This window comes from Blastococcus sp. URHD0036, assembly GCF_000701365.1.
Lineage (GTDB): Bacteria > Actinomycetota > Actinomycetes > Mycobacteriales > Geodermatophilaceae > Trujillonella.
Genome location: NZ_JNIK01000002.1, coordinates 1 through 55,915 on the forward strand (window position 1 = coordinate 1; position 55,915 = coordinate 55,915).

Sequence of the window (55,915 nt, forward strand, 5' to 3'; positions counted from 1 at the left end):
CCGGCGTCCACGCGGAGCTGGAGACCGGTCACGTAGCGGGACTCGTCCGAGGCGAGGAAGAGCACCGCGTTGCTGATGTCGATCGGCTCGACGTAGGGGATCGGGAGGAGCTGCTGGGCCGGGAAGGCCAGCAGCGCGTCCTCGCGGGTCGGGTTCTCCAGGTCCGGCCGGAACGCCCGGTACATCGGGGCGCTGTTCAGCATGTTCGTGTTGCAGTTGGTCGGGTGCACCACGTTGGCCCGGATCATCCGGGGGGCGACGTTGCGCGCGATCTCGTGCATGAACTCCGACAGCTGCAGCTTGGCGTAGCCGTACCCGGCGCCACCCGGGTCCTCCCCCGCCTGCGCGATGCCGGCGCCGGTCATGAACGCCGCGGCCGACCCGGTCGCGATGATCGAGGCACCGTCGGGCAGGTGCGGCAGCGCCGCGTGGACGGCGTTGACGACCCCGAGGAAGTTGGTGTCCACGACGTCGGTCCAGGCCTGCAGCTTGGGCTCGCCACCCAGCGGCATGATGCCGGCGTTGGCGACGACGACGTCGACCTTGCCGAGCTCGGCGATGCCCTGCTCCAGCGCCGCGGCCAGCTGGCTGCGCTCACGGACGTCGGCCTCGACGGTGACGATCCGCCGGTCGTGCGCCTCGACGAGCCGGGCGGTCTCCTTCAGGTCGTCCGCCGAGGACAGCGCGTACTCGTTGGTCGCGATGTCCTTGCAGATGTCGACCGCGATGATGTCGGCACCCTCCTCGGCCAGCCGCACCGCATGGCTGCGGCCCTGGCCACGAGCGGCACCGGTGACGAAAGCGACCTTGCCCTCAACACGTCCCACGGGGATGTCTCCTGTTCTTCTCTGGTCTGTCTGCTGTGCCCGGCGGTCAGTCGACCGCGGGGAAGGCGATGGTCTTGACCTCGAGGAAGTCCTCGAGACCCTCGGCACCCCACTCGCGGCCGAGGCCGCTCTGCTTGTAGCCGCCGAACGGGGACTGGACGTCGAACCACTGGGCGCCGTTGACCCCGACCGTGCCGGTGCGCAGGCGGCGGGCCACCCGCATCGCGCGGTCGGCGTCGGCGCTGTACACGGCTCCGGAGAGGCCGAAGATCGTGTTGTCGGCGATCCGGATCGCGTCCTCCTCGTCGTCGTAGGGCAGCACGACGAGGACGGGACCGAAGATCTCCTCCTGGGCGACCGTGGACTTCGGGTCCACGTCGGCGATCAGGGTCGGCGGGACGAAGTAGCCCTTGTCACGGTCGAGCGGCTCGCCGCCGTAGGCGATCCGGCCGCCCGCGTCCTTCGCCGACTGGATGTAGCGCATGATGCTGTCGCGCTGCCGGGCGTTGACGACCGGGCCCATGACGGTGCCGGGGTCGGTGGGGTCGCCCCACGGGATGTACGGCATCACGCCGGCGGCGATGGCGATCGCCTCCTCGTAGCGCGCGCGAGGCACCAGCAGGCGGGTCAGCTGCGCACAGCCCTGACCGGCGTGGGCGCACACACCACCGGCCAGCATCGGGATGATCGCCTGGAAGTCGGCGTCCTCGAGCAGGATCGCCGCGGACTTGCCGCCGAGCTCCAGGGTGACCCGCTTGACGGTGGCGGCGGCCGCGGCCATGACCTTGCGACCGGTGGCGGTCGACCCGGTCAGCGTCACGTGGTCGACGTCGGGGTGGGTCGCCAGGATCTCGGCGACCGAGTTGTCGCTGGTGGTGACCACGTTGAACACGCCGGCCGGGATGTCGGTGTGCTCGGCGGCGATCGCGCCGAGGGCCAGCGCGCTCCACGGGGTGTCCGGCGCGGGCTTGAGCACGACCGTGCAACCGGCGGCCAGCGCGCCCGCGATCTTGCAGATGTTGAGGTAGAAGGGGTAGTTCCACGGCGTGATGGCCGCGACCACGCCCGCCGCCTCCCGGCGGATGACCCGGTCGACCCGGGTGCCCATCAGGTCCTTGGTCGGGACGGCGCGCTCGAACTCGTAGGTCTCGAGCATGTCGATGTAGTGGTCGAAGAACCCGATCGGCGCCTCGAGCTGGATGCCCTGGGTGAGCATCACCGGCGATCCGGTCTCGGCGATCACCTGGCCGCGGAGCGTCTCCACCTCGGCGCGCAGCGCGTCGCGGAGCTGGATGAGGCAGCGGCGGCGCAGCGCCACGTCCGTCGACCAGTCGGTGGTGTCGAACGCCCGCCGGGCCGCCCCGATCGCCCGCTCGACGTCGGTGGCGTCGGCGTCGGGCACCGAGCCGATGACCTCCTCGGTCGCCGGGTTGACGTTGTCGAAGGTGCGGCCCGTGCCGGCGGGCACCAGCTCGCCGTCGATGAGCATGCGGTCCACGGCGTAGGTCCCGGTGCTGGCCATCTGGGTCTCCTCTTCGGGGTGCGTCACGGCGACGGTGCCGGGACGGTGGTCGGACGGGTCAGGCACTCGCGTCGGCGAGCAGCAGCGCGCGGTGCTCGGGGAGCAGCAGGTCGGCCAGCACGCGGTGCGGCCCGTCCATGACGCCGAGGTCGACGCCCAGCTGCGCGGCGACCTGCTTGACGACGGCGACGTCCTTGCCGACGAACTCGCCGACGGCCTGGCCGAAGGCGGCGATCGAGCCGGCGTGGGCCGCGCCGCCGAGGGCCCGGCTGCTGCCACTGCCGCTGGTGATCCCGCGCAGCACGGCGCCCTCGTCCAGGCCCAGCTCCCCGGCCAGGCGCACGGCCTCGGCGAGGATGCCGATGTTCGCCGCGAAGACGGCGTTGTTGATCAGCTTCACCTGCTGGCCGGCACCGGTCGGGCCGAGGTGCACGATCGGGTCGCCGTAGGCCGACAGCACCGGCCGTGCGCGCTCCAGCCCCGCCTCGGTCGCCCCGGTGAAGAGGGTGACGGCCCCGGCCTCGATGTCGTGCGGGCCGCCACTGATCGGGGCGTCCACCACCTCGATGTCCTTCGCCCGGCCGCGCTCGGCGATGGCGGTCGCCGTGAGCGGGCTGCCGGTGGTGTGGACGACGACGAGGGTGCCGGGGTCCATGTGGTCGAGCAGGTCACCGTCGACGGCGATCTCGCGGACCTGGGTGTCGCTGTAGGGGCAGAGCAGGACGGCCTGTGCGCCCCGGGCCACGGCGGCGACGTCGTCCACCGGGACGGCGCCGAGCGCGGCGACGGCGTCGCGGGCGGCGTCGGACCGGTCCAGGACGTTGACCTGGTGACCGGCGGCGACCAGCCGGCCGATCATGGGCCGGCCGATGCGGCCGGCACCGATGAATCCGAGCGTCACGCGTGCTCCTCGAGGTGGGTGGTGGGGCACCGGGTCAGGCGGCGAACCGGAAGAGGCGGCGGGCGTTGCCCGCCGCGATCAGCCGGGCCTCGTCGTCGGGGACGTCGACCAGCTGCTCGCCCAGGACCTTGCGGGTGTGCGGCCAGTTCGAGTCGGCGTGCGGGTAGTCGCCGGCGAAGAGGATCTGGTCGACGCCGATCGCGTACCGCTGGTCGATCCCGGCCTGGTCGGAGGTGAAGCAGCCGTACACGTGGTCGCGGAAGAGCTCCGACGGCCGGCGGTCGGCGTCCACCCCGGACCAGAAGCGGTGCCGTTCCCACGAGTAGTCGGTGCGCTCGAGGACGTAGGGGATCCAGCCGATGCCGGCCTCCGACAGCACGACCCGGAGCCCCGCGAAGCGGTGGAACACCGGCGACATCAGCAGCTCGACGCACGCCATGACCGAGCCGACGCCGAACAGCGCGATGCTGACGAACGCGTCGGCGTCGCGCGCCACCCCCTGCGGCGCACCGCAGGAGCCGAGGTTCATCGAGACCGGGAGCTCGGCCTCCTCGCAGGCGCGCAGCAGCGGGTCCCAGTGCCCGGTGCCGTACGAGGGCAACCCCAGGCGGTGCGGCGCCTCGAGCAGGCTCACCGACCGTGCCCCGAGGGCGGCCGTCCGCTCGACCTCCGCCACCGCGGCCGGCACGTCCCAGAACGGCACGAGGACCAGCGGGATCTGGCGGTCGGGGGCGTAGTCGCACCACTCGTCGAGGACGAAGTCGTTGTAGGCCCGCACGCACGCCGCGGCCAGTTCCGGGTCGCGGGCCCGGGAGAAGGTCGTGCCCGCGGCGCCGGCGAACGTCGGGAAGCACAGCTGCGCCCACACGCCGTCGGCGTCCATGTCCCGGATCCGCTCGGCGATGTCGTGGCAGCCGGGGCGCATGTCGGCGTAGCCGCGCGGCGCCAGGTCGATGTCCCGCGGGTCCTTGCCGGCCACCACGTCGAGGCCGAAGTCGGCGACCGGCTCGCCCTCGAACAGCCAGACGTCGCGACCGTCGGCGCCGCGGTCGACCTGCGGAGCGGCCTCCCGGTAGCGCAACGGCAGCCGGTCGAGCCACAGCCGGGGGTGCTCGACGACGTGGTCGTCGGCGGAGACGACCCTCGTGTCGTCGGGCAGCATGGTCAGTCCCCCAGCAGCAGGGCGGCGCAGCGGCGAGGAGCCGGCCGGGCGGACCCGGCCGGCTCCTCGCACACGGGAGTGCAGGTCACCGCTGGCAGCCCATGGAGTCCAGCGCCGCGTCGGCCGCGGTCAGGACGGTCCCCGGCTCGGCGCCGGCGGCGCGGGCCAGGTCGACGACCAGCCGGGTGTCCTTCTGCAGCAGCGGACCGGCCATGGCGCCCATCGGGCCGAGGACGAAGTCCGGACCGCGGAGGACGTTGACCGCGAAGCTGTTGCCGCTGCCGTGGCTCAGCACGGTGCTCAGCTGCTCGGGGTCGACCTCGAGCGACCGGGCCAGCGCGTACGCGCTCTCCAGCACGCCGAGGTTGGCCGTGAGCATCAGGTTGTTGATCAGCTTCGCCCGCTGGCCGGCGCCCACCGGGCCCAGGTGCACGATCGGGTTGGCGTAGGTGGCGAACACCGGCCGGACCCGCTCGAGCGTCTCGGCGTCGCCGCCGACCATCACGAGCAGCTTGCGCGCCTCGGCACCCATGCCACCGCCGCTGACCGGGGCGTCGATGAGCGTGATGCCCTTCTCCGCCGCCTGCTCGGCCAGCCGCCGGCAGGTGTCCGGGTGCACGGTGCTGTGGATGACGATGACGCCGCCGGAGGCCATCGACGACAGGAGTCCGCCGTCGCCGGCGACGACCTGCTCGACGCCGGCGTCGTCGACGACGCAGACGCAGGCGATGTCGACCCGCGACCCCAGGTCGGCCGGGGAGGACGCGTACTCGGCCTTCGTGTCCGAGTAGGCGTCGAGCGTCTCCTGCCGGCGGGCCCACAGGACCGTCGCGATGCCGTCCTCGACGATCCGCCGGGCCATGGGGCCGCCCTGGCTGCCCAGTCCGATGAAGCCGACCCGGTCGGTCGTCGGCACAGTCGTCTCGGTCACGTGACGGCGCCGGCGATCTTGAGCTGGATGGCCTCCTCGTCGGAGAGCCCGAGCTCGGCGAGGATCTCGTCGGTGTGCTCGGCGAACAGCGGCCCGCGGGTGAGCTTCGGGGCCTCCCGGTTGAAGTGCACCGGGTTGGTGATCAGCTTGCGCGGGTTGCCCTCGGCGTCGGTGACGTCGGCGACGTTGCCGGTCGCGAGCAGCTGCGGGTCGTTGCCGACCTCGTAGGTGTTCTGCACGACCGCCCACTGGCCCTCCATCGCCGTGAAGGCGGGGAGCCACTCGTCCTTGGTCTTCTCGGCGATGATGTCGGAGACGATCTCCGCGGCGACCTTGGAGTTCTGCATCAGCTTCTCGGCCGAGTCGAAGCGCTCGTCGGTGGCGAGCTCGGGGTGGCCGATCTTCTCGACGAAGTCGGGCCAGTAGCGGCCCGGCTGCAGCATGACCAGGTTGAGGTACCGGCCGTCCTTGGTCTTGTAGGTGCCGGTCAGCGGGTTGGAGATGTTGCCCGCCTTGGGGTCGAACTTGGGCAGCGGGCCGCCGGCCATGAGCGCCAGGCCGATGTTCATCTGGCCGGCCCAGGCGCCGACGCCGAGCAGCGAGATGTCGACGGTCGCCGCCTCACCGGTGCGCTCGCGGGCGAACAGCGCCGCCGAGATGCCACCGGCGATGGTCATGCCGCCGATGTTGTCGCCGTAGGCGCCACCGGGCTGCTGGATCAGGCCGTCGTAGCCCAGCGGGGTCGCGGTGTCGGCGCCACCGGAGCGCGACCAGAAGGCCGTGCCGTCGTAGCCGCCCTTCTCCGCCTCGGCGCCGGCGTAGCCGAAGGCCGAGCCGACCGCGTAGATGATCTTCGGGTTGATGGCCCGGATGTCCTCGATGTCGATCTTCAGCTTGCGCCGGGCCTCGGGGAGGAAGTTGGTGAGGAAGACGTCGCTGGTCTTGACGAGCTCCTCGAGGACCTTGCGGCCCTCCGGCTTCTCCAGGGAGAGCCCGAGGCTGCGCTTGCCGCGGTTCGGGCCGTCCATGATCGGGGCGAAGCTGTTCTTCCCGGTGACGTCGTGACCGAGGGCCTTCACCAGGCCGCGCTGCGCGTCACCCTTCTCGGCGTGCTCGACCTTGATGACGTCCGCGCCCCAGTCGGCGAGCACGGCGCCGGCAGAGGGCACGAAGGTGAACTGGGCGACCTCGAGGACACGGACGCCATCCATCGGCTTCAACACGCGATGCAACCTCAGCTTCTCGACAGGGGGAACCGCCCGGCAGGACCCGCCGGGCGGTCAGGCGAGTCGGGACGCCCGCCCGGTCCTCGCGGACCGTGCGGGCGTGCAGGTCACGGAGACCGCCCTCACGCCTGAGTCGAAACGGAGTATATCCATCGAAGTGTCGAACTCAAGGGCCAGGTGCGTCCTGGCTCACAGTGGGCACCCGGCCTCCCCCGCCCTCTCCGACGAGGCGCTGACCACGGCAAACAGCCGGCCGGCCGCCGCCCCGAGAGCTCGGGAGCAGCGGCCGACCGGCTGAGGTGCGCGGGCGTTCAGGCGGGCTGGGTGCTCGTCTCGGTGACCAGCGCGACCAGCTCGCGGCGGACCACCTTGCCGGTGGGGGTGGTCGGGAACTCCTCGACGAAGAGCACGCGGTCGGGGGTCTTCGAGCCGCGCAGCCGCTCCCGGACCCACTGGCGCAGCTCGTCCTCGTCGGCCCGGCTGCCCGGACGCAGGAGCACGAAGGCTCCGATGACCTGTCCCCACTCGACGTCGGGCACCCCGGCCACGACGGCCTCGAGCACCGCGGGGTGCCGGCCGAGGACGTCCTCGATCTCGGCGGGGGCGATGTTCTCGCCGCCCCGGATGATCGTGTCGTCGGAGCGGCCGCGGACGAAGATGAAGCCGGCGTCGTCGACGTAGCCGCGGTCGCGGGTCGGGAACCAGCCGTCGGACTGCACCTTGCTGCCCTGCTCGAGGTACTCACCGGCGACCTGCGGGCCGCGGACGACGATGTCGCCGACGACGCCGGGCGCACACACGGCCCCCTCGTCGTCGTGCACCTGGATCTCCACCGACGGCAGCGCCCGGCCGACCGAGCCGAGCCGCGCACGCACGGCCGGGTCGTCGGAGGCCACGGCGTCGCGGTGGTCGTCGGGGCCGAGGACGGCGATGGAGGAGGCGGTCTCGGTCAGGCCGTAGGCGTTGACGAAGCCGGTGGCCGGGAACAGCTCGAGCGCCTTCTCGATGATCTCGGCGGCGATCTTCGCCCCGCCGTAGGACACCGACCGCAGCGATGCCGGCCCCTGCGTGCCGCGGGACTCCAGCTCGGCCACGATCCGGGCCAGCATCGTCGGCACGACCATGGCGTGCGTGATGCCCTGCTTCTCGACGACGTCGAGCCACTCACCGGGGCTGAACACGTCGAGGTAGACCACGCGACGACCGGCGTACAGGTTCGACAGGCAGTTGGCGACCGCGGCGATGTGGTACGGCGGCACGCTGACCAGCGTCGCGTCGCTCTCCTCGACCGACGCGAACTCCACCGAGCCGAACAGGTAGGCGGTCAGGTTGCTGTGCCGCAGGACGGCGCTCTTGGGTGCCGCCGTCGTGCCACTGGTCATCAGCAGGACGGCGACGGACTCGGAGTCGATCTCGTAGGCCTGCAGCGGCGCGGCGTCGACGGCCGGGAGCGAGGCGAACTCGTCGATGCCGATGGTCCGCGCACCCGGGACCCGCTCGGGGGTGTCGGTGACCACGAGCGGCGCGGTCTGCCGGCTCATGACCTCGGTCAGCTGCTCCTCACCGAGCCGGTAGTTCAGCGGGAGGAACGGCACGCCGGCCAGGGTCGCGGCGAAGAGCGCGACCGGGAAGCCGGCGCCGTTGGGCCCCAGGAAGACCAGCCGGTCGGCGCCGAGCGAGGCCACGTGGGCCGCACCCGCGGTGGCCTTCGCGCGCAGCGTCGTCCCGGTCAGGCCGTCCTCCCGGTTGCCGATCAGGACGCGGTCGGGCATCCCGTCGGCGACCATGTCGAGGATCATCGCGAGGTTCATCGGGGGCTCCGGGTGTTCGGGATGGGGCGGGCGCTGGCGGGTCCGGGCGGGACCGTACCGGTCACGCCCGCCCGCGCTTGACCTGGTTGAAGGGGATGTCGCGGTCGTTGCTCTGCTCGCGGGGCATGCCGAGCAGCCGCTCGCTGATCTGGTTGCGCCCCATCTCGGTGCTGCCACCGCCGAGGCTGGCACCCTGGCGGCTCAGGTAGGAGACGCCCACCCGGCCGGTGATGCCCTCCTCCGTGCCGACGCCCGCGGCGATCTGCGCGCCGGCGATCTCCATGGACAGGTCGGTCGAGCGCTGCGCGGTCTCGGCGTGGAACAGGCGCAGCAGCGCGGCGCCGGGCGCGGGCAGCGCGCCGGTTCCGATGGCGCGGCTGACGCGGCCCACCATCTGGTTCTGGACCGTCTCGTTGGCCAGCCACTCGCCGACCCGCTCCCGGACCCCGATCTCGCCGGCCCGGCCGGTGGCCTTGGCCACGGTGAACGGCGACTGGCCGCCGAGGGCGCGGGGACGGCCGGCCTGACCGCTGACGAAGGGCGAGCCGCCGCCGACGGCGTTGCGCTCGTGGAACAGCTGACGGGACGCGACGGCCCAGCCGTTGTTCACCTCGCCGACGACGTTGGCCACGGGCAGCGCGAGGTCGGTGAAGAACTCCTCGCAGAACTCGCGGGAGCCGTTGACCATCTTGACCCGGTTCATCTGCAGGCCCGGGGCCTTCGTGGGGATGAGGAACATCGTGAGCCCGCGGTGCTTGGGCACGTCCCAGTTCGTGCGGGCCAGGCCCAGACCCCAGTCCGCGGCGTAGGCCGACGTGCTCCACGTCTTCTGCCCGTTGAGGATCCAGGTGTCGCCGTCGAGCTCACCGCGGGTGAGCAGGCCCGCCAGGTCGGAACCGCCGCTGGGCTCGGACAGGAACTGGCAGAAGACCTCGTCGCCGCGGATGGCCGCCGAGATGCGCTCGCGCTTCTGCTCCTCGCTGCCCATGTCGAGCAGCGTCGCGCAGACGATGCTGAACGTCGGGATGTTGAGCTGCACCGGCATCTCGTAGCCGGCGGTCTCCTCGGTGAACGCCCGCTGGTGGGCGGGGCTCAGGCCCAGGCCGCCGTACTCCTGCGGGAAGCAGATCCCGGCGAAGCCGCCGGCGTACAGCGTCTTCTGCAGCTCGCGGGCGCGCACCCACTCCTCGTCGTCGTCACCCAGGGCGGGCAGCGCCGCGTTCTCGTCCAGGCGCGGCATCGTGTCGGCCAGCCAGGCGCGGGCCCGGGAGCGGAACGACTCGACGCTCTCCATCTCGGCAGTCGTCATCACAGATCAGCCCTTCGCAGCAGCGGGGTCAGAGGGAGGAGAGGTCGGCGAGCCGGCGGCGGTGGTCCTCGGGCGTGCCGTAGAGCGCCCGGTCCGACGTCGCACGGCGCAGGTAGAGGTGCAGGTCGTGCTCCCAGGTGACGCCGAGGCCGCCGTGCAGCTGGACGCAGTCCTGCAGGATCCACTGGGCGCGCTCGGCGACGAAGGACTTCGCGACGCTGACCAGCTGGGCGGCGTCCGGCGAGCCGGCCTGGACGGCCTCGGCCGCGGCCTGGGTGGTGGCGTGGCAGGCCTCCAGCCAGGTGCGCATGTCCGCGTAGCGGTGCTTGAGCGCCTGGTAGGACGCCAGGGGCCGGCCGAAGGAGTACCGGTCGAAGCCCCACTGCAGGGTGACGGCGAACATCCGGTCCAGCCCGCCGCACAGCTCGGCGCACTGGATGAGCAGGGCGACCTGCAGCTGCCGCTCGAGCACCTCGGGCGTGGTGGCCGGCGTGCCGACGACGGCGTCGGCGCCGACGACGACGGCGTCGAACCGCACCTCGGCGAGGGGCCGGGACAGGTCCAGCGCCCACTGCGGGGACACGGTGACCCCCGGGGTGGCGGTGGGGACGAGGAACTGCGCCACGCCCTCGGGGGTGGTGGCCGTGACCAGCAGCAGGTCGGCCTCGGTGCCCGCCTCGACCCGGTCCTTCGTCCCGTCCAGGCGCCAGCCGTCGGGGGTGGCCGTCGCCGTCACGTGCGCGGCGTCGGGGGCCCACTGGCCGCCGGGCTCGTAGACCGCCCACGTGGCGATCTGCTCGCCGGAGACGAGGGCCTCGATGTCGGCGGAGTGGTCGGGGCCGGTGCCGTGGGCGGCGACCAGCCCGGCGAGCACGACGTTGACCGGCAGGAACGGCCCGGCGGCGACCACCGAGCCGAGCTCCTCGGCCAGCAGCGTCAGGTCACGGATGCCCTCGCCGGAGACGCTGCCGCCGCCGAGCTCCTCGGGGACGATCGTGGCCGCCCAGCCCAGCTCGGCACCCCGCTGCCAGGCGTCCCGGTCCCACGGCACCTCCCCCGCCTCGAGCCGGCGGAGCCGGTCCAGCGAGTGGTCCTTCTCCAGCAACGACCGGGCCGAGGCCTGGAAGAGCTTCTGGTCCGCCGTGAGCTCGAGCTCCACCGGTTCTCCTGTTCCACGTCGTGGGCCTGTCGTCCGGGGAGCCGCCGTCGCGGGGTCGAGGTGGACCCCTGCACAGGAGGCCGGAACACCTCCGGCCGGCGGCTCGGCCACGGCTGCGCGCGCCCGGGCAGACCCTCGGCGAGGAGACCACGGGGTGAAGAAGCTTGTCAATCCATCGAAGCTTGTGCGTTACTCGTGCCCGCCGCCCGGTGACACGTGTCACCGGCTGCCGCCGCTGCCCCCGGAACGAGGACGAACTCCCCTCATGACGTCCACCGACACCCGACCCCCGACCGGCGACGCCCCCGGGCGCCCGTCGCAGCCGACGGTCGTCCGCCGCGACCGCGTCGTCATCCGGTTCGCCGGCGACTCCGGCGACGGCATGCAGCTCACCGGCGACCGGTTCACCTCGGAGACCGCCAGCTTCGGCAACGACCTGTCGACGCTGCCGAACTACCCGGCGGAGATCCGCGCTCCCGCCGGCACGCTGCCGGGGGTCTCCTCGTTCCAGGTCCACTTCGCCGACTTCGACATCCTCACCCCCGGCGACCGGCCCGACGTGCTCGTCGCGATGAACCCCGCGGCCCTCCGCGCGAACATCGGCGACCTGCCCAAGGGCGGGATCGTCATCGTCAACACCGACGAGTTCACCCCGCGGAACCTGACCAAGGTCGGCTACGCCGGCAACCCGCTCGAGGACGACTCGCTCGCCGACTTCCAGGTGCACCGCGTGGCCATGGCCACCCTCACCCGGGGCGCGCTGGAGTCGACCGGGCTGTCCAAGAAGGACGCCGAGCGCGCGAAGAACATGTTCGCCCTCGGCCTGCTGTCGTGGATGTACTCCCGCCCGCAGGGGAGCACCGAGCGCTTCCTCCGCGAGAAGTTCGCCAAGCGCCCCGACCTGGCCGAGGCCAACGTGCTCGCCTTCCGCGCCGGGCACGCCTACGGGGAGACCACCGAGGCGTTCGCGGTCGTGTACGAGGTCGCCAAGGCGAAGCTGCCCGCCGGCACCTACCGCCAGATCACCGGGAACACGGCCCTGGCCTACGGCATCGTGGCGGCCACCCACGTCACCGGCCTCGAGGTGCTGCTCGGGTCCTACCCGATCACCCCGGCGACCGACATCCTCCACGAGCTCTCCCGGCACAAGGCCTTCGGCGTCACGACCGTGCAGGCCGAGGACGAGATCGCCGGCGTCGGCGCCGCCCTCGGTGCCTCGTTCGGCGGGCGGCTCGGGGTGACGACCACCTCCGGCCCCGGCGTCGCCCTCAAGGCCGAGACCATCGGCCTGGCCGTGGCGCTGGAGCTGCCCCTGCTCGTCATCGACGTCCAGCGCGGCGGCCCCTCGACCGGGCTGCCGACGAAGACCGAGCAGGCCGACCTCCTGCAGGCGCTGCACGGTCGCAACGGCGAGTCCCCCGTCCCGGTCATCGCCCCGCAGACGCCGGGCGACTGCTTCGACGCCGTCCTGGACGCCGTCCGCATGGCGGTGACCCACCGGACGCCGGTGATCCTGCTGTCCGACGGTGCGCTCGCCAACGGGTCCGAGCCGTGGCAGGTGCCCGACGTCGCCGCGCTGCCCACCGTCGACCCGGCCTTCGCGACCGAGCCGAACGCGCCCGACGGCTCCGGCGCGTTCTGGCCCTATCTCCGTGACCCCGGGACGCTCGCCCGCCCGTGGGCGGTCCCCGGCACGCCCGGGCTCGAGCACCGCATCGGCGGTCTGGAGAAGGCCGACGGCTCCGGGTCGATCTCCTACGACCCGGCCAACCACGAGCGGATGGTCCACCTGCGGGCGGCGAAGGTCGCCGGCATCCCGGTGCCCGACCTCGAGGTCGACGACCCGGGCGGGGCCGCGGAGCTGCTGGTGCTCGGCTGGGGCTCGACCTACGGCCCGATCGGTGCCGCCGCCCGCCGGGTGCGGGCGATGGGCCGCGACGTGGCGACGGCGCACCTGCGCCACCTCAACCCCTTCCCGGCGAACCTCGGCGAGGTGCTGGGCCGCTACCGCGCCGTCCTCGTGCCCGAGATGAACCTCGGGCAGCTGGCCTCGCTGCTGCGCTCCCGCTACCTCGTCGACGCCCAGAGCTACACGAAGATGACCGGCCAGCCCTTCAAGGCCGAGGAACTGCAGGACGTCTTCCTGACCCACATCCCCGGAGCCCACTCGTGAGCATCGACCTCGGCATGCCGCAGCTCGGCGGCCTGGACCTCGTCCCGCAGGCGGAGGCGCCACAGACGGCGAAGGACTTCACCTCCGACCAGGAGGTGCGCTGGTGCCCCGGCTGCGGTGACTACGCGGTGCTCGCCGCCGTCCGCTCCTTCATGCCGACGCTGGGCATCAAGCGGGAGAACACCGTCTTCGTCTCGGGCATCGGGTGCTCCTCCCGCTTCCCGTACTACATGGACACCTACGGGATGCACTCCATCCACGGCCGGGCGCCGGCGATCGCGACCGGCCTGGCCGTGGCCCGCCCGGACCTCTCGGTGTGGGTGGTGACCGGCGACGGCGACTCCCTGTCGATCGGTGGCAACCACCTGATCCACGCCCTGCGCCGCAACGTCAACCTGAAGATCCTGCTGTTCAACAACCGGATCTACGGCCTCACGAAGGGCCAGTACTCCCCCACCAGCGAGACCGGCAAGGTGACCAAGTCCTCCCCGATGGGCTCGGTCGACCACCCGTTCAACCCGGTCTCGCTGGCCCTGGGCGCCGAGGCGACCTTCGTCGGCCGGGCGATCGACTCCGACCGCAAGGGCCTGACCGCGGTCCTGCAGGCGGCCGCCGCCCACCGCGGCACCGCCCTGGTCGAGATCTTCCAGGACTGCCCGATCTTCAACGACGGGTCCTTCGACGTGCTGCGCTCGCCGGAGACCGCGCCGCAGCGGCTCATCAAGCTCACCGACGGGGAGCCGATCCGCTTCGGCCCGGTGGGAGACGACGGTCTCGGCACGTTCGCCGTCGTCCGGGAGGGCTTCGGCCTGCGGGTCGCGGAGGCGGCGGACGTCGACCCGGCCGACGTCGTCGTCCACGACGCGGGCGACGTGCACCTGGCCTTCGCGCTGTCCCGGCTGTCGGACCAGGACCTCACGCACACGGTGACCGGCGTCTTCCGGGACGTGCAGCGCACGACCTACGACGACGCGGTGCGCGCGCAGGTCGGCGCGGCCCGGGCGACGGCGGAGCGGGCGGGCGGCCCCGACCTGCAGTCCGTGCTGCGCGGTGCGGACACCTGGACCGTGGAGGACTGAGCGCAGCCCCGAACGGGGGTCCAATCTGGAATGAACCCGGTCTGTGGGACGGTTCACCGCACAAGCGGGTGGGCATGACGACGCCGAAGCGTTAGATTGACATTCGTTGAACTACTGAGCGTGAGCGAGATCCGGAGGGGCCCGCGTCATGACCCGTGAAGCCGTCGCAGCGACGGAGGTCTTCAAGGCACTCGGAGACCCCATCCGGTGGAACATCGTGCAGCAGATGGCGCAGCAGGAGGAACTGGCCTGCAGCGTCCTCGAGGACACGCTCCCGGTCTCCAAGCCGACCATCAGCTACCACACCAAGATCCTCACCCAGGCCGGGCTGATCGAGGTGCGCAAGCGGGGCCGCAACTACTTCTACTCCCTGCGTCGCGAGGTGCTGCGGTCGCTCATGGACGAGATGTGGCTGCTCGCCCCCGGGCCGCGCCTGGTCAGCAGCGACGGCGAGGGCACCGGTGACCGCGCCGAGCGGCCGGTCCTCAAGGCCGCGGTCGGCGACGACACCTCGCGGTCGGCCGCCCTCCTCACCTGGTAGCTCCAGACCTCACCCGGAAGGGGCCCGTGCCACTGGCACGGGCCCCTTCCGCGCTCGTGGGCCGGGTCCGCTGACGTAGGGTCCTGCCCGCTCTCGACAGAGAAGGGGACGACTCATGGCGGCCGATTCCGGCAGCGCGGTGCTGGTGACCGAACCGGCGAAGGGCGTCCGGTTGGTGACGCTCAACCGGCCCGGCGTGCGCAACGCGATGACCGCGGAGATGACCGTGGCCTGGAACCGCGCCCTCGACGGGATCGCCGAGGACCGTGACACCCGCGTCGTCGTCGTGACCGGCGAGGGCAGCTCGTTCTGCTCCGGCGCCGACCTCTCCTGGCTCGACCAGGGGTCCGGCGAGGACGTGACGATCGACCGGCTGCGCGACCGGATGCTGCCCTTCTACCGCAGCTGGCTGCGTCCGCGGCAGCTGCCGTTCCCGGTGCTCGCAGCCGTCAACGGCGCCACCGTCGGGGCCGGCGTGTGCCTGGCCCTCGCCTGCGACCTGCGCTTCGCCGCCACCGGTGCCCGGTTCAGCACGCCGTTCATCTTCCGGGGCACGCACGGCGGGATGGGCGCGACCTGGCTGCTCCCGGAGGCCATCGGGGTCTCCCGGGCCCGCGAGATGCTCTTCACCGGCCGCGAGGTCGCGTCGGCCGAGGCGCTCGAGTGGGGCCTGGTCACCGAGGTGGCCGACGACGTGCTGCCGCACACCCTGGCGGTCGCCGAGCGCCTCGCCGAGGCCGCACCGATCGCCGCCCGCCTGACCAAGACCGGGCTGGAGCAGGCGGCCGCGGGGCTGGAGGCGTCCCTGCAGTGGGAGGCGATGGCCCAGCCGGTGACGATGACGACCGACGACCTGCACGAGGGGATCGCGGCCTTCCGGCAGAACCGGCAGCCGCGGTTCCTCGGTCGCTGAGCCCGGGGAGCTGACCGGCCGGCGGATCCGCCGGCCCGGACGGCTCAGCCGACCGAGCGCAGGTGGCCGCGGCGGGGCCGGCCCACCGCGGCGGCCCGTCCGGCCCGCCGACCGGCCGCGGCCTGCAGGGCACCGGCCTCGGGGAGCAGCGGGGCGGGCCCGGTCAGCTCCGCCACGGCGGCGTACAGACCGGGCACCTCACCGGCGTCGCCGACGGAGAGCTGGCCGGTCGCCGGGTCGACCCGGAGCTCGGCCAGCGCCTCGGCGCAGGTGCCGGCGCCGGTCTCGCGCGCGCACCAGGCCCGCACCTGCAGCTCGGGGGTGGGCACGGAGGCGCTGGTGCCGACCAGGCTGAGCCGGCGGCGGACCGCGCCGACGGCGGGCCGCGGGACGACGCCGGCCGCCCAGACCGCCGGTCCGACGAAGTCCCACTCGGCACGGGCGGCGCCCAGTACCACTGCCGGCGCGGAGACCGTGCCGACCGTCGCGGCGTCGTGCCAGACCGACTCGGCGGTACGGCGCAGCATGCGCGAGAGACGCGCGGACGGTCGCGCGGCCCACGTACTCAGCCGGTCCAGCCACCAGTAGCGGGCACCCGGCACGCTGCGCGGGTCCACGGCGGCGAAGCCGACACCGGTCACCCGGCCGCCCTCGACGACGAGCTCGTGGACCGCCGTGTGCCGGCGGACCTCGACCCCGGCGGCCACGGCGTCGGCGCGCAGCGCGGCCGGCGAGGGCACCGCCGGGCCACGGCGCGAGCGGAGCCGGCGACCGACCCGGAGCGCCCGCTCCCGGCCGGGCGTGGTGGGCAGGACCGGCCGGACGCGGACGCCGCGGCGGTCCAGGACGAGGACGCGGGCACCCGAGCGGGCCGCCTCGAGGGCGGCGGCCGCACCGGCCGTGCCGAACCCGACGACCACGACGTCGTAGTCCTCAGTTGCCCACATCGGCCAGCCTCCTCGCCAGCGCGCACCTCGCCGGGAGACCCGGCGCTGTGGGCCGGATCACCCGGCCACGGCGACCGTACGGAGCCCGGTGACACGTGTCAACGGTCACGTGGCACTTTGTGCCAGCGTTACCGGAAACGGCTCGGTAGGGCCGTCGGCCGCCGGACCGCGGAGGTCAGGTCGTCGCGCCCTGGAGCACGCTGAAGGTGTCGTCGAAGTCGTTGACCGCCGGCTCCTGGCTCCCGCCCAGGGCCTGCCGGATGGCCTGCCGGATCGAGCTCACCGAGGTGCGGACGTCGAAGGTGACGGTGCTCAGCCGGGGCTCCACCAGCTGCCCGACACTGCCCCCACCGACCCCGACCACCCCGACGTCCCCGGGGACCGCCGCCCGGAGCGCCAGCGCGGCGAAGGTGACCGCCACGGCGACCTCGTCGTTGGAGCAGGCGATCCCGACGGGCCGGCCCCGCGTCCGCAGGAGGTCGCAGACCGCGGTCTGGGCGTCGGCCGCACGCAGCGGCACGCTGATCCTCGCCGGCTCCGGGAGCCCGGCCTCGGCGCAGACGTCGGCGACCACGGTCGCGCGCATCCGGCCGAACGGGTCGTCGCGCCGGTCGTCGAGGTAGGCGTAGGCCAGCTCGGGGAAGCCCCGCTCGATGAGGTGCTCGGCCTGGGCGCGGGCGATCGCGAAGTTCCCCTCGTCCACCCCGTGCACGTTCCGGGGCCGGGGCGACAGCACCGGGCAGCCCTGCTCCTCGAGAGCATCGAGGTCGGCCGGGGAGAGGCTGCCGAGGTCCACCAGACCGGCCGGCCGCAGCGTCTCGACGAGGTGACGCAGCCGGCTGAGGTTGCCCGCAGGACCACCACCCCGGTCGAAGTGCACCACCGCGCTGTAGCCGACGTCGTCGAGATCGGCGGCGATCGCCTCGATGATGTCCTGCACGTTGGTCAGCGTGGTGTTCGGCACCGCGAGCACGACGAGGTCGCTGCGCCCGAGGACCAGCGAGCGGCCGGCCGCCGACGGCACGTACGCGAGCTGGGCCACGGCCTCCCGCACCCGCTCCACCGTCTCCTCGGAGAAGCGGGTGACCTGCCCGTTGAGGATGTGGCTGACGGTGGAGCGCGAGACACCGGCCAGCCGTGCCACGTCCGCGCTCGTCACCCCCGGACGCCGGGGCGTCGGGGGCAGCACCGTCAGCCGCTCCGACTCCATCGACACCGGCGACTCCGAACGCTCGGGGCTCCCCGCGCGGGAGCGCGGCAGCCGGGGGGCGGCACAGCACCGGTCGGGGCCGGCCGCGAGGCGACGCAGTGTGACCCACGTCGTCGGTTCGAAGTATTTACGATCTTCCACCTGCTCGTCTACCTTCGGGAGAGCGCCACCTCCGGAGCAGGCGGGCGCCTGGTCAGGACAGCGAGGTGGGCCGTGCCGTCGTCCGGACCCCCCGTGGCCCTGTGCCCCCGCCCGGATCCCGGGCCGCCCGTCGCGCGACCGGGCGCTCCCGCCGGCACCGTCGAGGTCGCCGTGCTCCGCCACTGAGTCCCCGTACCGCCTCCCGCGGGGCCGTCCTCGGCCGCGCGGGGTCCCCCTCCCACCCCGGCACCCCGAGGAGCACCGCCATGGCCCAGGGCCTGATGATCGCCTACAGCAGCGCCACGCCCGGCAGGGACGCCGACTACGAGAAGTGGTACGACGGGATCCACATCCCGGACGTCCGCGCCGCCATCCCGTCGATCACGGCGGTGCACCGCTACCGGCAGGTCGACCTGCAGGGCGGCGGGGGCGCACCCCGGTACCTCGCGGTGTACGAGCTCGGGGACGCCGACGTCGCCACCGCGGCCGGGCAGCTCGGCGCCGCCGGCGCCGCGGGGCGGCTGCGCATGACCGACGCCATGGACACCACGGACAACCCGCCGGACCTGCAGTGGTTCGCCGCCGCCGACGCCTGAGCGGCTCCGGGGCGCACGCACACGACCACCGCTCCGCGACGCGACCGGCGACGACGGACCAGCTCACGACGAGGAAGAGGAACGAGCAGTGAAGAAGCAGGTGAAGGTCACCGGGGACTTCGGCCTCGGTCAGATGGTGCACGTCGTCCACATGGCCGACGACGCCCAGAAGCTCCGCGAGTTCTACGAGCGCGTCTTCGGCGGCTTCGTCTACATGGGCATCGAGGAGCCGAACTACCTCGAGGTCGAGGACCGGCACGCCACGCTGCTCATGATCTCGGATCTGTGCATCGAGACCATGGCGCCGGCGCACCCGGTGAACCCGGAGCTGCCGGTCGGGAAGTTCTTCACGAAGTTCGGCACCCACCTGCACTCGGTGGGCTACAAGGTCGACGACCTCGGTGGGCTGGTCGACCGCCTCGTGTCGCAGGGCATCTACATCGGCCGTCCCGGCGGCGGGAAGGTCGAGAAGGCGACGCCCGAACTCGGCTACTGCTACCCGAGCCCGCGCGACACCTACGGGCTCATGGTCGAGCTGTGCATGCACGACATGCCCAACGACCCGCGGGACGAGGAGACCTGGTCGTCGCTGCAGAAGATGTGGCAGTCGCACCCGCTCACCATCGAGCGCTTCACCTACGTGACCCTCGGCGTGAAGAACCTGGACAAGGCCGTCGAGACCTACGTCGACGAGTTCCAGGCCATCCCGATCGAGCACGGCGTGGACCCCGACCTGCAGGCGAAGTACGCCACGCTCCAGCTGGGCGACTGCCTCCTGCAGATCGCCGAGCCGCAGTCGGCCGACTCCGACCTCGGCCGCCACGTCGCCCAGTGGGGCAACATGATCTACAGCCTCCGGTTCAAGGTCACCGACCTCGACTCCGCCGAGGCGTGGCTCACCAAGCAGGGCGTCCGCTCCACCCGGCTCCGCGACACCCTCCTGATGACCGACCCGGAGGACTCGTTCAACGCGCCGATCTTCCTGAGCACCGAGGAGATCCACGGCGACCCCTTCGCCGGCTGAGCACCCCGCCGGCCCCGCGCCGGGAGCCCCTAGGCTCCCGGCGTGGAGTCGGAGCCGCGGGACGTCGTCGCCCGCTACTGGGACGGGTTGTGGCACCGGCGTGACCCGGCGGTGGTCGACGAGCTGATCGGCGAGCCCTACGTGCGGCACTCCTCCGCGGGGACCCGCGCCGTGAGCCGCAAGGAGTTCAAGCGCGAGCTCGCGTCCGCCTGGCGGCTGCTGCACGACGCGTCCACGACCGTCGAGGACCAGGTGGCCGAGGGCGACCGGGTGTGGACCCGTGCGACCACCCGGGGGATCAACCTGGACACCGGCGAGATGTCGGTGGTGACGTGGCTGACCATCCACCGGCTCGAGGGCGGCCGCATCGTGGAGTCCTGGACCGCGACGCTGCCCGGGGTCGACTGGCGCCCGCCCGCCCGCTAGCCGAGGTCGCGGAGCACGTCCTCGCGGGCCAGCCGGCCGCGGGTGAACAGCGCGAAGACCGCCATCACGGTCAGGACGACGACGCACATCCCGCCCAGCACCCAGCGCAGCCCCACCGCGTCGGCGAGGGCGCCCAGCGGGAGCGCGGCGATGCCGAACGCCCCGAAGCTCAGCATCATCAGGCCCTGGATCCGGCCGTGGTAGGCCATGTCCGACAGGCCCAGCAGCAGGGACTGGTTGGCCGTCTGGAAGGCGAGGCTGGCCCCGCCGATGGCCAGCAGGACGAGAACGGCGACCCAGAACACCGGGGCGAGCGCGAGCGCACCGACCCCCAGCCCGAACGCGAAGCCGGCCATGACGAAGACCCTGGTCTGCGAGCCACGGTACGACCGCCTGCTCATCAAGACGCCGACCGTCACGGCTCCGATCGCCGACGTCGCGGACAGGACGCCGTAGCCCGCGGACCCCAGCCCGAACAGGTCACTGGCGACCGTGGGCAGGAAGGCGAGGTAGGGCATCCCGGCCATGACGACCCCGAAGCCGCAGAGCAGCAGGGCCGACAGCTCCGACCGGCCGGCCACGTAGCGGAACCCGTCGGCCAGTTCCTCCCACGGTGACGTCGTCGGCCCCTCGTCGCTCCCCCGCCCGGCCGGCAGGGCACCGGTCATGACCAGGCCGACCGCCGCGAGCACGGCGCTGGCGAGGAACACCATCTCGATGCCGAAGCTGACCGACCCGACCAGCACCCCGGCGACCGCGGGCCCCACCACTCGGCTGATCTCGCTGTTGACCAGGAGCATGGAGACGGCGCCGGGCAACGAGCCGTCCGGCAGCACCTCGGCCAGGAACGCCATGCGGGCGGGCCCGAACAGCGCGAACGCGGCCGCCTGGATCATCGAGGAGCCGAGCAGCATCCAGTACTGGACGACGTCGAACGCCACCGCCAGCCCGATCCAGGCGCTGGAGGCGGCGAGCATCCCGATCGACACCTGGAGCACCAGCCGCTTGGGCAGCCGGTCGGCCGCGACCCCGCCCCAGGGGGTCGCCACCAGCATCGCGACGCCGAAGGCCAGCAGGACGCCGCCCAGCGCGGCGTTGGACCCGGTCAGCTCGAAGGCGAGCCATCCCCGGGCGATGGTCTGGGCCATCACGCCGAGGAAGATCACGGTGGCGTTCACGTAGAGGACGGCGAACGGCCGGATCCGCAGCAGTTCCATCGGCCGTAGCGGCGACGGGGGCACCACAGTCGCGAGCCCGCCGCTGGTCTCACCGGTCATGGTGCCTCGCAGGCGGATCAGGGGAGGCCCCTCCGGAACGCCGCCCTCCGGTGAGCCTTTCGATACAAGTCATAACATGGCCTGGGACGGCGACCGGGACAACGGCCGCGCCCGAGCGAGGAGGATCCGTGGCGACAGCGGCCGAGCGACCCGACGAGGTGCTCCCGGGCGACCGTGGGGCCGGGCTCCCGGGCGGGGACACCGTCATCACGGGGTCCCGTGTCGCCGGCGCCGACGGTGCCTCGGTCCGCGACATCCGCCGGCGCGTCGCCCGCCACCTGGTGGGCCGCGACCGCGAGCTCGACCTGCTGCTGGCCAGCGTCTCCGCCGGCCGCGACGTGCTCCTCGAGGGCCCGCCCGGCACCTCCAAGTCGACGCTGCTGCGCTCGATCACCACCGAGTGGGGCATCCCGCTGCTGTTCGTCGAGGGGAACGCAGACCTGACGCCCACGCGGCTCGTGGGACACCACAGTCCCGCGCGGGTGCTGCGCGAGGACTACACCGCGGACAACTTCGTGGCCGGCCCCCTGGTCGACGCCATGCGGTCCGGTGGCTTCCTCTACGTCGAGGAGTTCAACCGCGCTCCGGAGGACACCCTCAACACGCTGCTCACGGCCATGGCCGAGCGGCGCATCACCGTCCCCCGGGTCGGCACCGTCGAGGCCCTGCCCTCGTTCCGGGTCGTCGCGTCGATGAACCCCTACGACAACATCGGGACCACGCGCCTGTCGACGTCGGTGTACGACCGGCTGTGCCGGCTGGCCATCGACTACCAGGACGCCGAGGCCGAGCGCGGCATCGTCGGCCGGCGCACCGGCATCGAGTCGCCCCGGCTGATCGCCGACGCCGTCGCCCTCACCCGGGCCACCCGCGAGCGCGACGACGTCCGCCAGGGCAGCAGCGTGCGCGGGGCGATCGACCTCGCGCTCGTCGCCGCCCAGCTGGCCACCATGCGGGCCGTCCCGCTGCCGGACGAGCCGTCGGTCGCGCCGCCGCGCGGCCTGCCCGAGGAGTACACGGCGGTGGTGCTCGACGCGCTGATGCTGGCGCTGTCGGGGCGGATCTTCCTCGACGAGGCGCTGGAGTCCACCCCCGAGCACGTGCTCCGGGAGATCTGGGAGGACCACTTCCTGCTGCTGCCCTCGGCGGCCGACCCCGGTTGAAGGACGATCGCCGCCGACTCACCGGTCGAGCGGCGGAGCGGGAACCGGCGCGAGTCGCCGCGGGGCGGCCGGCCGCTGAAGCGCAAGCCCAAGCAACTGACCGAGCAGCCGTCGCTGTTCACGCCCAGCTCGGGCGGCGGTGGGCTGACGCTCACCGGTGGGGACCGCCGGCGGATGAAGCAGGGGGCCACTCCCCCGGGCCGGACGGCGCGCGGCGCCACCGACGAGGAGGGCACGGTCATCGCCCTGGCCGACCTCGCCGCCGCCGACGCGGCCGAGGCACGGGTGCGCCAGCGCGCCCGGGAGATCGCCCGACGGCTCGCGGTGGCCCGGCCGCCACGGGAGCGCCGGCCCCGCCGCGGGGTCGGTGAGCTGACCAGCCTGCCGTGGAGCGGCGGCTCCGACGAGCTCGACCTGGAGCGCACGCTCGACGCGCTCGTCACCAAGCCCCTGCCCGACGACGACGACGTGATCGTCCGCGAGCGGGTGCGCCGCCGGCGGTCCGTGGTCCTCGTGGTCGACGTCTCCGGGTCGATGCGCGGCGAGCGGATCCGCACGGCGGCCGCGACCGTCGGCGCGCTGGCCGGGGAGCTCGCCCGCGACCGGCTGTCGGTCGTCGCGTTCTGGTCCGACGCCGCGGTGCTGGTCCGGATGGGCGAGCCGGCCGATCCGGCGAAGGTGCTCGACCTGCTCGTCCGCATGCCGGCCCAGGGGCTGACCAACGTCTCCTTCGCGCTGGAGACCGCCGCGGCCCAGCTGTCCGGCGTCCCCGCCCGCGACGGGCGGGTGCTGCTGCTGTCGGACTGCGTGCACAACGCCGGCCCGGACCCGCGGCTGGTCGCCGCCCGCCTGCCCCGGCTCGACGTCATGCTGGACACCACCGGCGAGGACGACGTCGACCTGGGTCGCGACCTGGCCCGGGCGGGTCGCGGCCGGTGCCGGTTGGTCGCCGGCCACCGCGAGGTGGCCGCGGCGCTCAGCTCGGTCTTCGCCCCCTAGCCGCGGGGGGCACCCAGCTTCCGGAAGTCCCAGCTGACGAGCTTCTCCGGGATGATCCGCAGCCAGGCGTGCCGCCCGTCCGGGACGTAGGTGTCGGTGCCGCCGTACTTGAGCGCGAACGCCCGCTCGACCGGGGCCAGCTCCGGGTCGTCGGCGTCACTGCGCGGCACGTCTCCCACCGGCTCGGCCCGGCCGGTGATCTCGACGCCCCTCAGCTCGGTGTACTCCACCCCCGTGTCGACGACGACCGCCACCCGGGGGTCGCGGACCAGGTCGGTCCAGCGCTGGCTGCGGGTGAGGGAGTTCAGCCAGAGCGCACCGCCGTCCCAGACGAACCACAGCGGGGCGACGTGCGGCCGGCCGTCGCCACCGGCCGTCGCCACCCGGCAGGTCCGCTCCGTGCCGAGGAAGCCGTCGACCTCCTCGGCGGTCATGGCGATGGCCCGGCCGCGGCGCTGGCTCTTCGGCCCCCCGCCCAACCCGCTCATCGGCCCAGCACCAGCGACATGGCCTCGGCCCGGGTGGCCGCGCTGTCGCGGAAGAGGCCGCGGACCGCGGAGGTGGTGGTGACCGCGCCGGGTTTGCGGATGCCCCGCATGCCCATGCAGAGGTGCTCGGCCTGGATCACCACGAGGGCGCCGCGCGGCTTGAGCACGTCGTGCAGGGCGTCGGCGATCTGCCGGGTCATCCGTTCCTGCACCTGGGGCCGGCGGGCGTAGACGTCGACCAGCCGGGCCAGCTTCGACAGGCCGGTCACCCGCCCGTCCTCGCTGGGGATGTACGCGATGTGCGCCACGCCGTGGAAGGGGACCAGGTGGTGCTCGCAGGTGGAGTACATCGGGATGTCCCTCACGAGGACGAGCTCGTCGTGGTCCTCCTCGAAGGTGGTCGCCAGGATCTCCGCCGGGTCCTGGTCGAGGCCGCCGAAGGTCTCCGCGTACGCGCGGGCGACCCGACCGGGGGTGTCGCGCAGACCGGGCCGGTCGGGGTCCTCCCCCACGGCCAGCAGCAGCTCCCGCACGGCCGCCTCGGCACGGGCGGCGTCGAACGGCGGCCGCCGCCGGCCACCGGACGTGTCGATCGAGGGCATGGACGCCTCCTCGGCATCACAGGCACCGGGCAGCTCTCCCGGCGCGACGTCCCGTAAGGCCTACCAGAGCAGCCCCTCCCGGGACGTGGGCACGGCACGACGACGGCCCGCCGGGAGAGCTCCCCCGGCGGGCCGTCGTCGTGCCGTCGGATCAGGCAGCCGTCGCGCCACCCAGGTAGGCGTGCAGCAGCTCCTCGCCGGCGTCCTCGGCGCGGCCGGACCACGTCACGCTGCCGCGCTGCAGGATGATCGCCTGGTCGGCGAAGCTCAGCGCCCGGCTGGCGAACTGCTCGATCATGAGGACGGCGATGCCGGCCTCCCGCATCTTGGCCAGGCTCTCGAACACCAGGTCGACGAGCTTGGGCGCCAGGCCCAGCGACATCTCGTCGGCGATCACGAGCTTCGGCGACACCATGAGCGCCCGGGCGAGGGAGAGCATCTGCTGCTCCCCGCCGGAGAGCGTGCCGGCGAGCTGCTTGCGCCGCTGGCCGAGGACCGGGAAGAGCTCGAACGCGTGGTCCAGGCTCTCCTCCTTGCCCGTGCGCTGCGTGGACAGCGCCATGCGCAGGTTCTCCAGGACGGTGAGCCCGGGGAACACACCCCGGCCCTCCGGGAGGTGCACCAACCCGGCCCGGCGGATCTTGGTGGGCGAGGCCTTCGTGATGTCCTTGCCGTCGAACCAGACCTTGCCGCCGGAGGACGGGACCAGACCCGACAGGGCCCGGGCCAGCGTGCTCTTGCCGGCGCCGTTGGACCCCAGCACGGCCAGCGCGCTGTTCACCGGGACGTCGATGCTGACGTCGAACAGCGACTGGGCCGCGCCGTAGCGGACCGCCAGGTTCTCCACCCGCAGCAGCGACCCCGACACCGCCGGCTCCGACTGCACCGACACCGACTCGCTCGTGGTCACGCCAGCTCCCCCTGCTCGATCTCGGACTCGGCCTGCTGGACGGCGGGCTTCTCGATCTCCTCGCCCAGGTACGCGGCGCGGACCGCGGGGTCCTGCCGGACCTCGGCGGGCGTGCCGCCGGCGATCTTGACGCCGAAGTCGAGCACGTGGACGGCGTCGGACATGCCGAGCACCAGCTCCACGTCGTGCTCGACCATCAGCAGCGAGACGCCGTGGTCGCGGACGACGGACTTCAGCACCTCCGCGACCTCCTCGGTCTCCCGGACGTCGAGGCCCGACGAGGGCTCGTCCAGGAGCAGCACGCGCGGCTCCCGCGCCAGGGCCCGGGCGATCTCCAGCAGCCGGGCCGAACCGAGCGGCAGGCCCGCCGCCGGCCGGTGCTGGATGGCCCCGAGCTGCAGCGAGTCGATCAGCTCGTCGACCCGCGCGTCCTCGGCCTTCGGGGAGTTCGCGAAACCGCGGAAGTTGACCAGGTCGGTCCAGATCCGGCTCTTGGCGTTCTTCATCCGGTAGGCGATCACCAGGTGCTCGCGGACCGTCAGGGAGGAGAACAGCTCCGGGTGCTGGAAGGTGCGGGCCAGCCCCCGGGCCGCCCGCTTCTGCGCCGAGGTCCCGGTGACGTCGTCGCCGTCCATGAACACCCGGCCCGCAGTCGGCTTGAGCAGACCGGACAGCACCGCGAACAGCGTGCTCTTGCCGGCGCCGTTCGGGCCGACCAGACCGACGATCTGCTGGCTGCCGACCGCCAGGTCGACGTCCTTGTTCGCCACCAGCCCGCCGAAGCGCACGGTCACGCCGCGGGCCTCCAGGCGCGGGACCTCGGTGCCCGGCACCGTCGCGTCGGCCGCGTGCAGTGCGGTGCTCATGCCTGTCCTCCAGCGGGGATCGTCGCCGACCCACCGCGGGCGGTGGGCGTCAGCAGGGGGTTGTCGGCCTCGTCGCGGTCGGGGAGCGCGGCGCCGGGGGTGCCCGGGGGGACCGGGGCCTCGGGGTCGGGGTCGCTCCGCCCGAACAGCTTCCGGTAGAGGCTCATGATGTTGTTGCCGACCTGGACGACGGTGCCCTCCGGGTGCAGGGCCAGACCCAGCGCGCCGAGCCCGAAGAGGATCGTCGGCACGTCGCCCAGATCCGTGGAGATGTAGATCTGGAAGATCTGCGGCATCAGCACGAAGAGGGCGCCGGCGATGAGCGCGGCGATGTTCGACCGCGCGCCCATGGTCACCAGCACGGCGAGCCAGACGAGCCCGACGGCCGGGTCGAACGAGTCCGGCAGCGTGGAGCCGGCGTTCATGGCGATGAAGCCACCGCCGACCGCGGCCGTGAACGTGGCCAGGCCGGAGACGAGGACCTTCGTCTGGACGACGCTGATGCCGAGCGTCTTGGCGCCGCTCTCGCTGAACCGGACCGCGCTCATCGCCAGGCCCGCGGTCGACCGCCGCACGTTCACGATCAGGATCGCCAGGATGCAGAACACCGCCAGCGCCAGGTACGTGAAGTCGTCGTTCGTCGTCGCGTACTCCGGCCGCGGCATCGGCTGACCCGAGCCGAAGTTGTAGTACGGGTCGCGGCGGAAGACGAGGGTCGTGATCAGCGAGCCGAAGGTCAGCGTCACGAGGGCGATGTAGAGGTTGCCCAGCCGGATGGTCAGCAACCCGATGACCACCCCGACCGGCACGATGATCACGGCCGCGACCAGGACGGCGACGAGCGGCTCCCAGCCCCAGTTGCGGACCAGTTCGGCCGACAGGACCGCGCCACCGCCGGCGAAGGTGATCTGGCTCAGCCAGACCATGCCGCCCTCACCGACGACCAGCGTGTACGACAGCAGGGCGATCGCGAGCGCGACGCCGCCGGCGAGCAGACCCGACCAGAACTTGTCGAGCATGCCCGGCAGCATCGCGAAGATGCCGATGACGATGACCCCGGCGAGCAGGCCCGGGTTGAGGAACCGCCGGTTGGAACCACCACCGGCGACCGCGGAGACGACGCTCGGGTCACCGCCCTGCGTGGCGATCGCCCGGTCCAGGGCGCCACCGGCGACGAGGTCGCCGGCCTGCCCGCGGAGGGCGTAGTAGAGCAGGAACAGCAGCATGAAGATGAACGGGATGGCGGGCTTGATGACCGCGCCGAAGGTGCTCGAGGGGTCGATGTACTTCTCGAGCACGTTCGTGGTGACGCCCATGAGGAGCGCGACGCCCACCGCCAGCGGCAGGCTGCGCAGCTTCGCCGCGACGACCGCGGCGAAGGCCGCGGACATCAGGAAGGTCATCGACTGGACCGACAGGCCCTGGGTCGGCGCCAGCAGGATCCCGGCGAGCCCGGCGAGGGTCACGCTGGCCGCCCAGACGCCGAGCGACACCTTGCCCGGGCTGGTCCCGCTCAGGCTGGTCAGCGCCTCGGAGTCCACCAGGGCGCGGACCTTGAGCCCCACGCTGGTGAACCGGAGCAGCCCCACGCCGACGACGAGGACGACGACGAGGCCGATGTAGGTGGCCAGCTGGTCGGCGTTGATCGTCGAGCCGAACACCTTGAAGACGTCGAGCGGGCGCGGGGCGAGACCCGGCGCCTGCGTGTTGGTCGGCTGCTCGAGGACCAGCTGGATCAGCGGCGGCAGCGCGACCGAGAGGCCGACCGTCGCCATCAGCTTGATCAGCGTCGACCTCAGCCGCAGGTGCCGGAACAGCACCGCGTACAGGAACATCCCGAGCGCCGGCGCGAAGACGAACAGCGACACGGCCGCCGAGGGGACGATCCCCCAGCCCTCCTCGACGAGGAGCCAGTAGTAGAAGCGCGCGACCGAGTAGGCCATGGCCGCGAACGCCAGGTTGAAGATGCCGGAGGCGACGTAGGTGATGACGAGAGAGCCGGCCGCGATCGCGTAGATGGACCCGAGGCCCAGGCCGGCGAGGACGTACGAGAGCACATCGACTCCATAGAACCGGGAGTAACGGTGTGCCGGCACGACCAATGCCCCGCCGACATCACACAGGATGGCGCCGAGGGTGCTGGACTGTTCGATGCACGTCAACACCTCTACGCGTGTTGCGTGGTCTGGGTCACGATCCGAGACCTCCCGGGCTCGACTGCGACGCGTCGCTCAGCAGGTCAGACCGCTGCACACCCCCTCTCGGAGGCCCCGTCGACGGACCTCCCGGCCTCGCCGAGCGGACCCGCCGTTCGTCACGGGGAGGTAACGATCTGGCAGTGACTGCCGCGTAGTTCGGCCCTTCGCCGGTGACACCCACCACAGGGTCGTGCATGGTGCCGGAGGCGATCCTGTGATCGTTCGACAACTTTCATTCGATGGAGGCACCGAGGTATGCGCAGAAGAGGCGTGGCGCTGATGGGCATGGCGTGTGCGACCGCGCTCGTCCTGTCGGCTTGCGGCAGCGACGACGAGGAGTCCGGCGGCGGCGGGGGCGGTGGCGGCGAGGGCGGCGGCACCCTGAAGGTGGGCATCCTGACGTCGCTGAGCGGCCCGGCCGCGACCGCGGCCCAGGGCTCGATCCGTGGCGCGGAGGCGCGGTTCGCCGCCTACGAGGAGGCCGGCGAGGGCTGCGCCGGCGACCTGGACTTCGAGCTGGTCCAGGCCGACGACACCACCAGCGCGCAGGGCGCGCTGGCCGGCGCCCAGAAGCTGGTCCAGCAGGACGACGTGTTCTCGATCCTGACGATCAGCCCGTTCTTCGCCGGCGCTGCGCCCTACCTCACCGGTCAGGCCGCGGACGTGCCGGTGTTCGGCGGGGCGTGGGACGGCGCGGACCAGTGGAACGGGGAGGACAACAACCTGTTCAACTCCGGCGTCGTGCCGGACTACGACACCGTGTACACGTCCTACGGGGACTTCTTCGAGGAGCAGGGCGCGACCAAGGTCGCCGGTATCGCCTACGTGAGCCCGAGCTCGCAGGCGGGCCTGGAGGCGGGCCTGGCCTCCATCGAGAACGCCGGCCTCGACGTCGCCTACACCAACAACAGCGTGCAGTTCGGCAGCACCGACGTCGGCCCGCTGGTCCTCGGCATCCTCGACTCGGGCGCCGACGCGGTCTACACGACGATCAACTTCGACACCTCGCTCGCGCTGGTGGCCGGGCTGAAGCAGGCCGGCTGGGAGGGCACCTTCGTCTCCCCCACCGGCTACGGCGCGGACTTGCTGGCCTCCGAGCCGGCCGTCCAGATCGGGCAGGGCGTGATCTTCTCCAACGCCTTCACCCCGGTCGAGGTGGGCACCGAGGCCACCGAGCAGATGAAGACGGCGCTCCAGGCGGCGGGCAACGAGTCGGGCATCCCGGGCTTCTACGAGAGCCAGGGCTGGTTCGGCGCCGACCTGTTCCTCTACGGCCTCGAGCAGGCCGGCTGCGACACCGACCAGGCGAACCTGATCTCGACGCTCCAGGAGACCGACGACTGGGACGGCAACGGCCTCTACCCGACGCCGGTCAAGCAGAGCACCACGGCGGTCGACGAGCAGTGCTCGTACTACCTGACGCTCGAAGGTGACGGCTTCGTGCCGCTCAGCGACGAGCCGTTCTGCGGTGACCCGGTCGACTGACCGGACTCCGCAGTACCGGACGGCCCGGCTGGTCCCTCGAGGACCGGCCGGGCCGTTCCGCGTCTCCTGACAGTCTCTGCCGCGAGAAGTGAACCAGATCACAGCGCTGTAACGATCTCCGGAGCAGACGTTAGGGAGCTCCTGGCACCTAGTGACACGGACCACAGGAGGGTGCATGGTGCGCCAGGCGGTCCTGCGATCGTTCGACAACCTTCGTTCCGATGGGAGCTCCAAGGAATGCGCAGAAGAGGAATGGCAGCGGTCGGCATCGCGTGCTCGGTCGCGCTGGTGCTGTCCGCGTGCGGCAGCGACGACGAGGACTCGGGCAGCAGCGGCGGTGGGAGCGACAGTGGTGGCACCCGCGCCGACGGCCCGGTGGACGTCGGCATCCTGACCTCGCTCAGCGGCCCCGGTGCGGCCGCGGCGGCGGGTTCCATCCGCGGCGCTCAGGCCCGGTTCGACTCCTACGACGGCGAGTGCAAGGACGTCGAGATCAACATCGTCCAGGCCGACGACACGTCGTCGGCCCAGGGCGCCCTGTCCGGGGCGCAGAAGCTCGTCCAGCAGGACGACGTCTTCGCGATGATCAACGTGAGCGCCTTCTTCTACGGCGCCTCGCCCTACCTGACCGGTCAGGCCAGCGACGTGCCGGTCTTCGGCGGGGCCTGGGACGGCGCCGGGGAGTGGAGCGACCCCGACAACAACCTCTTCAACACCGGCCTGGTGCCGGACTACGAGACGGTCTTCAGCGGCGCGGGCGAGTTCCTCAAGGAGCAGGGCGCCACCAAGGTCGCCGGCATCGCCTACGTGAGCCCGAGCTCGCAGGCGGGACTGGAGAGCGGCCAGGCGTCGATCGAGGCGGCCGGACTCGAGGTCGGCTACACCAACAACAGCGTCCAGTTCGGCAGCACCGACGTCGGCCCGCTGGTGCTCGGCATCATGGAGTCCGGTGACGACGCGGTCTACACGACGATCAACTTCGACACCTCGCTCGCGCTGGTCGCCGGCCTGCACCAGGCCGGCTGGGACGGCATCTTCATCTCGCCGACCGGCTACGGCGCCGACCTGCTCGGCTCCGACGTCGCCGTCCAGATCGGGCAGGGCGTGATCTTCTCCAACGCCTTCGTCCCGGTCGAGAACGACACCCCCGCGACCCAGGAGCTCAGCGCCGCGCTCATGGAGCAGGGCAACGAGTCCGGCATCCCCGGGTTCTACGAGAGCCAGGGCTGGTTCGGCGCCTCCCTGTTCCTCTACGGCCTCGAGAAGGCCGGCTGCGACACCGACCAGGCCGGTCTGATCTCCACGCTCCAGCAGACCGACGACTGGGACGCCGACGGTCTCTACCCGCAGCCCATCCCGCAGAGCACGTCGAGCTACGACGAGCAGTGCTCGTTCTACCTGCAGCTCGAGGGTGACGGTTTCGTCCCGCTGAACGACGGTGAGCCGTTCTGCGGCGAGGCGATCAGCTGACCGGAGAGCACCGATCGGTCCGCCGTCGTCCCGTGCAGTCCTGACGGGACGGCGGCGGACCGCCGACTCCTCCCGGCGGGCCCGGCCGGTCCCTCGCGGACCGGCCGGGCCCGCCGGGTACCCGGGACCGCGGAGCCCCCGCGGGCGCGCGCTCCGCATCCGCGGTCCTCCGGGTGGGGTCAGATCTCGCTCCTTCGTGGCAGTCTCTGCCACACGGCAGACCATGCCACATTTCCACGACCTTCGACAGATCCGGCCCCGGCCGGTCGAGCACGACGAGGTGGCCGGCCATGGAGGGACTCCGCGAACGGAAGCGGGCGCACGCCCGCGCCGCGACGGTGGACGCGGCGCTGCAGCTCTTCGCCGAGCACGGGTACGAGAAGGTCACCGTCGCCGACATCTGCGCCGCGGCGGCGATCGCTCCGCGCACCTTCTTCCGCTACTTCCCCTCCAAGGGCGACGTCCTGGCCGCGCCCGTGCAGGACCTCGCCGACCGGCTGGTCGAGACGGTCATGGCCGCGCCGCCGGACCTGGACGACCGGGAGGTGCTTCGGCGGGCGCTGCGCGAGGTCGGCGAGCGCATCGTCGCCCACGAGGGCCCCATGGGCGTGCTGTTCCGGGTGGTGCGCAACGCCGAGGAGGTGCGCACCTCCCCCTGGATGTCGCTGGAGGACCACGAGTTGCGGATCGCCGGCTACCTGACCGCGCGCCGCGGTGGGCCGGACGACCCCGACTGGCGCACCCGCGTGGACGTGGCGCGGCAACTGGCCGCGTTCCGCGTCTGGCTGCACGACTTCGCCGAGCAGCGCACCCGCGACCCGCTCGGCCTCCTGGACGAGATCCTCGCCCACCGCTGACCGAGGCGTCGCGAGGGCGTCAGCCGGAGGCTCCCTCGACCCGGCGGGCGATGCACTGCTCGGCGAAGGCGAGCACGCGCAGGTGGTAGGCGCGCGCGGTCCAGCCGAGGCTGATGTTGTGGCCGGCCCCGGTCTCGATCGCCGTCTCCACGACCGGCGCGGCGGTGAACAACCCGGCGACCTCGGCCAGCGGCCCGCGGCCGGGTGCCCACCAGGCCTCGTGCTCGGCCAGCGCGTACCGGGTCGGCACCCGGACCTCGGCGGCCAGCCGCGGCAGCTCCTCGCCCCAGCCGTCGATGTCGGGCCCCTCGCTGGCCGGACCGGTGACGGCCGGCCGCACCGCCCGGTGGCTGCCCGGCGGGTAGAGCTCCTCGTGGCCCCAGATGAGCCGGCGCAGGGAGGACCCGCCCAGCCGCCCGTCGCCGGCCGCGGTGGCCTCGTGCACCTCGGGCGACCAGTGCAGCCCGGTGCCGGAGAACTCCAGGCCCAGCAGCTCCCGCCCCCGCGGATCGGCCGCCATCCGGATACCGGAGATGCAGCCCATCGAGTGGGCGAGCACGAGGACGCCGGCCCCGCGGTCCCGCTGCCCGAGGACGACGTCCAGCAGGGCGTAGAGCAGGTCGGTGCGCTCGGCGGCCGGCATCGCCCCCGCGCCGTCGCCGGGCACGTACCCCGGCCGGTCGGGGGCGACGACGGTGAAGCCGAGGGCCGGGCCCAGCCGCAGCAGCGACAGCTCCGGGTCCAGGGGGTGGTCGAAGTACTCCTTGCCGGAGGCGCCGCCGTGCAGCGCGAACACCACGCCGCGCGGGCGTTCGGCCGCGGCGACGAGGACCGACACCGGCGTGCCGAGCACCTCGGTCTCGACCAGCTCGGGCGCCGGGGACACCGACACGGTCGTCATCCCCAGAACCCGCGGAGTCCGGCGACCACCGCGTCGGCCTGGGCTCTGCCGGCACGGGCCGACGGCGCCCGGGTGCGCGGGTCGAGCGGGTTGGTGCCGAACGCGGCGCGGGCGGCCTCGTCGGCGACCACGAGGTGCACCTCGCCGTCGCGCCGGAGCGTGTCGAGCTCCGCGGGGAGACCGGGCCCCAGCGGGCTGTCGGCGAAGCCCTCGACCGGGGCCACGACGAGGACGCGGCCGTGCCCCGCGGCGAGGTCGGCGTTGGTGGCCGACCGCATCCCGCCGTCCATGTACCGCCGGCTCCCGATCGTGATCGGCGGCCAGACGCCGGGCACCGCGCAGCTGGCCGTGACGGCGTCGAGCAGCGCGATGCCGGACCCGGCGTCGAAGGAGGTGAACGCGCCGTCGGCGGTGTCGACGGCGGTGACCACGAGGCGCTGCGCCGGCCAGGACGGTGCCCCGATCCGCGAGGCGATGGCCGAGCGGCGGTCGGCCTCCGGGACCGTGTCGGCGTGCAGCGCCAGCTCGCCCACGCGGGCCCGCGCCTCCTGCTCCCCCGCCGTGCCGGCCAGCGCGGCGCCGATGGCGGTCATCAGCGCCATCCCGTCGAAGTCGACGGTCGGCTCGTCCGCGGGCAGGGGCTCGAGCTGGGCGGCGTAGAGCTCCTCGAGGTCCCGGCCGCCGCACAGCAGCGCGCCGACGACGGACCCGGCCGACGTGCCCACGACGAGGTCGGCCGACCGCACGTCGATGCCGTGCGCCGCGAGCCCCGACAGCAGGCCGATCTCCCAGGCCACCCCGGCGATGCCCCCGCCACCGAGCACCAGCGCCCGGCTGGTCGTGTCGCCTCGGGCCATGCCCCACCGCCCTCCGGCGTCCCCGTCGTGCGGTCCGGCTCACGCTAGGCGCGACCTTGCACCCGGTGCAAGGGCGTCGCGGGGGCCGACCGCCTAGGGTGCCGGGGCATGGCCGAGCCGAGCCGGGAGGCGCACCGCCTGCAGACCTGGCGCGGCATCCAGGCGGCCGCGATCCGGCTGGTCGCCGAGCGCGGCTTCACGGCCGTCACGGTCGAGGACGTCGCCGCGGCCGCCGGCACCTCCCGGCGCACCTTCTTCAACTACTTCCCGACGAAGGTCGCGGCGCTCTTCGACCCCGACCCCGAGCTGGCCGACCGGCTGCAGGAGCTGGTCGACCGGGCTCCGCGGACCGACGACGCCTGGGCCGACCTCTGCTGGATCTGCCGCGGCTTCGTCATCCCCGGGGACGACGGGACCCTGGCGGTGCGCCGGCGGCTGGTCGGCGACTTCCCGGAGTTCACCGAGTACGCCGGGTCCGCGCACCGCTACGTCGAGCGGGCGATGGCGACGTGGGCCCAGGGCCGCGTCCCCGACGACCCGCTGCACGCACGGCTGCTCACCGGCGCGGCCGGCGCCGCCCTGAGCGCGGCCTTCCTGACGTGGCAGCCGGACGGGGGCACCGAGGAGTTCGACCGGCTGCTCGACCGGGCGCTGGCGTCGGTGCGGGTCGACCCGCCGGGGGCCGCTCAGCGGTAGCGGTCGACGAACGTGGCCAGGATCCGGCCGGGTTCGGTCACCACCGACCGGGAGATCCGCGCGACGAGGTCGTCCAGCTCGGCCGGCGGGAAGTAGCCCGCGTGCTGGTAGACCCGCGCCCGGGTGACCAGGCCCGCGACGTCGAGCTCCGGGTGGAACTGGGTCGCGTAGACGTTGCGGCCGATCCGGAACATCTGCACGGGGCAGGACGGCGAGGACGCGAGCAGCACCGCCGAGGGCGGCAGCACCCGGCAGGCCTCCTTGTGGCCGACGAGCGCGTCGAACACCTCCGGCATGCCCGCCAGCACCGGATCGGCCCGGCCGGCCGGGGTGAGCGTCACCGGCACGCAGGACACCGGCTCCCCGTACGTGCGGTCCACCACCCCGCCCTGGTGCACCCCCAGGGTCCCGATGCCGTAGCAGGCGCCGAGGAACGGCTTGTCCGCAGGCACCACCCGGTCCAGCAGGACCGCGAGCTCGGCCTCCACCCGCAGCTGCACCGCCGACTTCTCCGCCGGCGGATCGCTGGAGGTGAAGGGGCTGCCGCCGACCAGCACCCCGGCGTAGTCGTCCAGGTCCAGGTCCGGCATCGGCCCGGCCTCCAGGCGGATGCGCCGGAGCTCGCCCTCGGCCAGCCCCGTCGCGCGGAGGAACCCCGCATACTCGCCGTCGGCGGCCTCGTCCTCGGCGCGGGTGGCCAGGAGGAGGAAGGGCCGGCGCACGGAGGCGATGCTAGGTGCGTGCCGACCGCCGACGCCCTGTCCGCCCCTCCCCGGGCCGCCCGCACGGCCGTCGCGACGTGCTTCTTCGTCAATGCCGTCCTCTATGCCTCGCTGGTGCCCCGGCTGCCGGAGGTGAAGGACCGCCTCGGCCTGTCCAACGCCTCCCTCGGCGCCGCGCTGGCCGCGCTGCCGCTCGGCGCGCTGCTCGCCGCGCTCTCGGCCGCGGCGCTGATGCGCCGGTTCGGCTCGGCGCGGGTCGCGTCGTACGGGCTGGTCGGGCTGGCGGCCGCGCTCTGGGCCGCCGCGGTGGCCCCGTCGTGGGGGCTGCTCGCCGGCGCGTTGCTGGTGGCGGGTGCGCTGGACGCGGTGGTCGACGTCGCCCAGAACGCGCACGGCCTCCGGGTGCAGCGGCGCTACGGGCGGTCGATCCTCAACGCCTTCCACGGCATCTGGAGCATCGGCGCGGTCACCGGGGGGCTCCTGGGCTCCGCGGCGGCCGGGCTGGAGCTGGCGCTGGGCGTCCACCTGGGGATCACCGCCGTCGTCTTCGCCGCCGTCGCGCTGGTCGGTGCGCGCGGGCTGCTGCGCGGTCCCGACGACGCCGACCGGGACGACGCCGCGGCCGGCTCCGGAGCGGGCGCCACGCTCCCGGGCCGGCGCAGCGTGCTCCTCGGCATCGGGGCCCTCGGCGTGCTCGCCGCGTGCGGCGCGTTCGTCGAGGACGCCGGCTCCTCCTGGAGCGCCCTGTACCTGCGCACCGAGCTCGACGCCGGCGCCGCGACGGCCGGCCTCGGGTTCGTGGCCCTCTCGGTCGCCATGACCGTCGGCCGGCTCACCGGCGACCGGGTGGTCGACCGGTACGGCCAGCGGCGGGTGGCCCGCGGGGGCGGCGCCCTCGTCGCCGCGGGCATCGGCCTGGCCCTCGCGCTGCCGACGGTGGCGACCGCGCTGGTGGGGTTCTCCCTCGCCGGGCTCGGTGTGGCCACCCTCGTGCCGGCGGTCTACGCCGCGGCCGACGCGCTGCCGGGCCTGCGCCCGGGAACCGGGCTGACGGTGATCAACTGGCTGCTGCGGATCGGGTTCCTCGTCAGCCCGCTGCTGGTCGGCGTCCTCGCCGACGCCGCCGGCCTGCGCGCGGCACTGCTGACGGGAGTGGCCGCCGGGCTGGTCACGCTCGTCGTCGGTCGCGTCCTCGTTCCGACCGCGACCTCCTGACGTAGCCTCTGCGACCGGTCCCCGCCGCGGTGGCGTGCGGACGCGAGGGGAGCCACAGCGTGAGCACACCGGCCGCGGACGCACCCGTCCCCGCCTGGCTCCCGCTCCTCGCCGACGTGCTCGCCGACACCGCCGGCGGGCCGCTCACCTGGTCCGGTCCGCACCCGGTCACCGGCGAACCGATCACCGTCACCGCCGAGCTGGCCGACGGGGCCCTGGAGCTGCGGCTGGGGCCCGGCGACGTCGACGGCGTCCCGGCCGCCTCGCTGGACGCGCTCGCCGGCAGCCTCGACGTGGCGGAGGCCGCCGGTCAGCTGGCCCGCCTCGTCGTCCCGGGGCTGGCCGACTGGGCGACGGTCACGGTCCTGGGCGAGGACGGTGCCGCCGCCCGGTCGGCCATCGCCCACCGCGATCCGGAGCTGCTCCCCGCCGTCGACACCTACATCTCCCGGCGGCTCACCGCGCCCCGCGACCAGGCGTCGCTGGCAGCCGCGCTGGCCACGGGCGAGCCGGTGCAGTTCCGCGAGATCGACGGCGAGCTCGGACCGCAGGCCCAGCCCGACCCCCACGTGCGCGCGGCGTGGCGGGCCCTGGACCCGACCTCCTCGCTGTTCCTCCCGCTGGAGGCACGCGGGACGAGCTTCGGGGTGCTGTCGCTGGTCAACTGCGGCGACCGTCCCCCGCACGACCCGGCGCAGGTCGCCGCCGCCGTCCGGGTGGCCCGCCGGGCGGCGGTGGCGCTGGACAACGCGCGCCTGTTCGAGCGGCAGCTCCAGGTCGCCGAGACCCTGCAGCACAGCCTGCTCACCCCACCGCCGCAGCCCGAGGGGCTGGCCGTCGCCGTCCGCTACCGGCCGGCCAGCCAGCACGCGCTCGTCGGCGGCGACTGGTACGACGCGTTCGAGCAGCCCGACGGCGCCACCCTGCTGGTGATCGGCGACGTCGTGGGGCACAACGTCCAGGCCGCCTCGGCGATGGCCCAGCTGCGCAGCGCCGTCCGCACGCTGGCCTACGACCGGCCCGACAGCCCGGCCGGGACCCTGGAGCGGGTGGACCGGGTGCTCGCCGGCCTGCACGTCGGCACGCTGGCGACCGCGCTCGTCGCCCGGCTGGAGGCCCCCGGCTCCGACGGCGGCCGGACGCTGCGCTGGTCGTCGGCCGGGCACCTGCCGCCGCTGCTGGTGCGGCCCGACGGCAGCACGCTCCTGCTGGCCACACCGCCCGAGCGGATGCTCGGCACGCACGAGCCGGTGCGGCGCAGCGACCACGAGGTGACCGTCGCCCCGGGCGACACCGTCCTGCTGTGCACCGACGGGCTGGTCGAGGCCGGCCGGGTGGGCATCGACGAGGGACTGGCCCGGATCGCCGACACCCTCGTGGACCTCGCCGGCCTGCCGCCGGACGCGCTGTGCGACCGGCTCCTCTCCCGGCTGGTCCCCGACCGCGCGGAGGACGACGTCGCCGTCCTCGCGGTCCGCCACCTCCCCACCGGGGGACGCTGAGCCGCCGTCAGCCGGCGATGCGGCGGCACTCCGGGCAGCGGGCGTCCTCGCCGATCCGCTGCCAGGCCAGGTCGGCCAGCGCGGTGACCAGGAGGCCGCACTCGGAGGCGGCCAGACCGTCGACGACGGGCCGGGACACCGCGTGCGCCCGGCCCACCACCCGGTCGCCCTCGGCGATCCCGAGGACCCCCGAGCGGCCGGGGACCGCGGCCGGCGTACCCGCCACGTACAGATCGGCTGCCATGGGCGCACCCTGCCCCCTCCGCGAGGCCGCAGGATGGCGATCCGATGTCGTTCCGGTGTCGGCGGGCTGGACGTCCGGCTGCCGGATCTCCGACGACGACGGCTCTTCCCGCCCTCCCGCGACGGGAGCACCCTGGAGGGTGCACGGGGAACTGCACGGGGGATGCCGCACGGAGGTGCCGCGTGACCCTGACGACCCCGACCCCGACCAGCGCCCCGGCCGGGGGGCCGGACGCCCGGCCCCCGCTCCCCTCCGCCGTGGTCGTCGGCAGCGACGGCGGCGCGTGTGCGCTGGAGGCGGTGCGCTGGGCGACCACCGAGGCGGCCCGGCGCGGGGTGCCGCTGCGGATCGTGCACGCCGCGCCGCACCTGCGCGCGGCGGCGCCGAGGGGCACCCCGGACCTGCGCGCCGCCCGCCGGCTGACCGGCACGGCCTACACGGTGGCCCGGCACACCGACCCCTCGGTCGTGGTCACCACCGAGGTGGTCGTGGACCCGCCGGTGACCGCGCTGCTGCGCGCCGCGGAGGACGCGCACCTGCTGGTCCTCGGCATCGCCACGACCGGCGCGACCGACGAGCTGGTGCTGGCCCCCGTCGCCCAGCGGGTGGCCGCCGGCAGCCCGTGCGCGGTCGCCGTCGTCCCGCGGCAGCGGTCCACCCCCGACCCCGACCGTCCCCTGGTCGCCGTCCTCGGACTCGGGAGCCCGGTGACGACGAACCGGTCGCCATCGCGGCGGCCGAGGCGGCGGTGCGGATGCAGCGGCGCCTCACGGTGCTGCACACGGAGAGCGGCCGGCCCGGCTGGAGCGCCGACCCCGACGGCTGGGCCGAGCGGTACCCGACCGCGGACGTCTCGCACGCCCCGCTGTCGGGGGTGAGCGGGGCCCGGCTCATCACCGCGGCCTGCCCGACGCCGCTGCTGCTGCTCACCGCCGGGCACGGCGGCCTCCTGCACCGGCCCGTCGACTTCCTGCACCGGTGGCTGCTGCGGCACTGCACCTCGCCGATGGAGCTGCTGCCGCCGGCCGGACGGGAGGCGGTGCCCCGCATGGTCGCCTCGGACTGAGGAGGCACCGCCCGCGGCCGTAGGGTCGGCGAGGTGAGCCGCACCGCCGCCGCCGAGGGCGCCGAGCTGGCGGCGGCCCTGCGGCGGGCCGGGCTGACCGACGTCGACGACTCCGGGCTGGCCCGGGCGCTGTACTCCTCCGACGGGTCGCTGTACCGCGTGCTGCCGCGCGCCGTGGTCCGGCCGCGGCACCCCGACGAGCTGGCCGGCGTGCTCGAGGTGTGCCGGGAGCTCGGTGTGCCGCTGACCGCCCGCGGGGCGGGTACCTCCATCGCCGGCAACGCGGTCGGGGCGGGCGTGGTCGTGGACACCAGCCGGCACCTGACCCGGGTGCGGGCGATCGACCCGGAGGCGCAGACGGCGACCGTCGACCCCGGCGTGGTGCAGGCCGCGCTGCAGGCGGCGGTGCGGCCGCACGGGCTGCGCTTCGGGCCCGACCCGAGCACGCACAACCGCTGCACGGTCGGCGGGATGATCGGCAACAACGCGTGCGGGTCGCGGGCGCTGGGCTACGGGCGGACGTCGGACAACGTCGTCGGCCTGGACGTGGTGACCGGCGGCGGCGAGCGCCTCCGGCTCGGGACCGCCGACGTGGCCACTCCGGTGGTCCTGGAGCGGCTGCGGGAGCTGGTGGCCGGGGACCTGGCGGCGATCCGCACCGAGTTGGGCCGCTTCGGCCGGCAGGTGTCGGGCTACTCGCTGGAGCACCTGCTGCCCGAGCGCGGCTTCGACGTCGCCCGGGCGCTGGTCGGCAGCGAGGGCACGCTCGCGCTGGTGCTGGGCGCGACCGTGCGGCTGGTCGAGGACGCCCCGTGCCGCGGCCTGGTCGTGCTCGGCTACCCGTCGATGGCCGAGGCGGCCGACGCCACCCCGGGCCTGCTCTCGCACGGGCCGACCGCCGTCGAGGGCCTGGACGAGCGGATCGTGCAGCGGCTGCGCGACGTGCCGGCCGCCGCGGTACCGGAGCTGCCGGCGGGCGCCGGCTGGCTGATCGTGGAGCTCACCGGCGACACGGTCGCCGAGGTCGAGGCGAGGGCCCGCGGCGTCCTGGCCGACGCCGGCGCGGTGGACTCCCTCGTGGTCACCGACGTCGCCCGGGCCGCGGCGATCTGGCGGATCCGGGAGGACGGCGCCGGCCTGGCCGCCCGCACCTCCGACGGCCGTCCCGCGCACGCCGGGTGGGAGGACGCCGCCGTCCCGGTCGAGCGCCTCGGCACCTACCTGCGCGAGTTCGAGGCGCTGCTGGTGGAGCACGACCTGCAGGGCGTCCCGTACGGCCACTTCGGGGACGGCTGCGTGCACGTGCGGATCGACTTCCCGTTCGGCCGGGAGCCCGACCGCGGCCGGGCCGCCTACCGGGCGTTCGTCACCGACGCCGCGGCGCTGGTCGCCCGGCACGGCGGGTCGATCTCCGGCGAGCACGGCGACGGCCGGGCCCGGAGCGAGCTGCTCACCACCATGTACTCCGGCCGGGTGCTGTCGCTGTTCGAGCGGGTCAAAGCCGTGTTCGACCCGGACGACGTCCTCAACCCCGGGGTGCTGGTGCGGCCGGCGCCGGTGGACGCCGACGTCCGGGTCGCCGACGCGCCACTCCTGCGCACCGGGCTGGCGCTGGCCTACCCGCACGACGGCGGCGACTTCTCGAACGCGGTGCACCGCTGCACCGGCGTCGGCAAGTGCCGGGCCGACCTGACCGACTCCGGCGGGGTGATGTGCCCGTCGTTCGTCGCCACCCGCGAGGAGAAGGACAGCACCCGCGGCCGGGCCCGGGTGCTGCAGGAGATGCTCGCGCCCGGCGGGCCGGTCGAGGGCTGGCGCTCGCCGGAGGTGCACGAGGCGCTGGACCTGTGCCTGTCGTGCAAGGGCTGCGCGCGCGACTGCCCCACCGGGGTCGACATGGCCGCCTACAAGTCCGAGGTGCTGCACCAGAGCCACCGGCGGCGGATCCGGCCGCGCAGCCACTACGTGCTGGGCCGGCTGCCGTTCTGGTCCGACCTGGCCGCGCGCACGCCGACGCTCGCCAACGGGTTCATGCGCTCGAAGCTGGGCGGGCGCTTGGCGAAGTGGACCGCCGGCGTGGACCAGCGCCGGTCGCTGCCCGCCTTCGCGCCCCAGACCTTCCGCGCCGGCTGGGCCGCGCGTCCGGCCGCCACCCACGACGGGCCACCGGTCGCGCTGTGGGTGGACTCCTTCACCGACCACTTCGCGCCCGCGGTCGCGCACGCCGCGGTCGCGGTGCTGGAGGACGCCGGCTACCGGGTGCAGGTGCCCGGCGCCGACACCTGCTGCGGGCTGACCTGGATCACCACCGGCCAGCTCGACGCCGCCCGGCGGGTGGTCGGCTCGACCGTGGCCGCGCTGGCCCCGCTGGCCGCCGCCGGGGTGCCGATCGCGGGCGTGGAGCCCTCCTGCACCGCGGTGCTGCGCGGCGAGGCGAAGGACCTCGTGCCCGGCGCGGAGGCCGAGGCTGTCGCCGCCGCCACCCGGACGCTGGCCGAGCTGCTGACCGCGACCCCCGGCTGGCGGCCCCCGGACCTCGGCGGGCTGCCGGTGGTGGCCCAGCCGCACTGCCACCACCACGCGGTGATGGGCTGGACCCCCGACGAGACCCTGCTGCGCGACGCCGGTGCCACGGTGCAGCGGCTCGGCGGCTGCTGCGGTCTGGCCGGCAACTGGGGCGTGGAGAAGGGCCACCACGACGTGTCGGTCGCGATCGCGGAGCACCAGCTGCTCCCCGCCGTCCGCGACCTCCCGGACGACGGCGTGGTGCTGGCCGACGGCTTCTCCTGCCGCACCCAGCTCGACGACCTCGCCGGCTCCCGCGGGCTGCACCTGGCCGAGCTGCTGGCCCGGCACCTGGCGCGCTAGCGGACGAGCACGGCCGGGACCTCGTCGGCGGGGTCGTCGCTGTCGTCGGCGTCCGGTTGCTCCACGGTGGCGTGCGGCAGCCGCACGGTGACCACGGTGCGGCCGGGCCGGCTGGCGACGGCCACGGTGCCGCCGTGCGCCGAGACCACCGCCTGCACGATCGCCAGGCCGAGCCCGGTGCTGCCGGCGGCCCGGTTCCGCGACGCGTCGCCGCGCACGAACCGCTCGAACACCCCCGGCTGCAGCTCGGCGGGGATGCCCGGGCCGTCGTCGACCACCTCGAGGACCGCCACGCCGTCGTCGGCGCGCAGCCGGGTGGTGGCCGTCGTCCCGGGCGGGGTGTGGGTGCGCACGTTGGCCAGCAGGTTGGCCAGGACCTGGTGCAGCCGGGCGCCGTCACCGGGGACGAGGACGGCGGCCGGGGGCAGGTCGATCCGCCACCGGTGGGCCGGGCCGGCGGCGTGGGCGTCGCTGACCACGTCGAGCACGGTCGCCGTGAGGTCGACGGTGCCGGGCACGATCTCCCGGCCGGCGTCGAGGCGGGCCAGCAACAGCAGGTCGTCGACGAGCCCGGACATCCGCACCGCCTCCGCCTCCACCCGGACCAGCGACCGGTCGGCGTCCTCGGGCAGGTCGGTGGTGCGCCGCACCAGCTCGGTGTAGCCGCGGATGGAGGTCACCGGGGTGCGGAGCTCGTGGCTGGCGTCGGCCACGAACTGGCGCAACCGGGTCTCCGACGACTGCCGGGCCGCCATCGCGCCCTCGACGGAGTCCAGCAGCCGGTTGAGCGCGCCCCCCACCCGGCCGACCTCCGTGCGCGGGTCGGTGTCGGCCGCGGGCACGCGGTCGGCCAGCCGGACCTCGCCGGACGCCAGCGGCAGCTCGGCCACCCGGCCCGCGGTGGCCGCGACCCGGTGCAGCGGGCGCAGGGTGCGGCCGATCACCACGTACGCGGCGGCGCCGGCGGCGAGCAGGCCGAGCAGCCCGGCGAGGACCTCGACGGCGACCAGCCGCAGCAGGGCGCTCTGCACGGAGGCCAGGGGCAGGCCGGTGACGAGCACCGTGCCGTCGCCGGTGGCGCTCGCGACCACGCGGTACTCCCCCAGGCCGCCGAGGTCGACGCTGTGCGGGGCCCCGTCGGCCGGCACGTCGGCGAGCACGGCGGCCTGTGCGCCGGTCAGCTCCCGTCCACCGCCGTCGGTCCCGATGACCGCGGCCGCGTCGACGACCCCGCCGGTGATGCTGGCGCCCAGCGTGCCGTCGCCCTGGCCGGGGGCGATCAGCCAGTCGGGACCGCCGTCGCCACGGTCGTCGTCCCACGGCGCCTCGTCGGCGTGCGTGGACCGGTCGGCGGCGGCGGCGAGCCGGGTGTCGACCTCCCCGACGAGCTCGCTGCGCAGTGCGGTGGTGGCCGCGATGCCGGCGACCGCGAGGACGACGGCCAGCGGCACGAGGAAGGCGCAGAGCAGCCGCGCCCGGAGCGACAGGCGGCGGGGGGACGGGCGGCGCATGCCCCCACGGTGACCCGTTCCGCTGGGGGTTCCCTGGGTCCCGGCGGGGAGTGCGCTGGACGCGGCTCGGCCCCGCACCCGGACCCGGACGTGTACCCGGCGTCACGTCCACAGGTCCGCCACGGGCCGGTGACAGGTCCCGCACAGGAAGCGGGCCGACCCTCCCCGCAACGGCTGGACGGTCCGGCCGACAGGAGGACATCGTGCGCAAGAAGCTGATCATCGCCGGCGCCGCCGGGGCGCTGACCCTGGCCGGTCTCGGCGTCGCCCTGCCCGCACTGGCCGACGACGACCCCGCCCCCAGCGCCACGTCGTCGGAGGACCGCATCCGCGACGCGCTGTCCGGGCTGGTCGACGACGGGTCGATCACGCAGGACCAGGCCGACGAGGTGGCCACGACGCTGAGCGACGCAGGTCTGGGCGGTCCGCACGGACCCGGCGGACCCGGCGGACCCGCCGGCCGGCTCGCCCTCGACACCGCCGCCGACACGCTCGGCATGACCGAGGACGAACTCCGCACCGCGCTGCAGGAGGACGGCGCCAGCCTGGCGAGCGTCGCCGAGGCGCAGGGCGTCGCGGTCGACGACCTCGTCGCCGCACTGGTGCAGGCCGCCCGCGACCACGTCGCCGAGGAGGTCAGCGAGGGCGACCTCACGCAGGAGGAGGCCGACCAGCGCCTGACCGACATCGAGGCCCGCATCACCGACCGGGTGAACAGCACCGACCTCCCCGGCCCGCGCGGTGGCGGCCACGGCTTCCCCGGCGGCATGGACGACGGCGACTGACCCTCCGCCGTCCGCCCGCGACGCGGCGGTCACCCCTCGGGGTGGCCGCCGCGTCGTGGTCCCGCGGTTCGGTCAGCGGTGCGGGTTCACCCGCACCTGGGTGATGTTGCGCTTCTGCACGTACGTGGACTGGCCGTCGCCGGACTCCACCTCGTACACCTCGTCGGGACCCGCCCGCCGGAACCACTCGAGGAAGGCGTCGACGACGGCGTCGTCCACCCGACCCAGGCTCAGGCTGTGGTCCGGCACGTGGATGACCATCTCCCTGTCGCTCACGCCGACAGCCTCCTCGGTCCGTGCGCCGACAGCACCCCGGTCAGTTGGCCGGGGTCGCGCCGCCGACGCCGCCGCGGCCCCCACCGCCGGGAGGTCGGCGAGGTCCCTGAGCACCGGCTGGAGCGGGTCCGACCCCGGAGGAGATCCGTCGGCGTGACGCCGACGGATCTCCTCCACGCAGACCTTGACGGATGACAGTAGCGATGTATCGTTACTGTCATCAGATACAACAGGAGGAACACCATGCACCCGATGCGAGGACACGCCGGCCACCCCGGCTCCCGACGCTTCCACCACCCCCGCGGCGGCCACCCCGGCTTCGGCGAGGGTGGACCCGGCTCCCCCGAGGCCGGCGGTCCCTTCCGCGGCCGTCGCGGCGGACCACACCCGGGCGGACGGGGACGACGCCCCCGCGGCGACGTCCGCACCGCCGTCCTGCTGCTGCTCGCCGACGCACCCATGCACGGCTACCAGCTCATGCAGGCCATCGCCGAGCGCAGCGGCGGGCGCTGGACGCCCAGCCCCGGCGCCATCTACCCCACCATCAGCCAGCTCGAGGACGAGGGCCTGGTCACCGTGACCGCCGAGGCCGGCCGCAAGCTGGTCACCCTCACCGAGGCCGGCCGCGCCCACGTCGACCGGGGCCGGACCGCGTGGTCGGACCCCTACGCCGACGGCGACGCCGAGACCGGCCCCGACCTGCGCGGCCTGATGATGGGCATCCCGAACGCGGTCAAGGAGATCGCCCGCACCGGCACCGACGCCCAGCGCGCCGAGGCCGCGCGGATCCTCGCCGAGACCCGCCGCTCGCTCTACCTGCTCCTGGCCGACGGCCCGCAGGCCCCGTCCGCCGGCGGTGCCGAGTGACCGCCCCGCTGACCGCCCGGGCCGACGTCGCCACCGCGGCCCCGGAGCGCTACGCCAAGCAGCTGGCCTCCCACCTCGGCCGGCGCAGCGAGATCCGCGAGGAGGCCGACGGCATCCGCATCGTGCTCGCCGTCGGCGACTGCCTGCTCCGGGCGCACGAGGGCAACCTCGAGCTGCTCGCCACCGCGCCCGGGCCCGAGGAGCTCGAGCGGGTGGAGCAGGTCGTCGGCTCGCACCTGGAGCGGTTCGGCCAGCGCAACGAGCTCCAGGTGGTCTGGCAGCGCGGCTGAGCTCAGCCGCGCTGCCCCAGCGCCCGGTCGAGGAAGGCGGTCACGTCCGCGAGGACCTCGTCGGCGTTCGTCTCGTTGAAGACCTCGTGCCGGGCCCCCGGGTAGACGTGCTCCTCGTGCCGGCCGCCACCGAGGTGCGCGATCCCGGCCCGGCTGCCCTCCACGGGCACCAGCTGGTCGTCGCCACCGTGCACCCACAGCAGCGGCAGGTCCCCCAGGTCCGGTCCGGCGTCGATGGCGGCCAGGGCCCGCTGCCAGGCCTCGAGCATCGGCCGCTTGAACGGGCCGTGCCAGACCAGCGGGTCGGCCGCGTAGGCCTCCCCCACGGCCGGGTCCCGCGACAGCGTGGTGCTGTCGAGCGGGACGTCGGGGATCTCCGGCAGGGCGAGCAGCACGTCGACCGTGGCGAACGCGCCGACGACCGGGCCCGAGAGCACGAGGGCGGCCAGGGTGTCGCCGTACCGCTGCGCGTACCGGGCCGAGATCAGCCCGCCCATCGAGTGCCCGATCAGGACGACGGGCAGTCCCGGGTGCTCGCGGCGGACGTGGCTGTCGACGGCGTGCAGGTCGTCCACCACCTGCTCGACGTCGGGGAAGACGACCCGCTCGCCCTCGCTGCGACCGTGCCCCATGTGGTCGACGGCGGAGACGACCGCGCCCCGCTCGACCAGCGCGGCGGCCACGTGGTCGTACCGCCCGAGGTGCTCGCCGTAGCCGTGGGCCAGGAGCGCGACGAACCGCGGGTCGCCGTCCCCTTCCCACGTGCGGGCGGCGAGCTGTCCGATCGAGCCGTCGAGCGTCCAGTCGCGAGCGGTGGTCACAGCCGCGACCGTAGGACGCCCTTTCCGCAGCGGCACCTCAGCGCGCCGCGGTACGCCGGGCTCCGACCCCGATGCCACCGGTCCGAGGCTGAGGGACCGGAGCCGCGCGGCGCAGCACCTCGGCGTAGAGGGCCTCGTAGCCGTCCGCCATGACGGCAGGTGCGAACCGGCGGCGCGCCTCCGCCACGCACTCCTCGGGGTCGATCTCGTCGAGGCGGCGGAGCGCGTCGGCGAACCCGTCCTCGTCCTCGGCGAGGAACCCGGTCCGCCCGTCCGCGACGAGGGAGGGCAGGCAGCCCAGCGGCGAGGCCACGACCGGCGTCCCCGCGGCCAGCGCCTCGCACACCGCCGTCCCCCCGGGCTCCGGCCAGCGGACGGGGAACAGCACCGCCCGTGACCAGCGCAGCAACTCCGTCTTCGCCGCCCCGGAGACGCTGCCGATCCAGCGGGCATGCTCGTCGTCGAGCAGCGGCGCCACGTGCTCGAGGAACCACCGGACGTCCGGATATCCGGCCACCGGGCTCGCCGGGTCGGCCAGCGCCGCGTCGAGGGCGGCCCGGTCCGGCAGTCCCCCCACCGGTCCGGCGAGCACCAGCGGCACCCCGGCGGCGCGGCACGCGCGGACGGCGACGTCCGTGCCCTTCGCCTCGCAGATCCGGGACAGCACCAGCACGGCGTCCGACCGCTCGCCCCGCGGGACCGGCGGATCGTCCGGGACCGGAACGGACAGGGGCACCACGCCCAGGGTCTGCCGGCGGAGCACCTCCGGCCCCCGGGCCACCTGCGAGTCCGAGACGCCGGCGAAGAAGACCCGGCCGCCGCCGTCGAAGCAGGCGTAGAAGTCGGCGTTGCGGCGCAGGTCCCAGTGCAGCGTGTGCAGGACCGGCGGTGCCGCGGGGCCCAGCGCGGCCAGCAGCGCCGGGCCGACGACCTCCAGGTGCGTGTGCACGAGGTCGAACGGGATCCCGGCCGCCGCGTGCCGGTGGATCTCGGCGAGCACCGCGGAGGCGTGCGCGTGCGCGATGCCGGTGACCTCGGGATAGGGGGCCGCGAGCTGCGTGAACTGCCCGGTCGGGAACCGCGTCACGCGTCCGTCTGCCGGCAGCTCGCTCTCCCCCACCGTGGCCAGCACGACCTGGTGACCGCGCCCGCGCAGCTCGGTGGTCAGCGTCGCGACGACGTTCTCCAGCCCGCCGTAACCCACCGGCGGCACCGGCAGCCACGGGCCGGCGTCCATCAGGATCCTCATCGGGTCGCGCCCGGGATCCGCGCGCCGCGGTACCCGGGGACGGTGCGCATCGGCGGTCGCTCCCGCACGCCGACCTCCCAGGTGACGGCCTCGATCTCCGTCGCCGTCCGCACGTACTGGACGAGCGTGTCGTCGGGCACCGCCACACCCGGACAGCGGGCCAGAGCGGTCTGCAGCACCTGCCCGGCCATCCGCCCCAGGGCGGCGTCGCTCTGGTGGCTGTGCCGGCGGGTGCCGAGGTCCACCTGGGCAAGCGCATCGACGCCCGCCAGCTCGGCGAGGTCGATCAGCAGGCCCAGCTCCACGCCGTAGTGCGACACGAACGGGACCCGGTCCAGCAGCTCCCGGCGGCCCGCGTACTCCCCGGACAGCGGCTGCACGAAGCCCGACAGGTGCGGCCACAGCGCACCGAGCAGCGGGCGGGCGGTCAGCTCGGTGACGCGTCCACCACCCGTGGGCGCCAGGCCCTCGGCCGTCGCCAGCGGCCGGTCGTAGAGGCCCTTCACGTAGCCGATGGACGGGTCGGTCAGCAGCGGGCCGAGCAGCCCGACGACGAAGACGGGATCGAACGCGACGAGGTCGGAGTCGACGAAGACGAGCAGGTCCCCCGTCGTCACGTGCAGGGACTTCCACAGCGCCTCCCCCTTGCCGGGGACGTTGCCGCACTCGGGCAGCACCTCGTCGACGGAGACGACGCGGGCCCCCGCTGCCGTGGCGCGCGCCGCCGTCCGGTCGGTGGAGCCGCTGTCGACCACCACCACCTCGTCGACGAGCGGGATCCCCTCCACGAGGTCGCGGCGCAGCGCGGTCACGATCGCGCCGACGGTGCGCTCCTCGTCGAGAGCGGGGAGCACCACGCTGACCGTGAGGCCCTGGCGGCGCTTGCGCTCCAGGAGGTCGTGCGGGTCGTAGTCCGCTGCTCGGAAGGTGCGGGCGTGCAGCCAGCGGGCGACGTCGGTACGCATCTCGGCCCTCTCGGTCGGGTGCTGTCGTGTCGTCCCCGTTCCCCGGCGGTACCCGGAAGTGGCCCCCGTCACTCCGGAGCGGGCGGACCCGCGCCCGGAGCGGCACGATGCCGGCATGGGCATCCGTGTCGGGCTGGTCGGTGCGGGCGGGGTCGGGGCCCGCCACGCGCGCGTGCTGTCGGGGTTCGAGGACGTCGAACTGGCCGGGATCTGGGACGCCGACGCGGGTGTGGCCGCCGCCCTGGCCGGCGCGGTCGGGGCCCCCGTGGCAGCCGGCCTCGACAGCCTGCTGGACCGGGGGCTGGACGCCGTCTGGCTCTGCGTCCCGCCGTTCGCGCACGGGGACCTGGAGCTCGCCGTCATCCGTGCCGGACTGCCCTTCCTCGTGGAGAAGCCGCTGGCGGCCGACCTCGCCGTCGCCGAGCGGGTGGCCGCGGCGGTCGCCGCCGCCGGACTGCCGACGGCCACCGGCTACCACTGGCGGCACCTCGACACCGTCGACCGGGCCCGCGACGCGCTCGCCGGCGCTCCGGTGCGCCTGGTCGACGCGCGCTGGTGGGGGACGACGCCGCCGCCGACCTGGTGGAGCCGTTCGGACCGCTCCGGCGGCCAGGTCGTGGAGCAGGCCACCCACGTGCTCGACCTGCTGCGGGTGCTGGCCGGGGAGGTGGCCGAGGTGGTCGGCGGTGCGGCGCCCTCCACCCGGGAGGGCCGCGACGTGCCGGACGCGACGGCCGCCGTGCTGCGCCTCGACTCGGGCGCGGTGGGCACGGTCAGCACCTCGTGCGTGCTCCCGGCACCCACGGCGGCCGCACTGGAGGTCGTCGCCGACGGCACGTGGGTCCACCTCACCGAGACCGCGCTCCGGATCCGCACCGCCGCCGGCGACGAGGACGTCTCCCCCGCCGTCGACGGACGCACCGCCGTCGACCGGGCGTTCGTCGACGTCGTCTCCGGACGCCCTGCGCCGCCGGGCCTGGTGGACGTCGCCGAGGCCCTGGCCACCCACCGCCTGGCCTGGGCGGTCACTGAGGCGACCCGGACCGCGACGACCGTGCGGGTGCCGCGGTGAGCACGGTGCGGACGCTCGTGGTGCCGCGGCCCGGGGTGCTCGCGGTCGAGGAGACGCCCGAGCCGCCGCTGGGCGAGGGCTCCTTCCGGGCGGAGACCGTGTACAGCGGGGTGTCCGCCGGCACCGAGCTCACCTGGTTCCGCGGCACGAGCCCGTACCTGGCGACCGGCTGGGACGCCGAGCTCGGCCTGTTCGACGCGGCGGGAGAGCCCCGGTCGTTCCCGGTGCGGCAGCTGGGCTACATGGAGGTCGCCCGGGTGACCGACAGCCGCACGCCCGCGGTGGCCGAGGGCGCGATGGTGGCGATGGCCTACGGCCACGCGAGCGTCGTCCACGCCGACCCGGTGACGCGACACGTGGTGCCGCTGCCGGACGGGCTCGACCCGCTGCTCGGCGTCTTCGTGGCCCACCTCGGGCCCATCTGCGTGAACGGGGTGCTGCACGCCGCCGCCGACGCCGGGGGGCGCGAGCTGCGTGACGGGGTCGCCGGCCGGCTCGTGGTCGTGGTCGGCGGCGGGGCGATCGGGCTGCTGGTGGGCCTGCTCGCCCGGGTCTCCGGCGCCGCGGAGGTCGTCGTCGTCGATCCCACCCCGCAGCGGCGGGCCGCGGCGGCCGGGCTCGGGCTGACCGCCGTCGACGACACCCCCGACGTCGCCCGGGACCTCAAGACGCGCTGGCGGCACGGCCCGGCCGACCACGGGGCCGACGTGGTGTTCCAGTGCCGTGGGCAGTCCGCCGCACTGGCGACGGCGCTGCGCTGCGCGCGGCCCCAGGCCACCGTGGTGGACCTCGCCTTCTACACCGGCGGCGCCCCCGACCTGGCGCTCGGCGAGGAGTTCCACCACAACGGGCTCGCGGTGCGGTGCGCCCAGATCGGCCGGGTGCCCCGGGGTCTCGCGCACGCCTGGGACCGCGCCCGGCTCTCGCGGGAGACGCTGGGGTTGCTGACCGTCGCCGGCGATCTCGTCCGGGCGCACCTGCTCACCGACGTCGTCCCCGTCGACGAGGCGCCGGCGCTGTTCGCCGACCTCAGCGAGCGGCGCCGGCACGTGATCTCGGCGGTCCTGGACTACCGGGCCGCCTGAACCCGGCCGGTCAGACGACCCGGGTCAGCGCGGTCCAGAGGTCGTCGCCCCCACCGGCGACCAGGCCGGCGCCGAGCACACGGGACCACTCCAGCTCGGTACCGGCCTCGTCGCGCCACGACCAGCAGCGGCGGGTGAGGTGGTGGAGCCGGTACTCCTGGGTGAAGCCGATCGCGCCGTGCACCTGGTGGGCCAGCCGCGCGACGACCTCGACCGCCGCGCCGGCACGCACCTTGGCCGCGGCGGCGGCGAGGACGACGTCCTCGCCGCGGTCGAGGGCCTGGACGGCGGCGTCGACGATCGCCGTCACCGCGGTCACCTCGCCGGCCATCTCGGCCAGCTCCATCTGGATGGCCTGGAACTTCGCCAGCGGACGGCCGAACTGCTGCCGCTCACCGGCGTACTGCACGGTCCAGGACAGCACCTGCTCCAGGGCCGCGGCGATCTGCACCGACCGGGCGAGCGCGTACCGGGCCCGGAAGGACTCGGCCTGCTCCGCGCTCAGCCGGGCACCGGCCGCCGGGGTGGCGTCGAACGTCAGCGTGCCGCGCGGCTCGCCGGCGAGGTTGGCCGACGAGGTGACCGCCAGCCCGGCGGTGTCGAGCACCGCGAGCACCGGCCCGCCCGCACCCCCGACGAGCACGACCACCGAGGTGGCCACGTCGGCGGAGGGGACGGCGGGGACCGTGCCGGTGAGCCGGAAGCGGCCGTCGCCGTCGGGCTCGGCCGTGACCGCGGGGGCGACGGCGACGGTGACCGGCTGCTCCACCGGCGGCACCGGCAGTCCCGCGGCGAGCAGGGCGGGCGCGGCGACCAGCAGCTGTTCGGCCAGGGGCACCGCGGCAGCGCCGGCGGCGAGGGTGCGCACGATCGCCACCGCGTCGGCGAGCTCGCCACCCGACCCGCCGTCCTCCTCGGCGATGCCCACACCGGTGAGGCCCGTGTCGACCAGGGCCTTCCACAGCCCCTCGTCCCACGGCCGCTCCGGGGTGAGCACGAACAACTCGTGCGCCCCGAGCAGGTCCCGGACGGTCTCGACCACCAGGTCCTGATCGCTCATCGCAGTCCCAGCCCTCGTGCCACGATCCCGCGCAGGATCTCGTTGGTGCCACCGCGCAACGTGTAGCCCGGTGCGTGCAGCTGCGCCTCGGCCAGCGCCCGCCCCAGTGGATCCGGGGAGTCCATCGACGCCGGCACGTCCACCACCCGGCGCACCTCGTCGACCACGTCGGCCTCGAAGGTGGTGCCGACGTCCTTAACCAGGGCGGCGGCGATGTTGGGCAGCTCCCCGCGGTCCAGCGCCGCCGCGATCCGCAACGACAGCTGCCGCAGCGCCAGCAACCGGGCCGACAACCGGCCCAGCGCCGCCAACTGCGCCGCATCCCCCGTCGAAGCGGCCCGGCGGCCGAACTCCGCCAGCAGCGGATACGTCGACAGGAACCGCTCCGGCCCGGACCGCTCGAACGCCAACTCCGCGGTCACCTGGTGCCAGCCCGCGCCCTCCTCGCCCAGCAGCATGTCGCCGGGGACGACGACGTCGTCGAACACGACCTCGTTGAAGTGGTGCCCGCCGTCCAGGATCCGGATCGGGTTGATGGAGATGCCCGGCAGCGACAGGTCGATCAGCAACTGGCTCAGGCCCGCGTGCCGGTTGGCCGGATCCGCCGGCGAGGTCCGCACCAGCACGATCCCGTAGTGCGAGTGGTGCGCGTTCGACGTCCACACCTTCGCCCCCGACACCACCCAGTCGCCGTTCGCGTCCCGCGACGCCTTGGTCCGGATCGAGGCCAGGTCCGAGCCGGAGTCCGGCTCCGACATGCCGATCACGAAGAAGCACTCACCCGCCGCGATCCTGGGCAGGATCTCCCGCCGCTGGGCCTCGGTGCCGTAGCGCAGCAGGTTCGGCCCGGACTGCCGGTCGGCGATCCAGTGCGCCGCCACCGGCGCCCCAGCCGCCAGCAACTCCTCCGTGACCGCGTAGCGCTCCATCGCGGTCCGCTCGTGACCGCCGTACTCCTTCGGCCACGTCATCCCCAGCCAGCCGCGCTCCCCCAGCTTCCGGGAGAACGCCGGGTCCACCCCCGACAGCCAGGTGTCCACGTGCGGCACGAAGGTCCCCGCCGCCTGTTCGGCGGCGAGGAACTCCCGGACCTCCAGCCGCACGGCCTCCGCGGCCGCCGACCGCGGGGCCGGCGCCAGGGTGAGCGAGTCGCCGCTCACGCGCGGGCCCGGCTGGGGTCGACGTGGGTCATCAGCACGCCGGCGCGGGTCTTGTAGCGCTTGTTGACCGCGATGATCACCGCGGTGAAGGGCTCGAGCACCCGCGCCTGACGCAGCGCCCCGACGTCCACGCCGGGTCGGCCGGTCACCGCGGCCGCCAGGTCGACCACCCGGGCACGGGCAGCGGCGTCGTCCCCGCAGACCAGCACGTCCTCGCCGGACAGGTCGCGGTCCAGGTCGGCGACGCTGGGTGCCGAGAGGTGGTGGAAGGCCGCGGTCACCGTGCTGCCGGGCAGGAGCGCGGCCACCTGCTCGGCCGCGCTGCCCTCGGCGACGGCGAGGCCGTGCGGCCCCTGCGCGTCGAAGCCGAGCGGGTTGATGCACGAGACCACCAGCCGGCCGGTCAGGGCGGGGGCCAGTGCGGCGATCGTGGCGCCGCTCTCGTCCCACGGCGTCGCGAGCAGCACGATCTCGCCGGCCGCTGCGGCGTCTTCGTTGGCCGCACCGTCCACCCGGGCGTCGGTGCCCGCGGCCGCGAGGAGCTCCTGCAGTTCCGCGGCGGTGGCCGCCGCGCGGGCGGCGTCCCGGGAGCCCAGCACCACCGGGGAGCCGCTGCGGGCCAGCCGTAGTGCCAGGGCGCGACCGAGCGCGCCCGTTCCGCCGAGTACGGCGATCGTGTCGCTCATCGGTGCTGCCTCCACGGGGTCGGACCGGCGGGATTCCCCCGCGACAGAAACTAGGATAAGCATTACCAGCGATGAGCGGAACCGGTAGGGACAGACCTCCGGCGACGGGGCGGCTCGCCGTCCTCGTCGTCTGCACCGCGGCGATGGGGCTCGGCTGTGCGCCCACCTTCCTGGTGGGCTACCTGGGTCCGGACGTCCGCGCCAGCCTCGACCTCTCCGGGGCACAACTCGGCCTGCTGGTCGGGCTCTTCTACGGCGCCACCGGCGTCACGTCGATGGTCGTCTCGCGACTCGTCGACCCCTGGGGTGCGCGCGTCTGCATCGTCGGTGACCAGCTGCTGGTCGCCCTGGTCCTGACGGCCGCCGCGCTGCGGCCGGGGTTCGGCACGCTCGCCGTCGCCAGCGCCCTGGCCGGCGCCGGTTACGCCTTCGCCAACGCCGGCACCAGCCTCGCGGTCACCTCGGTGTCGCTGCCCGAGCAGGCGGGGGCCGCGGTCGCGACCAAGACCGCCGGCATCCCCCTGGGCGCGACGCTCCTCGCGTTGACCGGCCTCCCGCTGGCCGGCGTCCTGGGCTGGGAGGGCGTCGCGCTCTGCCTGGCCGCCCTGCTGGCGGTCAACGCCGTCGCGGGATGGGTCCTGCTGCCGCGGACCGTCCGCCGACGCGGCGACGCCGGACCGCTCCCCACCTCCGGCCGGCTGCCCCGCCGCTTCGGCTGGGTCGTGCTGGCGTCGTTCCTCTACGTGCTGGGCTCCCAGCCGCTGTTCTCCTGGCTGGTCATCACGCTGGTCGACGCCGGCGTCTCCCGTTCGGTGGCGGGCGCCATCTCGGCCACCGGCACCGCACTCGGCGCCGTCGTCATGGTCCTGGCGGCCCGCCGCGCCGACCGGGCCGGCCCGCGGCACCGGGCCGTCACCGCCGCGGCGGTTGCCAGCGCCTCGGTCGCCGGCACCGCCCTCGTCTGGATCGGCGGGCACGTCGCCCTGGGGGTCCTGGTCATCGGCGCGGTCGTGGCCATCCTGGCCGATCTCGTGGGCTCCGGGTTCGCGCACGCCGTGGCCATCGACCGCGCGCCGCAGGCCGTGGGCAAGGCGACCGCGGTCATGTCCAGCGGCTACTACCTGGGCGCGCTCGTCTCGCCGCTCGTCTTCGGCGCCGCGGCGGACGCGACCGGGTCCTACGACGCCTCGTGGGCGGTCACGGTCACCGCGATGACGTGCTGCGCCCTGTGCCTGCTCGTCGTCCACCGGTGGGTGCGGCCGCCGGAGGCCGGCCGGGCCGCCGGCCCGGCCGAGACGTCCGCCGCACTCAGTCCGAGAGGGTGATGGCCCGCTCGGGACAGGCGGAGACGGCCGTGCGGGCATCGGCCTCCATCGAGGCCGGGACCGGGTCCAGCTGCACGATCGCGTGGCCGTCGTCGGCGTCGAGCTCGAAGACCTCCGGCGCGCTCATGTGACAGACGCCGTGCCCCTGGCAGACGTCCAGGTCGACCGAGACTCGCATCGCATCCCCCTCGGGGTGGGCCGGCGCCGGCAGCGCACGGACGTTGACAGCCACAAACTAGGATAAGCATTATCACAGGTGAGCAGGACGACAGAGACGAGGACCACATGAGCACCGAAGACCGCAGCCCCGTCGTCGACTTCGACCACCACTCCCCGGAGCACGCCGACGACACCGTGGGCAGCTACCGCCGGCTGCGCGAGACGGCGCCCGTGGCCTGGACGGAGAACCACGGCGGGTTCTGGGTGCTCAGCGACTACGAGTCGGTCTTCGAGGCCGCCCGCGACGACGACGTCTTCTC

The 55,915-nt window shown here is 74.2% G+C and carries 55 protein-coding genes (1 of these 55 cut by a window edge); 25 read left to right on the forward strand and 30 right to left on the reverse strand.

The window, feature by feature from the left end; translation table 11 throughout:
* The 9 genes from N555_RS0101345 to N555_RS0101385 form a co-directional block, all read right to left on the reverse strand.
* Positions 1-827 (reverse strand): mycofactocin-coupled SDR family oxidoreductase (locus N555_RS0101345; protein ID WP_029429705.1); only part of this gene is annotated, 827 nt, incomplete at its 3' end.
* A gap of 46 nt (positions 828-873) precedes the next feature.
* Positions 874-2,349, reverse strand: coding sequence for an aldehyde dehydrogenase family protein (locus N555_RS0101350; RefSeq protein WP_029429706.1), 1,476 nt, complete (start codon positions 2,347-2,349; stop codon positions 874-876).
* Between the two features lie 58 nt (positions 2,350-2,407).
* Positions 2,408-3,250 carry an NAD(P)-dependent oxidoreductase gene (locus N555_RS0101355; protein ID WP_081865892.1) on the reverse strand — a complete coding sequence of 281 codons (843 nt, stop codon included), beginning with the start codon at positions 3,248-3,250 and terminating at the stop codon, positions 2,408-2,410.
* 34 nt (positions 3,251-3,284) lie between these two features.
* Positions 3,285-4,412: an amidohydrolase family protein gene (locus N555_RS0101360; RefSeq protein WP_029429708.1), complete on the reverse strand. Its 1,128-nt coding sequence runs from the start codon at positions 4,410-4,412 to the stop codon at positions 3,285-3,287.
* Positions 4,413-4,497: 85 nt separating this feature from the next.
* Positions 4,498-5,343, reverse strand: a complete 846-nt coding sequence (locus N555_RS0101365) for an NAD(P)-dependent oxidoreductase (protein ID WP_197028870.1) — start codon at positions 5,341-5,343, stop codon at positions 4,498-4,500.
* A complete protein-coding gene (locus tag N555_RS0101370; protein WP_034508293.1) occupies positions 5,340-6,566 on the reverse strand; it encodes a CaiB/BaiF CoA transferase family protein in 1,227 nt (408 codons plus the stop codon). Before N555_RS0101370 ends, N555_RS0101365 begins: the two co-directional genes overlap by 4 nt.
* 314 nt (positions 6,567-6,880) lie before the next feature.
* Positions 6,881-8,380, reverse strand: a complete 1,500-nt coding sequence (locus N555_RS0101375; protein ID WP_029429711.1) for a class I adenylate-forming enzyme family protein — start codon at positions 8,378-8,380, stop codon at positions 6,881-6,883.
* A gap of 61 nt (positions 8,381-8,441) precedes the next feature.
* Positions 8,442-9,689: an acyl-CoA dehydrogenase family protein gene (locus N555_RS0101380; RefSeq protein WP_029429712.1), complete on the reverse strand. Its 1,248-nt coding sequence runs from the start codon at positions 9,687-9,689 to the stop codon at positions 8,442-8,444.
* Positions 9,690-9,717: 28 nt separating this feature from the next.
* Complete coding sequence (locus N555_RS0101385) at positions 9,718-10,848, reverse strand: acyl-CoA dehydrogenase family protein (RefSeq protein WP_029429713.1); 1,131 nt, start codon at positions 10,846-10,848, stop codon at positions 9,718-9,720.
* Positions 10,849-11,113: 265 nt separating this feature from the next.
* On the opposite strand from N555_RS0101385, the gene N555_RS0101390 reads away from it, so the two are divergent.
* From N555_RS0101390 to N555_RS0101405, 4 genes are all read left to right on the forward strand, one after another.
* A complete protein-coding gene (locus tag N555_RS0101390; protein ID WP_029429714.1) occupies positions 11,114-13,021 on the forward strand; it encodes a 2-oxoacid:acceptor oxidoreductase subunit alpha in 1,908 nt (635 codons plus the stop codon).
* A complete protein-coding gene (locus tag N555_RS0101395; RefSeq protein ID WP_231502564.1) occupies positions 13,018-14,100 on the forward strand; it encodes a 2-oxoacid:ferredoxin oxidoreductase subunit beta in 1,083 nt (360 codons plus the stop codon). Before N555_RS0101390 ends, N555_RS0101395 begins: the two co-directional genes overlap by 4 nt.
* 148 nt (positions 14,101-14,248) lie before the next feature.
* Positions 14,249-14,641 (forward strand): ArsR/SmtB family transcription factor, encoded by a 393-nt coding sequence (locus N555_RS0101400; RefSeq protein WP_051683540.1) that lies wholly within the window; start codon positions 14,249-14,251, stop codon positions 14,639-14,641.
* Between the two features lie 115 nt (positions 14,642-14,756).
* Entirely contained in the window at positions 14,757-15,554 is a 798-nt protein-coding gene (locus N555_RS0101405) for an enoyl-CoA hydratase/isomerase family protein (protein WP_029429717.1), read from the forward strand.
* Positions 15,555-15,598: 44 nt separating this feature from the next.
* Here N555_RS0101405 and N555_RS29035 read toward each other — a convergent pair whose 3' ends face one another.
* Together N555_RS29035 and N555_RS0101415 are read right to left on the reverse strand one after the other, a co-directional pair.
* On the reverse strand, positions 15,599-16,501 hold the full coding sequence (locus N555_RS29035) for an FAD-dependent oxidoreductase (protein ID WP_029429718.1): 903 nt from the start codon (positions 16,499-16,501) through the stop codon (positions 15,599-15,601).
* Between the two features lie 175 nt (positions 16,502-16,676).
* Positions 16,677-17,711 (reverse strand): LacI family DNA-binding transcriptional regulator, encoded by a 1,035-nt coding sequence (locus N555_RS0101415; protein WP_051683541.1) that lies wholly within the window; start codon positions 17,709-17,711, stop codon positions 16,677-16,679.
* Between the two features lie 407 nt (positions 17,712-18,118).
* Here N555_RS0101415 and N555_RS0101420 point away from each other — a divergent pair, with 407 nt between their 5' ends.
* The 3 genes from N555_RS0101420 (at position 18,119) to N555_RS0101430 (ending at position 19,898) form a co-directional block, all read left to right on the forward strand.
* Positions 18,119-18,448: a hypothetical protein gene (locus N555_RS0101420; protein WP_029429720.1), complete on the forward strand. Its 330-nt coding sequence runs from the start codon at positions 18,119-18,121 to the stop codon at positions 18,446-18,448.
* 88 nt (positions 18,449-18,536) lie between these two features.
* Positions 18,537-19,472 (forward strand): VOC family protein, encoded by a 936-nt coding sequence (locus tag N555_RS0101425; RefSeq protein WP_029429721.1) that lies wholly within the window; start codon positions 18,537-18,539, stop codon positions 19,470-19,472.
* 42 nt (positions 19,473-19,514) lie between these two features.
* Positions 19,515-19,898 (forward strand): ester cyclase, encoded by a 384-nt coding sequence (locus N555_RS0101430; RefSeq protein WP_029429722.1) that lies wholly within the window; start codon positions 19,515-19,517, stop codon positions 19,896-19,898.
* Here the strand turns inward: N555_RS0101430 and N555_RS0101435 are convergent.
* Positions 19,895-21,115: an MFS transporter gene (locus N555_RS0101435; RefSeq protein ID WP_029429723.1), complete on the reverse strand. Its 1,221-nt coding sequence runs from the start codon at positions 21,113-21,115 to the stop codon at positions 19,895-19,897. The two genes, N555_RS0101430 and N555_RS0101435, sit on opposite strands and share 4 nt — an antisense overlap.
* A gap of 188 nt (positions 21,116-21,303) precedes the next feature.
* Between N555_RS0101435 and N555_RS0101440 the strand changes: the two genes are divergently transcribed.
* The gene (locus tag N555_RS0101440) at positions 21,304-22,338 is read left to right on the forward strand and encodes an AAA family ATPase (RefSeq protein WP_231502565.1); all 1,035 of its coding nucleotides are present in this window, start codon (positions 21,304-21,306) and stop codon (positions 22,336-22,338) included.
* A gap of 174 nt (positions 22,339-22,512) precedes the next feature.
* The gene (locus N555_RS0101445) at positions 22,513-23,337 is read left to right on the forward strand and encodes a vWA domain-containing protein (protein WP_231502566.1); all 825 of its coding nucleotides are present in this window, start codon (positions 22,513-22,515) and stop codon (positions 23,335-23,337) included.
* On the opposite strand, the gene N555_RS0101450 is transcribed toward N555_RS0101445, so the two are convergent.
* The 5 genes from N555_RS0101450 to N555_RS0101470 form a co-directional block, all read right to left on the reverse strand.
* The gene (locus N555_RS0101450) at positions 23,334-23,825 is read right to left on the reverse strand and encodes a pyridoxamine 5'-phosphate oxidase family protein (protein WP_029429726.1); all 492 of its coding nucleotides are present in this window, start codon (positions 23,823-23,825) and stop codon (positions 23,334-23,336) included. The two genes, N555_RS0101445 and N555_RS0101450, sit on opposite strands and share 4 nt — an antisense overlap.
* On the reverse strand, positions 23,822-24,427 hold the full coding sequence (gene folE, locus N555_RS0101455; RefSeq protein ID WP_029429727.1) for a GTP cyclohydrolase I FolE: 606 nt from the start codon (positions 24,425-24,427) through the stop codon (positions 23,822-23,824). The genes N555_RS0101450 and folE overlap by 4 nt, the downstream gene beginning before the upstream one ends.
* A 151-nt stretch (positions 24,428-24,578) precedes the next feature.
* A complete protein-coding gene (locus tag N555_RS0101460; RefSeq protein WP_197028871.1) occupies positions 24,579-25,337 on the reverse strand; it encodes an ABC transporter ATP-binding protein in 759 nt (252 codons plus the stop codon).
* The gene (locus N555_RS0101465; protein WP_051683542.1) at positions 25,334-26,203 is read right to left on the reverse strand and encodes an ABC transporter ATP-binding protein; all 870 of its coding nucleotides are present in this window, start codon (positions 26,201-26,203) and stop codon (positions 25,334-25,336) included. Before N555_RS0101465 ends, N555_RS0101460 begins: the two co-directional genes overlap by 4 nt.
* Positions 26,200-28,260 (reverse strand): ABC transporter permease, encoded by a 2,061-nt coding sequence (locus N555_RS0101470; RefSeq protein WP_051683543.1) that lies wholly within the window; start codon positions 28,258-28,260, stop codon positions 26,200-26,202. The genes N555_RS0101465 and N555_RS0101470 overlap by 4 nt, the downstream gene beginning before the upstream one ends.
* A 396-nt stretch (positions 28,261-28,656) precedes the next feature.
* Between N555_RS0101470 and N555_RS0101475 the strand changes: the two genes are divergently transcribed.
* The 3 genes from N555_RS0101475 to N555_RS27690 all read left to right on the forward strand — a co-directional run bounded on the left by N555_RS0101475 (position 28,657) and on the right by N555_RS27690 (position 32,213).
* The gene (locus N555_RS0101475; RefSeq protein ID WP_034508299.1) at positions 28,657-29,886 is read left to right on the forward strand and encodes an ABC transporter substrate-binding protein; all 1,230 of its coding nucleotides are present in this window, start codon (positions 28,657-28,659) and stop codon (positions 29,884-29,886) included.
* Between the two features lie 252 nt (positions 29,887-30,138).
* Positions 30,139-31,356: an ABC transporter substrate-binding protein gene (locus N555_RS0101480; protein ID WP_197028872.1), complete on the forward strand. Its 1,218-nt coding sequence runs from the start codon at positions 30,139-30,141 to the stop codon at positions 31,354-31,356.
* Positions 31,357-31,646: 290 nt separating this feature from the next.
* On the forward strand, positions 31,647-32,213 hold the full coding sequence (locus N555_RS27690) for a TetR/AcrR family transcriptional regulator (protein ID WP_029429733.1): 567 nt from the start codon (positions 31,647-31,649) through the stop codon (positions 32,211-32,213).
* Positions 32,214-32,232: 19 nt separating this feature from the next.
* Here the strand turns inward: N555_RS27690 and N555_RS0101490 are convergent, their stop codons facing one another.
* Positions 32,233-33,114: an alpha/beta fold hydrolase gene (locus N555_RS0101490; RefSeq protein WP_029429734.1), complete on the reverse strand. Its 882-nt coding sequence runs from the start codon at positions 33,112-33,114 to the stop codon at positions 32,233-32,235.
* Positions 33,111-33,971 (reverse strand): patatin-like phospholipase family protein, encoded by an 861-nt coding sequence (locus N555_RS0101495; RefSeq protein ID WP_029429735.1) that lies wholly within the window; start codon positions 33,969-33,971, stop codon positions 33,111-33,113. The genes N555_RS0101490 and N555_RS0101495 overlap by 4 nt, the downstream gene beginning before the upstream one ends.
* 108 nt (positions 33,972-34,079) lie before the next feature.
* Between N555_RS0101495 and N555_RS28145 the strand changes: the two genes are divergently transcribed.
* Positions 34,080-34,667, forward strand: a complete 588-nt coding sequence (locus tag N555_RS28145) for a TetR family transcriptional regulator (RefSeq protein WP_051683544.1) — start codon at positions 34,080-34,082, stop codon at positions 34,665-34,667.
* Here the strand turns inward: N555_RS28145 and N555_RS0101505 are convergent.
* On the reverse strand, positions 34,658-35,389 hold the full coding sequence (locus tag N555_RS0101505; RefSeq protein ID WP_029429737.1) for a glutamine amidotransferase: 732 nt from the start codon (positions 35,387-35,389) through the stop codon (positions 34,658-34,660). The two genes, N555_RS28145 and N555_RS0101505, sit on opposite strands and share 10 nt — an antisense overlap.
* Positions 35,390-35,407: 18 nt before the next feature.
* Between N555_RS0101505 and N555_RS0101510 the strand changes: the two genes are divergently transcribed.
* Both N555_RS0101510 and N555_RS0101515 read left to right on the forward strand, forming a co-directional pair.
* On the forward strand, positions 35,408-36,604 hold the full coding sequence (locus N555_RS0101510) for an MFS transporter (protein ID WP_029429738.1): 1,197 nt from the start codon (positions 35,408-35,410) through the stop codon (positions 36,602-36,604).
* A 59-nt stretch (positions 36,605-36,663) separates the two neighbouring features.
* Positions 36,664-38,106, forward strand: coding sequence for a PP2C family protein-serine/threonine phosphatase (locus N555_RS0101515; RefSeq protein ID WP_051683545.1), 1,443 nt, complete (start codon positions 36,664-36,666; stop codon positions 38,104-38,106).
* Between the two features lie 7 nt (positions 38,107-38,113).
* Here the strand turns inward: N555_RS0101515 and N555_RS0101520 are convergent, their stop codons facing one another.
* Complete coding sequence (locus N555_RS0101520) at positions 38,114-38,350, reverse strand: hypothetical protein (protein WP_029429740.1); 237 nt, start codon at positions 38,348-38,350, stop codon at positions 38,114-38,116.
* 182 nt (positions 38,351-38,532) lie between these two features.
* Between N555_RS0101520 and N555_RS26500 the strand changes: the two genes are divergently transcribed.
* The 3 genes from N555_RS26500 to N555_RS0101535 are packed head-to-tail and all read left to right on the forward strand — an operon-like array spanning position 38,533 to position 42,284.
* Positions 38,533-39,228 (forward strand): universal stress protein, encoded by a 696-nt coding sequence (locus N555_RS26500; protein ID WP_051683546.1) that lies wholly within the window; start codon positions 38,533-38,535, stop codon positions 39,226-39,228.
* Positions 39,225-39,416: a hypothetical protein gene (locus N555_RS27700; RefSeq protein ID WP_029429742.1), complete on the forward strand. Its 192-nt coding sequence runs from the start codon at positions 39,225-39,227 to the stop codon at positions 39,414-39,416. The genes N555_RS26500 and N555_RS27700 overlap by 4 nt, the downstream gene beginning before the upstream one ends.
* 33 nt (positions 39,417-39,449) lie before the next feature.
* Positions 39,450-42,284, forward strand: a complete 2,835-nt coding sequence (locus N555_RS0101535; protein WP_029429743.1) for an FAD-binding and (Fe-S)-binding domain-containing protein — start codon at positions 39,450-39,452, stop codon at positions 42,282-42,284.
* Here the strand turns inward: N555_RS0101535 and N555_RS0101540 are convergent.
* Positions 42,281-43,795 (reverse strand): sensor histidine kinase, encoded by a 1,515-nt coding sequence (locus tag N555_RS0101540; RefSeq protein ID WP_029429744.1) that lies wholly within the window; start codon positions 43,793-43,795, stop codon positions 42,281-42,283. The two genes, N555_RS0101535 and N555_RS0101540, sit on opposite strands and share 4 nt — an antisense overlap.
* Positions 43,796-43,998: 203 nt before the next feature.
* Between N555_RS0101540 and N555_RS0101545 the strand changes: the two genes are divergently transcribed.
* On the forward strand, positions 43,999-44,580 hold the full coding sequence (locus N555_RS0101545; RefSeq protein WP_029429745.1) for a hypothetical protein: 582 nt from the start codon (positions 43,999-44,001) through the stop codon (positions 44,578-44,580).
* Between the two features lie 72 nt (positions 44,581-44,652).
* Here the strand turns inward: N555_RS0101545 and N555_RS0101550 are convergent, their stop codons facing one another.
* Positions 44,653-44,856, reverse strand: a complete 204-nt coding sequence (locus N555_RS0101550; protein ID WP_156036054.1) for a hypothetical protein — start codon at positions 44,854-44,856, stop codon at positions 44,653-44,655.
* Between the two features lie 252 nt (positions 44,857-45,108).
* Between N555_RS0101550 and N555_RS0101555 the strand changes: the two genes are divergently transcribed.
* Positions 45,109-45,723: a PadR family transcriptional regulator gene (locus N555_RS0101555; RefSeq protein WP_197028873.1), complete on the forward strand. Its 615-nt coding sequence runs from the start codon at positions 45,109-45,111 to the stop codon at positions 45,721-45,723.
* Positions 45,720-46,013 (forward strand): DUF2218 domain-containing protein, encoded by a 294-nt coding sequence (locus N555_RS0101560; protein ID WP_156036057.1) that lies wholly within the window; start codon positions 45,720-45,722, stop codon positions 46,011-46,013. The genes N555_RS0101555 and N555_RS0101560 overlap by 4 nt, the downstream gene beginning before the upstream one ends.
* 2 nt (positions 46,014-46,015) lie before the next feature.
* Here the strand turns inward: N555_RS0101560 and N555_RS0101565 are convergent, their stop codons facing one another.
* From N555_RS0101565 to N555_RS0101575, 3 genes are read right to left on the reverse strand one after another with little or no spacing between them, the layout of a single operon-like run.
* Positions 46,016-46,834, reverse strand: a complete 819-nt coding sequence (locus N555_RS0101565; protein WP_029429749.1) for an alpha/beta hydrolase — start codon at positions 46,832-46,834, stop codon at positions 46,016-46,018.
* A gap of 37 nt (positions 46,835-46,871) precedes the next feature.
* Positions 46,872-48,071 carry a glycosyltransferase gene (locus N555_RS0101570; RefSeq protein ID WP_231502567.1) on the reverse strand — a complete coding sequence of 400 codons (1,200 nt, stop codon included), beginning with the start codon at positions 48,069-48,071 and terminating at the stop codon, positions 46,872-46,874.
* Positions 48,072-48,079: 8 nt separating this feature from the next.
* Positions 48,080-49,048 carry a glucosyl-3-phosphoglycerate synthase gene (locus N555_RS0101575; protein WP_029429751.1) on the reverse strand — a complete coding sequence of 323 codons (969 nt, stop codon included), beginning with the start codon at positions 49,046-49,048 and terminating at the stop codon, positions 48,080-48,082.
* Between the two features lie 115 nt (positions 49,049-49,163).
* Here N555_RS0101575 and N555_RS0101580 point away from each other — a divergent pair, with 115 nt between their 5' ends.
* Complete coding sequence (locus N555_RS0101580; RefSeq protein ID WP_029429752.1) at positions 49,164-50,120, forward strand: Gfo/Idh/MocA family protein; 957 nt, start codon at positions 49,164-49,166, stop codon at positions 50,118-50,120.
* Positions 50,117-51,205 carry a zinc-dependent alcohol dehydrogenase gene (locus N555_RS0101585; RefSeq protein ID WP_029429753.1) on the forward strand — a complete coding sequence of 363 codons (1,089 nt, stop codon included), beginning with the start codon at positions 50,117-50,119 and terminating at the stop codon, positions 51,203-51,205. The genes N555_RS0101580 and N555_RS0101585 overlap by 4 nt, the downstream gene beginning before the upstream one ends.
* A 10-nt stretch (positions 51,206-51,215) precedes the next feature.
* Here the strand turns inward: N555_RS0101585 and N555_RS0101590 are convergent, their stop codons facing one another.
* The 3 genes from N555_RS0101590 to npdG are packed head-to-tail and all read right to left on the reverse strand — an operon-like array spanning position 51,216 to position 54,111.
* Complete coding sequence (locus N555_RS0101590) at positions 51,216-52,265, reverse strand: acyl-CoA dehydrogenase family protein (RefSeq protein WP_029429754.1); 1,050 nt, start codon at positions 52,263-52,265, stop codon at positions 51,216-51,218.
* Positions 52,262-53,425 carry an acyl-CoA dehydrogenase family protein gene (locus N555_RS0101595; protein ID WP_051683549.1) on the reverse strand — a complete coding sequence of 388 codons (1,164 nt, stop codon included), beginning with the start codon at positions 53,423-53,425 and terminating at the stop codon, positions 52,262-52,264. The genes N555_RS0101590 and N555_RS0101595 overlap by 4 nt, the downstream gene beginning before the upstream one ends.
* A complete protein-coding gene (gene npdG / locus N555_RS0101600) occupies positions 53,422-54,111 on the reverse strand; it encodes an NADPH-dependent F420 reductase (RefSeq protein WP_029429756.1) in 690 nt (229 codons plus the stop codon). Before npdG ends, N555_RS0101595 begins: the two co-directional genes overlap by 4 nt.
* Before the next feature lie 71 nt (positions 54,112-54,182).
* On the opposite strand from npdG, the gene N555_RS0101605 reads away from it, so the two are divergent.
* Positions 54,183-55,436 carry an MFS transporter gene (locus tag N555_RS0101605; RefSeq protein ID WP_081865895.1) on the forward strand — a complete coding sequence of 418 codons (1,254 nt, stop codon included), beginning with the start codon at positions 54,183-54,185 and terminating at the stop codon, positions 55,434-55,436.
* On the opposite strand, the gene N555_RS0101610 is transcribed toward N555_RS0101605, so the two are convergent.
* On the reverse strand, positions 55,420-55,614 hold the full coding sequence (locus N555_RS0101610; protein ID WP_029429758.1) for a ferredoxin: 195 nt from the start codon (positions 55,612-55,614) through the stop codon (positions 55,420-55,422). The genes N555_RS0101605 and N555_RS0101610 overlap by 17 nt on opposite strands.
* Positions 55,615-55,721: 107 nt before the next feature.
* Between N555_RS0101610 and N555_RS0101615 the strand changes: the two genes are divergently transcribed.
* Positions 55,722-55,915, forward strand: the 5' end (the start) of a protein-coding gene (locus N555_RS0101615) for a cytochrome P450 (protein ID WP_029429759.1). Its footprint extends 1,084 nt past the window's final position; only the first 194 of its 1,278 coding nucleotides appear in the window; the start codon lies at positions 55,722-55,724; the stop codon falls past the right edge of the window.

What these genes read in the sequence shown, in the direction of transcription:
- N555_RS0101580 (WP_029429752.1), top strand. Translation starts at nt 49,164, where the DNA reads ATGGGCATCCGTGTCGGGCTGGTCGGTGCGGGCGGGGTCGGGGCCCGC.
- N555_RS0101590 (WP_029429754.1), bottom strand. Translation starts at nt 52,265, where the DNA reads ATGAGCGATCAGGACCTGGTGGTCGAGACCGTCCGGGACCTGCTCGGG.
- N555_RS0101490 (WP_029429734.1), bottom strand. Translation starts at nt 33,114, where the DNA reads ATGACGACCGTGTCGGTGTCCCCGGCGCCCGAGCTGGTCGAGACCGAG.
- N555_RS0101435 (WP_029429723.1), bottom strand. Translation starts at nt 21,115, where the DNA reads ATGGAACTGCTGCGGATCCGGCCGTTCGCCGTCCTCTACGTGAACGCC.
- N555_RS0101610 (WP_029429758.1), bottom strand. Translation starts at nt 55,614, where the DNA reads ATGCGAGTCTCGGTCGACCTGGACGTCTGCCAGGGGCACGGCGTCTGT.
- N555_RS0101520 (WP_029429740.1), bottom strand. Translation starts at nt 38,350, where the DNA reads ATGGCAGCCGATCTGTACGTGGCGGGTACGCCGGCCGCGGTCCCCGGC.
- N555_RS0101570 (WP_231502567.1), bottom strand. Translation starts at nt 48,071, where the DNA reads ATGGACGCCGGCCCGTGGCTGCCGGTGCCGCCGGTGGGTTACGGCGGG.
- folE (WP_029429727.1), bottom strand. Translation starts at nt 24,427, where the DNA reads ATGCCCTCGATCGACACGTCCGGTGGCCGGCGGCGGCCGCCGTTCGAC.
- N555_RS0101450 (WP_029429726.1), bottom strand. Translation starts at nt 23,825, where the DNA reads ATGAGCGGGTTGGGCGGGGGGCCGAAGAGCCAGCGCCGCGGCCGGGCC.
- N555_RS0101480 (WP_197028872.1), top strand. Translation starts at nt 30,139, where the DNA reads ATGGCAGCGGTCGGCATCGCGTGCTCGGTCGCGCTGGTGCTGTCCGCG.
- N555_RS0101375 (WP_029429711.1), bottom strand. Translation starts at nt 8,380, where the DNA reads ATGAACCTCGCGATGATCCTCGACATGGTCGCCGACGGGATGCCCGAC.
- N555_RS0101405 (WP_029429717.1), top strand. Translation starts at nt 14,757, where the DNA reads ATGGCGGCCGATTCCGGCAGCGCGGTGCTGGTGACCGAACCGGCGAAG.
- N555_RS0101495 (WP_029429735.1), bottom strand. Translation starts at nt 33,971, where the DNA reads ATGGCCCGAGGCGACACGACCAGCCGGGCGCTGGTGCTCGGTGGCGGG.
- N555_RS0101540 (WP_029429744.1), bottom strand. Translation starts at nt 43,795, where the DNA reads ATGCGCCGCCCGTCCCCCCGCCGCCTGTCGCTCCGGGCGCGGCTGCTC.
- N555_RS0101390 (WP_029429714.1), top strand. Translation starts at nt 11,114, where the DNA reads ATGACGTCCACCGACACCCGACCCCCGACCGGCGACGCCCCCGGGCGC.
- N555_RS0101350 (WP_029429706.1), bottom strand. Translation starts at nt 2,349, where the DNA reads ATGGCCAGCACCGGGACCTACGCCGTGGACCGCATGCTCATCGACGGC.
- N555_RS28145 (WP_051683544.1), top strand. Translation starts at nt 34,080, where the DNA reads ATGGCCGAGCCGAGCCGGGAGGCGCACCGCCTGCAGACCTGGCGCGGC.
- N555_RS0101420 (WP_029429720.1), top strand. Translation starts at nt 18,119, where the DNA reads ATGGCCCAGGGCCTGATGATCGCCTACAGCAGCGCCACGCCCGGCAGG.
- N555_RS0101380 (WP_029429712.1), bottom strand. Translation starts at nt 9,689, where the DNA reads ATGACGACTGCCGAGATGGAGAGCGTCGAGTCGTTCCGCTCCCGGGCC.
- N555_RS0101400 (WP_051683540.1), top strand. Translation starts at nt 14,249, where the DNA reads ATGACCCGTGAAGCCGTCGCAGCGACGGAGGTCTTCAAGGCACTCGGA.
- npdG (WP_029429756.1), bottom strand. Translation starts at nt 54,111, where the DNA reads ATGAGCGACACGATCGCCGTACTCGGCGGAACGGGCGCGCTCGGTCGC.
- N555_RS29035 (WP_029429718.1), bottom strand. Translation starts at nt 16,501, where the DNA reads ATGTGGGCAACTGAGGACTACGACGTCGTGGTCGTCGGGTTCGGCACG.
- N555_RS0101445 (WP_231502566.1), top strand. Translation starts at nt 22,513, where the DNA reads ATGAAGCAGGGGGCCACTCCCCCGGGCCGGACGGCGCGCGGCGCCACC.
- N555_RS27690 (WP_029429733.1), top strand. Translation starts at nt 31,647, where the DNA reads ATGGAGGGACTCCGCGAACGGAAGCGGGCGCACGCCCGCGCCGCGACG.
- N555_RS0101360 (WP_029429708.1), bottom strand. Translation starts at nt 4,412, where the DNA reads ATGCTGCCCGACGACACGAGGGTCGTCTCCGCCGACGACCACGTCGTC.
- N555_RS0101475 (WP_034508299.1), top strand. Translation starts at nt 28,657, where the DNA reads ATGCGCAGAAGAGGCGTGGCGCTGATGGGCATGGCGTGTGCGACCGCG.
- N555_RS0101465 (WP_051683542.1), bottom strand. Translation starts at nt 26,203, where the DNA reads ATGAGCACCGCACTGCACGCGGCCGACGCGACGGTGCCGGGCACCGAG.
- N555_RS0101415 (WP_051683541.1), bottom strand. Translation starts at nt 17,711, where the DNA reads ATGGAGTCGGAGCGGCTGACGGTGCTGCCCCCGACGCCCCGGCGTCCG.
- N555_RS0101575 (WP_029429751.1), bottom strand. Translation starts at nt 49,048, where the DNA reads ATGCGTACCGACGTCGCCCGCTGGCTGCACGCCCGCACCTTCCGAGCA.
- N555_RS0101555 (WP_197028873.1), top strand. Translation starts at nt 45,109, where the DNA reads ATGCGAGGACACGCCGGCCACCCCGGCTCCCGACGCTTCCACCACCCC.
- N555_RS0101605 (WP_081865895.1), top strand. Translation starts at nt 54,183, where the DNA reads ATGAGCGGAACCGGTAGGGACAGACCTCCGGCGACGGGGCGGCTCGCC.